The following is a 45,482-nucleotide window of genomic DNA, read 5'->3' as shown; positions in this document are numbered from 1 at the left end:
TGGTCTTTTCAAATTCCAGAATTACAATAAAATGGAAAAACGTTGATTCCTTATTACAAAAAATTTATACTGGAAATTAGATGCGAAATTTCTGCAAAAATGTTAAGAATGTTGACATCACATTAAATTTGATATATGAATATATTAGAATTCCAGGTAACCGGAGGCGTTGGTATTGGAAAAACGAATACACGACGAATTGAATATCCTCAAAGATATAATAATAAACACAGTTCCTGTGGAGCAAATATTCTTGTTTGGCTCTTATGCAAACGGTGTACCACATGAGGATTCAGATCTGGATATTTATGTGGTAATGCCAGAGGATGCAAAAATTAGAGAAATTGATGCAATGAGGTTAATTTATAGAGCAATTCGGGATAAAAAAACAATGCCTGTGGATATAATAGTGAGCAAAAAAAACAAGTTCGATGAACGCAAGTCCACTCCTTCTATTGAGCGGCAAATAGCACGAGAAGGAGTGGTGCTGTATGGATAGCCGAGCACGCGCACAAGAATGGCAAAGACTTGCGGAATTAGATTTAAGATGCGCTGAACACTTACTAAAGATGCATCCTATTCCTATCGAAATTATTTGTTATCACTGCCAGCAATCTGCCGAGAAATATCTTAAAGGGTATCTTGTCTTGCATGGCATAGATCCTCCAAAAATCCATGATTTAAATGAATTGTGCAAGCTCTGTATAAAAATATCCGACACTTTTGTAAGTATAGCCGATCAGTGTTCCGACCTAACTGCTTATGGTGTTCAACCGAGGTATCCAATGGAAGTGGTGTTAGAAGAAAAGGATATGCGGCAGGCGTTGAAGAGCGCGAAAATAATTAGAGATTTTGTCTTAAATCTTGCGCCGGAAATGATATCCGAAAAATTATAGCAAAGCTATAAAAACGGAGGTATTTTTATGGATGCTGAGGCCATGCAGTATGTAGAGCAGTTAAACGATGACGATGTAAACGTCAGATTGGGAGCTTTAAAGGCTCTGATGCAAGAAGTGCGAGAGGGGAAAATAGAAAAACCTCGTCAGGGCGATGATGTCAACAATCACATACACACTACATATTCCTTTTCACCCTATTCTCCTACAAAGGCCATATGGATGGCTTACACAGCAGGGCTTAAGACCGCTGGAATTATGGACCACGACTCGATAAGCGGGGCCAGGGAGTTCATTGAAGCGGGGAAGATTGCAGGCATTGCAACCACGATAGGGGTTGAATGCCGTGCTGACTTTTCAAACACCCCTTTGAATGGCAGGAGGATCAACAACCCAGATCAAAAGTCGGTTGCGTATGTGGCCATACACGGTATTCCCCATACTCAGATTGGTGCGGTGGCAGACTTTTTTGTCCCCTATGTCAAGGAGAGGAATAAGCGAAATGCCCTGATGGTGGACAGGATCAATGAGATATTTGAGCCGTTTGGCATTTACCTAAGCTTTGAGCAGGACGTGGTGCCGTTATCGAAAAGCCATGAAGGTGGAAGCATAACCGAGCGCCACCTGTTGTATGCCCTGTCGCTCAAGCTGGTAAGTAAATTCGGCAAGGGGAAGCCTTTGGTTGATTTTTTGGTAGAAGAGCTAAAGCTGGAGGTAAGTCCGAGGGTGGCGGGATACTTGCTAGATGTGCACAATCCCTTTTATGAATATGACTTGCTGGGGGCTTTAAAGAGCGATTTGGTGCCGCGGTTTTATATCGATGCCACGAAAGAATGCCCTGATATAAGGGAAGTGGTGGAGCTTGCAAGGAGCATAGGTGCTATTTTGGCTTACGCGTATTTGGGCGATGTGACCGATTCGGTTACCGGCGACAAGAGAAGCCAGAAGTTTGAAGACGATTACCTTGAGCTGCTGTTTGAGGTGATAAGCCAGCTGGGTTTTAATGCGGTGACCTACATGCCTTCGCGAAACACGCTGCAGCAGCTTAAGAGGGTAAAGTCATTATGCGAAAAATACGGCTTTTTCCAGATAAGCGGGGAGGATATAAATTCTCCCAGGCAGCCGTTTGTGTGTACCCATTTGAGAGACGAGGAGTTTAAAAATCTCATAGATGCCACATGGGCTTTGATCGGACATGAAAGGATGGCCACCCTTGATATAGCTAAGGGAATGTTTTCGCCGGACATTGTGCGCAGACATCCTGACCTCAACGAGAGGATCGAGATATACAAGAAGATTGGCCAGGGATTGGACAGCGGCGATGCTTTATAATTGCAATTTTTACTTTGAAGTTTACCTGAAGTTTAAAGGTGTGATAAGTCCACTTAAATTTGCTGAGGGGAGGACGTCTAAATAAAGGGAACGGCTTTAAAAAGTCGTTCCCAATTTTTATTTTTATATGTAAATGCCATACTATATAACCAGTTAATGCATAGTGAGTTTAATGGGTTGTTGGGAATACTACTAATACGAATCAACTATTGAAGAAATGCCGCATATAATGTTTACCGAGAATTGGCTTAGGTCAAGGGATTTAGATGGAGGGAGTGATGCGATGCGGCTTTTTTCCATTGGTTTTGAAGGATACAACCTTGGCCTTATGGATTCGGTTATAAAGAAGATGGAGGATATAAGGTTTCAAGGGTTTAAGATTGAAGAGAGGAAAGCAGGTAACCTGCTGTTTATAAATTATATCGTAAACGAGCTGGAAAATGAATCGTTGAGACAATTGAGGGATGTCTTGAAATGCCGTATTGCCGATATATTATCTGATTTTATAGTAAATGATTTACAGCATAGGTTGGTAAACAAGATTATAGAAGACGAGTACTATTATTTTGAAACTGAAGATAGAGAACAGATCAAGCAGGAAGTGTTAAATGCCGTATTTAAAGGTAGTGGCTCCCAAAGCTTGTTTGGTCAGTTCAAGCAAAAATGGCATGGCTTTGTAAAGCAGCGGATTTTGGAACATATGGATACCCATAATGAGCTCATCGTAGAGGGTTTTATACGGTTTAGATTAAAGGACTTCATGAAAGAACTCATAGAGACCGTCGATAAGATGGTGGAAGAAGTTTTAATAGAAAGGGAGTACAATGAGTTTATCAAGCTGCTCAGGTATTTTGTGGAAATCCAGGAGCCAAAGGTGAGGGAGGTTCACATTCTTGTGGATGATGACAAAAAATATATACTGCTGGACGATAGCATGAGGGTGATAAACAATGACATATTGAAGGAGCTTGCCAGGGAGATATCCGATACCGAGATGACCTATGATGACCTGCTGATAAGCTCTCTGATAACCATTGCGCCCAGCAAGATCACCATACATGGATATGAAAAAATAAAGAATACCGAGCTTTTGAATACCATAAATAAGGTTTTTAAGGGCAAAGTGGTGATGAGCCAAGAGGGATTGTATCCGCAGAATTGAAAAACCGGGGCTTGACTTGCTTGTGGTCCTGGCCTATAATAACTCCAAAAGGAGTTGAAGTCTACAACTTACATGCAATGATGAGGAAGAGTAGGCTGGAAACCGGTGATAGAGAAGGGATGCCTGAGGCTGGAAGCATTCCGCACTAGGTCCAGTTGAAGACCACCCTTTGAGCATGGCGGTTGGCTCCGTTAACGGCCAGTGGAGGTGGGTCCTGATTTTGGGACCAAGAAGGGTGGAACCGCGGGTAGCCTCTCGTCCCTTGAAGGGATGGGAGGTTTTTTAATTGTCTACATAAAGTAGCGTTGGTTTTGTGTAATTTTGACGTGGCAATGGGTTTAAATAAATACTTACAAAAAAATACTCACAATATTTATACGAAAGGATGAATGAGTTATGGTGAATGTGGTGCTGAAAGACGGCTCGGTAAGGCAGTATCCTGAAGGGACGGCCATAGCGGATATAGTAAACGATATAAGCAAGAAGCTGGCAAAATCGGCTGTGGCTGCTCAGGTGAATGGGCGCACCGTTGACCTGTCGGCAAAGGTATATGAGGATTGCAATCTCAACATCCTGACTTTTGACGATGATGAGGGTAAAAAGGTTTTCTGGCACACATCATCGCACATCATGGCGCAGGCCGTGAAAAGGCTGTTTCCGGACGCAAAGCTGGCCATTGGGCCTGCAATAGACAACGGGTTTTATTATGACTTCGATGTGGAAAAGCCTTTTTCGCCTGAAGATTTGCAGGCCATCGAAGAAGAGATGAACAGGATAGTCGAAGAGGATTTGACCCTTGAGAGGTTTGTGCTGCCTCGGGAGCAGGCCGTTGAGTTCATGAAGGAGAGAGGCGAGCTCTATAAGGTGGAGCTCATTGGGGATATACCGGAGGAGGCCGAGATTTCGTTCTACAAACAGGGAGATTTCGTGGACCTGTGCAGCGGTCCGCACCTTCCCTCTACAGGTATGGTCAAGGCCATAAAGCTGCTCAGCGTGGCCGGTGCTTACTGGCGCGGCGATGAGAAAAACAAGATGCTGCAGCGGATATACGGAGTCTCTTTCCCTAAAAAGAGCCAGCTGGATGAGTATTTGCAGCGCCTGGAGGAGGCAAAGAAGAGAGACCACAGAAAGCTGGGTAAGGAGCTAGACCTCTTCAGCCTCCATGAGGAGGGGCCGGGGTTCCCGTTCTTCCATCCAAAGGGCATGATCATTCGCAATATCCTTGAGGATTTCTGGAGGAAAGAACACTACAAGAGGGGTTATCAGGAGATAAAGACGCCCATAATATTGAACCGCGACCTGTGGGTTCGCTCAGGACACTGGGACCATTACCGTGAGAACATGTATTTCACCAAGATTGATGGCGAGGATTATGCCATAAAGCCCATGAACTGCCCAGGCAGCATGATCCTTTATAAGCGTAAGGTGCACAGTTACCGGGAACTGCCCCTTAGGGTAGCCGAACTGGGACTTGTCCACAGGCATGAGCTTTCGGGCGTGCTGCACGGCCTGATGCGGGTGCGCTGTTTTACGCAAGACGATGCCCATATCTTTATGCTGCCAGAGCAGATCAAGGACGAGATACTGGGCGTCATTGACCTGGTGGATTACTTTTACGGCATATTTGGGTTTAAGTACCATGTGGAGCTGTCCACAAGGCCAGAGAGCTCCATGGGTTCTGACGAGGACTGGGAGCGGGCTACCAACGCTTTAAGGGAGGCCCTTGAGGCAAAGGGCCTTGAGTACAAGGTCAATGAGGGGGACGGGGCTTTTTATGGGCCCAAGATTGACTTCCACCTTGAAGACAGCATAGGCAGAACGTGGCAGTGCGGTACCATCCAGCTGGATTTCCAGATGCCTGAGAGGTTTGATCTCACCTATGTTGGGCCGGATGGCGAGAAACATCGTCCGGTTATGATACACCGGGTGGTGTTTGGAAGCATTGAGCGGTTTATAGGAATACTTATAGAGCACTTTGCTGGTGCCTTCCCCACATGGCTGGCGCCGGTACAGGTACGCCTGCTCACCATTACCGATAGGACCAACGCTTATGCCGAGGAGATAGCTCAAAAGCTGAGGGATGCTGACATCAGAGTGGAGACCGACTTGAGAAACGAGAAGATAGGCTTCAAGGTGAGGGAGGCACAGCTGGAAAAGATTCCGTATATGCTTGTTCTGGGCGACAAAGAGCAGGAAAGTGGCACAGTGGCTGTGCGGGCACGTGGCAGGGGAGACCTTGGTGCCATGTCGCTTGAACAGTTTATGAATATGATTTTGGAGGAAATTCGTACCAAATCTATAAATTGAAGCGCTTTCACGGACGCTTCAGCAGTTAAAAAGGCAGCTGATCTGCCTTTTTAACTTTTTGGCTGGTTGTTATTGACAAATCAGTTTATATGCTTTAGAATTTATACGTATAAATAAACCAGGTTATGTTCGATACTCTATCGGACCAGGAGAGCATACTTCTTTAAAAATAGCGCATTTCAACCTATTTACGGCTCCATTTATACGTATAAATTAATGTCAAAGAATAATTTATACGTATAAGTGCATGAGGGGGTAATGGAGGAGGATTAATAGGACGAAAAAATGGATGATAAGTATTGGCTGGCAACGCGGTATCAGGAGTATAGCTGCAAAAGAAGGCGTAAATTTACATCATTTAGAAGGGAGGGAGAGCGCGTATTTACCATCTTGAGGAAGGTGGTCTGGTACGCAGGTAAAATATGAGGAAGAAAAAGTCGGTTTCAAGCAAGGATGTAGCCAGGGAGGCCGGTGTTTCCCAGGCTACGGTGTCGTATATACTCAACAATGTAAAGGGAATAAAGATAAGGCCCGAGACCCGGCAGGCCGTATTAGACGCCATAAAGAAGCTCAATTATCACCCTGACCAGATTGCCAGAGGAATGAAGCTTAAGAGGTCGATGTCGGTGGGCGTAGTCACCGACAGAAATGTCACCAATTTCTATTTTATGAAGACCTTAGAGGGTATCAGGGATGGGCTTCAGGCCCACAACTATTCAGTAAGCCTGCTGTTTAACAAGTATGAGTCCATACAGGAAGCCGAGTTTATAAAGTATTACAACTCCAACAGGATCGACGGCATAATCTTTGCTTTCGCTTCTATATCCGATGAGGACATGGCATATATGGACAGCATGGGCATCCCTTATGTGATGGTCAACACCTATTCCTCCGGAAAAGATGTGGGCGAGGTATGTACCGACCATTTAGCCCACATCCAGGAGGTCATAGGGTATTTTAAATCCAAGGGGGTCAAGTATATAGCCTATGCCGGCCCCGTTCCGCGGCGTGCCAATGATAAAAGGCTTGAGGCTTTTAAAGAAGCCATGGTCTTGCACGGATACCAGGTTAAAGATGACCGTATAGTTTTGGGAGGACAGGATAACGGTGAGGTATGCAGGGCCATAATGGAATTGCTTGAGGGCAGGGATTCCCGTCCTGATGCTATACTTGCCGCTTCTCCAAGGTTTGGGATGTTGACCGTAAAGTCGTGCCACATGCTGGGCATAAGGATCCCCCAGGATGTCAGGATTGTAGCTGTGGGTTCCTCCAACTTTTTCGAGCTCATTTACCCTACCCTCTCCTCCATTGAACTACCCCTTTATGACATGGGTTTAAAGGCCGCCGAGATGGTCCTTAAAGCCATTGACGATGGAAGCATAGCTCCCACCATTGTATTGCCTTCGGAATTTGTCATCAGGGAGTCGTCTTAAGGAGTAAGCTTAAAGGGGATTTTTTGGTAATTTTGTAGGGCTGATGAAGGTCTTATTGTGCTATTTTGAGAGGTATATTGGCTTTTCCAAGAGTTGGTGTAGGGGGTATTAGCGGTTGAACGTTGCCAATGGCTGTCAATTTGAGTTTGCTGTGAAAAAGTGTGTTGCTTTTTACGTAAATTAATCAGGCTCTGGTAACGATCAAAATGCGCGGCAGCTTCTATAAGGAACTGCGTGACGCCGCCACAAATAGACGCAAGTAGAAAGGAGGTAAGAGCGCATTCCTCTCTATCTTGAGAAAGAGGGAGTATTCTGCGCTCGGCTATCATGAAAACTGCGCAGCTTCTATGGGAGTTTATAAAGCAGTTCAAATGGAGCTATATAATAGGTATAATTGTCCTGTTTATCACATCATTTATATCTTCCATGATACCCAAGATAATGGGTTATGTGACCGACAGCATCAACGACAGGATGCCTGCCTCGGTTACCAATAAATACCTGCTTATTTTGGTGGCCGCTACTGTGGCGGTATTCATACTGAGGTTTACATGGAGGTACTTCCTGGTGGGCAGCAACAGATACCTCGAGTGCTATTTAAGAGAGAAGCTGTTTGCCCATATGCAGACGCTCCCGGTTTCCTTTTATGACAACAACAAGACGGGCGACCTCATAGCCTATGCCATAAACGACATACAGGCCATAAGGAGGGTTTTTGGCTTTGGTCTCACTTCAATACTGGATGGCCTTGTGGTTAACACCATATCAATCATCATCATGGTAAGGACCATAAATCCCGTATTGACGTTGATGGCCATTGCGCCTGCGCCCATCATAGTTATGGTCATATACCTTTTACGGAAGAAGATCAGGGAGAGGTTTGGTGCGGTACAAAAAGCTTTTGCCCAAATATCCGGCAAAGTCCAGGAGAACATATCAGGCATCAGGGTGATAAAGGCCTTTGCACAAGAAGAGGAAGAGGTTCAAGATTTCTTAAGATACAACCAGGCACGGGTTGATACGCAGATGAGCCTCACCAGGGTGTCTGCCGTGCTGGGGCCGGTGACCCAGCTGGCTTTTGGCATAAGCACCGTGCTGTTTATCATATACGGCAGCGGGCTGGTGGCAAAGGGTATAATATCCCTGGGAGACTACGTGGCTTTTAGCTCATATATCATGGTGATCATGGGTCCTATTGTGAGCATAGGCAGGATTATAGAGGTGTGGCAGAGAGGGTTGGCCTCCATTCAGCGGCTTGACAGGATATTTTGCCATAGGAGCGAGAAAGATGCCGAGAACGCGCTGGCTACCGTCTCCCTTTTTGGCTTAAACGACAGGTCAGATGATGATTTGCCAGCGATTGAAAGGCTGAAAGGAGACATTGTAATAAAGGATTTAACTTTTGCCTATCCGGGTACCGACAAAAAGGTGCTGCAAGACATCAATCTGGAGATAAAAGAAGGTCAAACCCTGGGCATATTAGGCAAAACTGGAAGCGGCAAGACCACGCTGGTCAATCTCCTTTTGAGGCTGTACGAGGTTGAAGATGGGCACATATTCATAGGAGGAAGGGATATAAACCACATACCGCTTAAAGTGTTGAGGGAAAACATAGGTTATGCTCCCCAGGACAATTTCCTTTTCTCCACCACCATAAAAAGCAACATCGAGTTTTTCAAGCCCGTATATGATGATGGCCAGATCGAACAGGCTGCCAGGCTGGCCGGCATATACGATGAAATAATGTCTTTTCCCGATGGTTTTGATACCGTCGTGGGTGAACGCGGGGTGACCTTATCAGGCGGTCAGAAGCAGAGGGTCTCTATAGCCAGGGCCATAGTCAAAGACCCCGCTATACTCATTTTGGATGACAGCTTATCGGCTGTGGACACAAAGACCGAACAAAAGATTTTAGAAAACCTCAAAAATGTGCTGAAAGGGCGTACTGGTATAGTGATATCCCACCGGGTTTCGGTGGTGAGGTACTGTGACCAAATCATATTTATGGATGAAGGGCGGATCATCGAAAGAGGTACCCATGAGGAGCTTATGAGGCTTAAAGGTGCTTATTATAACCTGTACATCTCTCAAATGGAGCAGGTTGAAGATAACCTGTTGTGTGCAAGGGGGTAATTTTAAAATGGATTATAGAATTGATAGCGAATATTCTCTGCGTAGGGACAAAAAGGCTTTGGTTTTAAGGCTTCTTGGGTATTTTAAGCCCTATTTACCGCTTCTGGCCTTGAATATACTGTTTGCGTTTTTGATAAACGGCGCCACCATTGTAAAGCCGTATATCATAAAGCGCATCATAGATGACTATCTGGCTGTCAAGATATATGCGCCCGACGTCTTTGTGCGCATGGGGCTTTTGTACATGGCAGTCGTGCTTGTGGGGTGTGGGCTGACATACTCTCAAACCTATATACTCACTTATATCGGCCAAAAGATAATGTACGACATAAGAAATCAGCTTTTTACCCATATACAGAACATGTCGATGAAGTTCTTTGACCGAAACTCATCGGGAAGGATACTCACTAGGGTGACAAACGATGTGGAGGCTTTAAATGAGATATTTTCGGGCGTTCTGGTCAATTCCCTGAAAGATATAATCATGATTTTAGGGATCGTGGCCACCATGTTTGCCATGGATGCTTACCTTGCGCTCATCAGCATGTGCAGCATTCCCATGATAGTCTTGGTCACTATAATTTACAGAAGGGCGGCTCGAAAGAACTTCATAAGGATGAAGGCGCTCATAGGCAGGATAAATGGCTTTTTGGCTGAAAACATATCCGGCATGAAGCTGGTCCGCATATTTAACAGGGAAAAGGAAAAGCTTAAAGAGTTTCAAAGGCTGGATAAGGAGTATTTTGACACCAGCCTCAGGGAAGTGGTTTTAAACAGCCTGGGCAGGCCCATCATAGAGGTCATAAATACCTTGGTCATTGCACTCATGATATGGTATGCCAGCGGCAGGATCACAGGCGGACACCTGGAAATCGGCATACTTTACGCATTTATAACCTACATCAAGCAATTTTTTGCCCCCATCAACGAGATTGCAGAATTCTATACCTCCATACAGTCGGCTTTGATTTCGGCAGAGCGCATATTCGATTTGCTGGATACCCGTGAGTTTTTAGAGGACATGGAAAAAGGAAAGCATGTCAAGCGCATCAGGGGAGAGATCGAGTTTAAGAACGTGTGGTTTGCATACGACGATGAAAACTGGGTGCTGAAGGACGTCAGTTTTAAGATCAATCCCGGGGAGACGGTAGCCTTTGTAGGAGCCACCGGGTCTGGGAAGTCCACCATCATAAGCCTTATGGCCAGGTTTTACGATATACAAAAGGGGAAGATATTGATAGACGGGATGGACATACGGGAGTACAACTTGAGGGATTTGAGGCGACAGATAGCGGTGGTGATGCAGGATGTGTTCCTGTTTTCAGGAGATATCAAGTCAAATATACGTTTGAGGAACAGCTCCGTAACTGACGAGGACATCGTGCGGGCAGCCAGGCTGGTTTGCGCCGATAGGTTTATCGAGTCCCTGCCCAATAAATATGATGAAGAGGTAAAGGAGAGGGGCTGTACCTTCTCTGCTGGACAGAGGCAGCTCATCTCCTTTGCCAGGGCGGTGGCCTTTAACCCTGCCGTGTTTGTGCTTGATGAGGCCACGGCCAACATCGATACCGAGACCGAGATGGCCATTCAACAGGCCATGGCCAATATATCGGGTGGAAGGACCACCATCATCATAGCCCACAGGCTTTCCACCATAAGGAATGCCGATAAGATCATAGTGATTGACAAGGGCAGGATAAAGGAGATCGGCACCCATGATGAGCTGCTCAAAAAAGGAGGCCTGTATAGGCAGCTTTACGAGAAACAGTTTGCGTACCAGAATATCGCCTGATGGTTTAAATCAAAATTCTGCTATTCTTTATATTTTTTTTATGCTTTTGATGGAATTATTGATGCCAATTTGACCAAAGGTTGTGATATATAATCTCAACGAACAAAATGATGATTATATTATGTGTTATGTTAGTTTGCGATGTAAATATTGTTGATAAAAGTCATGAAGGGGTTTTTGTTGTGTGTAAAGGAGTGAGGGATTTTGGTAGTGTTTTGGAGAGTTTGCGTAAGTTATTTAGGTTATAGGGTTTCGTTTGTATGATTTACTTATAAAAAGGTTGAATGTTTAGACAATATTTAATAAGAGGATTGTTTAGGAAGATTGTTTGTTAAATTATGGAGAAGAATAACCTCCTTTATCTCAAAGGGGATGTGATGAAGATATGGATGTAGAGTTAATAGGAGGAGTCGTTGTATCTATCGGATTACTTCTTTATCTTGTATATGCATTATTGAAGGCGGAGGATTTATGATTATGGATATTTTTATGGATATGGTGCAGGTAGTGGTTTACGTTGTGTTTCTTGTTGTATTGACAATACCATTAGGGGTATACATGAAAAGGGTCTTTAACGGTGAGCATACATTTATGGACTTTATAATGAGGCCGATAGAAAAAGTGGTGTATCGATTTACTGGTGTTGATGAAAGAGAAGAAATGGATTGGAAGAAGTATGCATTATCGTTATTGACATTCAATTTAATAGGTATAGTAGTGCTTTTCTTTATACAGATACTTCAAGGATATTTGCCTTTTAATCCACAAGGGTTTAGTGCTGTGAAACCGGACGTGGCTTTCAACACGGCAGTCAGCTTTGTGACTAATACCAACTGGCAAGCTTATGGTGGAGAGTCTACCATGAGCTATTTTACCCAAATGGTAGGGTTAACGGTTCAAAACTTTGTGTCGGCTGCCACTGGTATGGCGGTGGCAATAGCGTTAATACGAGGTATTGTTAGACAAAAAGCAACGACAATAGGTAATTTCTGGGTTGACCTTACGCGCAGCGTGTTGTGGGTTTTATTGCCATTGTCGTTGGTATTGGCTATCGTTCTTGTATCTCAAGGTGTTATACAAAATTTAAGCCCCTATAAGACAATAAAGACTCTAGAAGGTGCAGATCAAACCCTTCCCATGGGCCCTGTGGCATCCCAGGAGGCAATTAAAGTACTAGGTACCAATGGTGGTGGTTTTTTCAATGCCAATTCAGCGCATCCGTTTGAAAATCCTACTCCATTTAGTAACTTCCTTGAGATGTTGGCTATATTTTTAATACCTTCTGGGTTAACATATATGTTTGGGAAGATGGTAAATGACGCCAGGCAAGGCTGGGCTATTTTTGAGGCTATGCTTTTGCTATTTCTCATGATGTTCGGTATACTTTACGCATCAGAAAGGGCAGGCAACCCCATAATAGCGAATATGGGAATAAGCGGGTCTACTGCTATGGAAGGAAAAGAAGTGCGGTTTGGTATAGTCAACTCAGCGTTGTTTGCTGCCGTAACTACCGCTGCATCCTGTGGTGCGGTAAATGCTATGCACGATAGCCTCACGCCCCTGGGAGGATTAGTGCCCATGTTGCAAATGATGTTAGGTGAGGTGATATTTGGTGGCGTCGGGTCGGGCTTATATGGAATGCTTATGTTTGTCCTTCTGACTGTATTTATAGTAGGGCTTATGGTAGGGCGTACTCCGGAATATATTGGCAAAAAGATAGAATCGCGGGAGATGAAGATGGTCACTTTGGCCGTATTAATACCAGCGGCGGCAATACTCGTGGGAAGTGCATTGGCTGTTTCGATTAAAGCAGGTACATCCTCCATACACAATCCGGGACCTCATGGATTGAGTGAGATACTTTATGCTTTTGCTTCAGGTGCTGGCAATAATGGCAGCGCTTTTGCGGGGCTAAAGGCTAATACGCCTTTTTACAATATGGCTGTGGCTTTTGCGATGTTAATTGGACGTTTTGGAGTAATATTGCCTGTTCTAGCTATAGCGGGGAGTCTTGCAAGTAAGAAGAAGATTCCCGCCGGACCAGGTACATTTCCTACTACAGGTTTGTTGTTTGTGGCATTGCTGGTAGCTGTGGTGCTGGTTGTGGGTGCATTGACCTTTTTCCCGGCGTTAGCGTTAGGACCTATCGTTGAGCATTTGTTGATGCAATCAGGTAAATTATTCTAAAAAGAGGGATAAAATATGGTACGCAAGGGAAATGACGACAAGAATGTAATGTTCTTTGGGTTGACTCGGCCAATGTTCAAAGAGGCCATAAAAGATTCCTTTCGTAAAATAAACCCCAAAAAACAAATCCATAATCCTGTCATGTTTGTTGTGGAAATAGGTGCCCTGTTGACCACAGGAATAGTATTAAAGAATATATTTACTATGGGGGTGTTGTCGGTATTTTTTGATTTGCAGATAGCTACATGGCTGTGGTTTACGGTTATATTTGCCAACTTTGCCGAAGCAGTGGCAGAGGGCCGTGGAAAAGCACAAGCTGCAGCCTTACGTAAGACGCGCCAGGATATCATGGCGAAAAAGATTCTTGCTTCAGGCAAGATAGAAATAGTTCCTGGGACTTCTCTGCGAAAAGGTGATATTGTGTTAGTGGAAACAGGGGATACAATACCAGGGGATGGAGAAGTCATAGAAGGTATTGCATCTGTGGATGAAAGCGCCATAACAGGTGAGTCGGCGCCTGTGATAAGGGAATCAGGCGGCGATCGCAGTGCGGTCACGGCAGGTACCAAGGTCATCTCTGATTGGATAAAAGTTAAGATATTATCAGACCCAGGAGAAAGTTTCCTCGATCACATGATAAGCCTTGTAGAAGGTGCAAAGCGTCAAAAAACGCCAAATGAGATTGCATTGAATATACTTTTGATAGGCCTTACAATAATATTCTTGTTAGTTACCGTCACATTGGAAGCTTACGCGATTTATTCTGGGATACGGGTATCTGTACCTACTTTAATAGCTTTGTTGGTATGTCTTATACCTACTACAATTGGGGGACTTTTGAATGCTATTGGTATTGCCGGAATGGACAGGTTGATTAAAAAGAATGTGTTAGCGATGTCGGGGCGCGCAGTTGAAGCCGCGGGCGATGTGGACGTACTTTTATTGGACAAGACTGGGACTATTACTCTTGGCAATCGAATAGCTACCGAGTTTATTCCAGCCCCGGGGGTAAAGGCTGAAGAATTGGCGGATGCTGCTCAATTAGCATCGTTGTCTGATGAGACGCCAGAAGGCCGCAGTATAGTAGTGCTGGCCAAAAAGCAGTATGGCTTAAGGGGAAGAGACCTTTCAAATATGAAGGCAAATTTTATACCATTTAGTGCCAAAACGCGCATGAGCGGTATAAATTTGCAGGGTCGTGAAATCCGTAAAGGGGCAGCGGATGCCATTGAAGCGTATGTGCGTTTCAAAGGAGGTAAGATGCCAGAAGAAGTGAAAGCAATTGTGGAAAGGGTAGCCAAAAATGGGGGTACGCCGCTGGTGGTAGCCGAAGGTGCCAAAGTGCTGGGGGTTATTTATCTCAAGGATGTGGTAAAGGGTGGCATAAAAGAGAGGTTTGCCGAGCTGAGGCGTATGGGCATAAAGACCGTTATGATTACTGGTGATAACCCTCTTACTGCTGCAGCTATTGCGGCTGAAGCTGGAGTGGATGACTTTTTAGCGGAAGCTACTCCTGAAATGAAGTTGAAGCTGATAAAGGATTACCAAAATCAGGGACATGTTGTAGCTATGACGGGTGATGGTACTAATGATGCACCGGCTTTAGCACAAGCTGATGTGGGTGTAGCCATGAATTCAGGTACTCAGGCTGCAAAGGAAGCTGGGAATATGGTGGATCTTGACAGTAACCCCACAAAGCTCATAGAGATAGTGGAAACAGGCAAGCAGCTTTTGATGACCCGCGGTGCGCTTACTACTTTTAGCATAGCCAACGATGTTGCAAAATACTTTGCTATAATACCATCTGTATTTGCCAGCGCTTATCCGGTTTTAGAGAGACTAAATATAATGCATCTTGCTACTCCTAGGAGCGCTGTGCTTTCAGCCATTATATTTAATGCCCTTATCATTATAGCGCTTATCCCTCTTGCCTTAAGAGGTGTTAGTTATAAGCCTATAGGAGCAGCAGGTATACTAAAAAGGAATATACTTATATATGGATTAGGTGGGTTTATTGTTCCTTTTGTAGGAATAAAGATTATTGACTGGATAGTCGTTGCTTTAGGGTTAGCTTAAACAGGATATTCTGTGCTATAATTGTAACGAGTTATAGAAGAAAGGATGACAAATGTGAAAAGGCAGGCCTTGACCGCGTTGTTGATGGTTGTAATTATGACCGTCATTGGAGGGGTTGTATACCCGCTAATGGTTACAGGAATTGCCCAGATAATTTTCCCATACCAGGCGAATGGAAGTATGGTTATAAAAGACGGCCGAGTGGTAGGTTCAAAATTGATAGGTCAGAATTTTACCAGTGTGGGATATTTCCATGGCCGACCATCGGCGGCAGGTAAGGGTTATGATGCAACTTTGTCGTCAGGTTCTAACTTAGGGCCTACTAATAGGATTTTGATTGATGAGATAAAGAAGCGAGCCGATTTGATTCGGAAGGAAAATAGGCTGCCTGCGGATGCTTTAGTGCCATCAGACTTGGTAACAGCTTCTGCCAGTGGGCTAGACCCGGATATAAGCGTTGAAGCGGCTTATTTGCAAGTACCTCGCATAGCTAAAGTTTGGGGTATCTCTGAAGCAGTGTTGAAAAGGCTCATCGATACTCACATAAAAAGAAGGCAATTTGGAATATTGGGTGAAGAAAGGGTGAATGTACTAGAGTTAAACGTTGCCCTTGATGACCTCGTTTCGAGAATCTCGCAGAATAATTGATGTGTTAAGGAAAAGGTGTTATTCTATGGAACGTGAAGTTAGGCCGGATCCTGAAAAGCTTTTAGAAAAAATAACTGATGACAAAAGAGGTAAATTGACAATATTTTTAGGCCCTGCCGCTGGCGTGGGTAAGACCTTTGCTATGCTTTCAGCGGCTCATGAAAGAAAAAGCAAGGGCATTGACGTCGTAATAGGGTGGGTGGATACCCATAAAAGGCCGGATACTGAAAAATTAGTGGAAGGACTTGAGGTTATTCCTCCTAAGAAGATAGTTTACAAAGGAACCGTGTTTGAAGAAATGGATGTGGATGCCATCATCGCCCGCAGACCTATGATTGTGCTTGTCGATGAGCTGGCACATACTAATGTTCCGGGTTCACGCCATCATAAGAGGTATCAGGACGTAGAAGAAATATTGGATAATGGTATAGATGTGTTTACAACCCTTAATATTCAGCATATTGAGAGTTTAAATGATGTGGTTGCCCAAATCACGGGGGTTGTTGTAAGGGAAACCGTCCCTGATCGAATATTGGAACAGGCGAGTGAGATAAGGCTAATAGACCTTTCATCCGATGAACTTATCCAGAGGCTTAAAGAAGGAAAGGTTTATGTTCCTGAGCAGGCGGATAAAGCATTAAAGAATTTTTTTAGGAAGGGTAATATTGAGGCATTAAGAGAATTGGCATTAAGGCGTACTGCTGAACGTATAGATAAGCAGTTGGATGAGTACATGAAAGCTCATGATATAAGAGGACCGTGGCCTGTTAAGGAACGTATAATGGTATGCATAAGTCCAAGCCCTTTGTCGGCCAATCTTATACGTTTTGCAGGGCGTATGGCTAATCGCTTAGAGGCTGAGTTTTATGCTGTATATGTGGAGAGACCAGAAGGTCTCAATGATGAGAAGTTGCAACAGAGGCTCCGTAAAAATCTCTCATTAGCAGAAAATTTGGGCGCTCAGACGGTAATACTTACAGGTAGCGATCCTGCTAAGGAAATAATAGACTTTGCTCGTTCTAAAAATATAACTCAGATAGTAATAGGAAAGCCGCTTAGGTTTAAATTGATAGATATCTGTAAGGGTTCATTGGTTGACAGGATATTGCGTTTAAGCCGTGGCATAAGCGTTCACATTATAACGGGTGAGGTAGACCAGGATGAGAGGTCATGGACGCAAAAGTATAAAGAAATGACACAAAAGGTCTCTCTTATGCCTTTTATAAAATCTGTGATTATTGTCGCTGCTTTTACTTTTTTGTGCAAAATGGCTGAGAAGATACTGAATACGGCTGATCTGACATTAATATACCAGATACCTGTACTTATAAGTGCTACTCGTTCAGGTTTGTTGTCAGGGATCTTTACAGCTTTTGTCAGCGCGTTAGCTTTAAATTTTTTCTTTATACCGCCATTGCGCACATTTAGTGTTGCAAACGTGGGTTACGTTTTAAATCTTATAATGTTTATGATAACAGCCATAATAATAAGTTCTTTAATCTCGCGGCTTACCAAAATAGCTGAGGCTTCTCAGAAAAGGGAAGCGAGAACGGCTGCCATGTACCGGCTCAGTCGCAACATAGCAGCAACAGCTGATACCAATTATCTTTTAGAGATGGTGACCCGAGAGATATGCAATATATTTCATGCGGATACTATGATATTAAGGCCTGATGACAAAGGAAAGCTTAGAATGGATTTTTATGCAACTAGCGATCGTAATGAAGAAAAGGATGTTGGAGTGTTGCAGAGCAATGGAGCAAATTCGTTTTGTTTTGGGGAAAAAGAGAGGGCAACTGCTACATGGGTGTATGAACATGGCGAAAAGGCAGGATTTGGTACAGATACCTTAAGCGATGCTAAGGCTGTATATATCCCTCTCAAGACACAAAAGAGTACCTTCGGCGTGCTGGGTGTCAAATTTGAAAGGGAGGATAGATATTTAACCCCGGATGAGTGGCAACTGCTGGACGCGTTTGCAGGCCTTGCAGCCATTGCAGTGGAACGCATATGTTTATCAGAGGAAGCTAAAAAGGCTGAGATTCTTGCTAAAACGGAGCAATTGAGGGTAGCATTGCTAGATTCAGTATCCCATGAACTGAGGACACCTTTATCTTCTATAATAGGGGCTGCGACTACATTGCTGGAAGAAGAAGGTTTATATGACAAAGAAGTGCGCCGTAACATGTTGTCTACTATACTCAATTCAGCTAAGAGGATGAATATTGTAGTAGAAAATTTGCTAGGCATGACTAGAATTGAATCTGGGAATTTACGGTTGAGGTTGGATTGGTGTGCTTTGGAAGATATCATAGGCTCTGCCTTGACTCGATTAAAGGATCGCCTGGAGGGGCGTTTGGTCAATGTAGATGTTGACTCGAATTTGCCACTCATTTATGTGGATTTTGTCTTGATGGAACAGGTGATGATAAATTTACTGGATAATGCAATTAAATATTCTCCAAAAGGCTCGCCTATAACAATAAGGGCTAAACCTTTGGGAAAAACTGTAGAAATAGAGGTGGAGGACGAAGGTATAGGCATACCTGAAGAGGACCTGGAGAGAATATTTGATAAATTTTATAGAGCCGAAACATCACAGCATGTTAGTGGTACGGGAGTAGGGCTTTCGATTTGTAAAGGCATCGTTGAGGCCCATGGAGGCAAGATTAAAGCGGAAAATAGGGAGGGAAAAGGAGCCAGGTTTAGTATTAGCTTACCTATTTCTGCAGTTCAGCAAGAAAGACCAGAAGGTCTGTTGGGGGATGACAAATGACTTCAGATGGGGCAAGGATTTTAGTGGTTGATGATGAACAGGAAGTGAGGAGGCTTTTAAATATTGTTTTAAGAGCTCATGGGTATCATGTTCAAGAAGTAGAGGATGGTCAAAATGCCATTATTCAGACGGCAATATTTCATCCAGATCTGTTGATTTTGGACTTAGGACTTCCTGACATGGATGGTATAGATGTTATAAAAAGAATAAGGGAATGGTCAAAAGTACCTATATTAATTCTTTCTGCAAGGGGGCAGGAGGAAACCAAAATAGCCGCTTTGGATGCAGGCGCTGATGATTATATAACCAAGCCTTTTGGTATGGGTGAATTATTGGCACGGATTCGGGTAGCATTGCGCCATGCTGCCAAATCAGATGATGACCCGGTTATAACGGTTGGTGACCTTGTGATAGATTTATCAAAACATATGGTAACGTTAAAAGGAAATGAATTAAAACTAACTCCTACTGAATACGAGATATTAAAGTTATTGGCGCTTCATGCCGGCAAGGTGATAACGCACAAACAGCTTTTAAAAGCGGTATGGGGACCGGAATACGAGAATGAAACACACTATTTGAGAGTTTATATAGGGCAGCTTCGACGTAAGATTGAAGATGACCCTATACAACCCAAATATATTATTACAGAGCCGGGAATAGGTTATAGGTTGATGGGATAAACTGTAGTTTTAAAGGTGTTGTTTGAAATGGGTAAGGCCCTGTTTCTGAAAACCAGATAGGTTGTCAGAAACAGGGCTTTTTACTTGAGAATTGATAGTATAAAAGTAATATTTTTAGGACCAGGGCATTAAATTTGAGTTTTTTTATTTTTATTTTTTAGTTTGTAGCAGGAATTTTAAAAGTTTTAGAGAATAAATTCATAAAAGTGGTTGAAAGTGGGGAAAAGTGGTGGGATAATAGGTTAAGGGGGTGGGGGCTTGTTCATTGGGGAGTACCAGCATACCATAGACCCCAAAGGCCGAGTCATAATGCCAGCCAAGTTCAGGGAAGGTTTGGGTGAAAGATTTGTGCTCACCAAAGGGCTGGACCACTGCCTGTTTGCATACCCCAATGAGGAATGGGGCATCTTAGAAAAGAAGCTCCGTTCACTTCCCTTAACCAATAAGGATGCCCGAGCTTTTATACGCTTCTTTTTTGCGGGTGCCTGTGAGTGCGAGCTGGACAAGCAAGGAAGGATTCTAATTCCGGCTAATTTGAGGGAGTATGCCGGGCTGGAGAAGGACGTGGTCATAATAGGCGTGTCTACCCGGGTGGAGATTTGGAGCAAGGACAGATGGGATGAGTATAATAATGCCTCCAGTCTCGACCATGAGGCAATTGTGGAGAGGATGGCGGAGCTGGGGATTTGAGATCCGGAGGAGTGGATAGATGGAGTTCAAGCATACGCCGGTGTTGCTGCATGAGGTACTTGAGCTTTTGAACTGCCATCCCGGACAAGTTATCGTGGATGGGACGGTTGGCGGAGCGGGCCACGCTTATGAGATATTGAAGCGGATTGTTCCAGGTGGCTTTTTGATCGGCATAGACAGAGATCCTAATGCGCTGGAAGCGGCTCGGGAAAGGCTTAAGGAGTTTGAAGGCTGTTTTAAACTGGTACACGCCAACTTTGCTGACATGAAAGAAGTGCTAAAAAGCCTGGGCATAGATGCTGTCGACGGAGTACTTCTGGACCTTGGGGTTTCATCCCATCAGCTTGAAGAGGCATGGCGGGGTTTTACCTATATGCAGGATGCGCCGCTTGACATGAGGATGGACCCAACGCAGGCTTTCAGCGCCTACAATGTCGTCAACGAGTATTCGCAGAAAGAATTGGAGCGGGTCATAAGGCAGTACGGTGAAGAACGGTGGGCCGGGCGCATAGCCGAGTTTATAGTGAAAAGCAGGCCTATTAACACCACAAGCCAACTGGTGGACGTCATAAAAAAAGCTATTCCTGCAGCCGCCAGGCGAGAGGGTCCACATCCTGCAAAGCGAACCTTTCAGGCCATACGCATAGAGGTAAACCAGGAGCTTAGCCTGCTCCCCGGGGCGATAGAAAGCGCGGTGGATGTGTTAAAGCCTGGTGGGAGGCTGTGTGTCATATCCTTTCACTCCCTAGAGGACAGGATAGTTAAGGAGGCTTTTCGCCGTTTGAGTAACCCCTGCACATGTCCCCCTGATTTTCCGGTGTGTATCTGCGGCAAACGACCTTTGGTGAAGGTGCTCACCAGCAAGCCGGTGACCCCTACACCGGCGGAAGTTTCCCTTAATCCTCGTTCGCGCAGCGCCAAAGCAAGGTGCTGCCAGAAATTATGAACTGCTACCAGGGATGAGGATACATAAAAGATAAGGAGGATGAATAAAATTGGTAGTAGCTCCAAAACGACAACATTATGCAGAGCCGTTGCCCAAGTCTCGTACCGAGGTTAAATCCAGGCCGAAGGCTAAACCCAGGCCAAAGCGGGCCAGCAGGATAAAGCCCATAATTCTGGTGGCCTTGTGGTTTGTAATGGCATTCCTGGTAGTGAGCCGGCATGCCGCCATTGCGGAGAACCATCAGCGTATACTGGAGCTTGAGAAAAGGCTGGATGAAGCGCTTAAGCAGAGCGAACTGTTGAAGTTGGAGCTTGCGGCAAGTGAGGATTTGAGAAGGATAGAGGAGGTTGCCAGAAATCAGCTTCATATGAACTACCCTCATCAGACGCAGGTACAGTATGTTGAACTTCCCGAGAATGAAATGGAACAGAAACAGGCAGAGGTGGCAAAGCATCAGGAAACCAGTATATGGGATATAATCCTGAGGCTAATTGACTGAAGGGGGATGCGAGGGGGTGGTAATTCCGTGGCGTTACCAGGGGTTACCCATAGAAAGCGCTTGGTGGCTCTGTTATTGATATTTACTTTAATTTTTTTTGCCCTGACCGTAAGGGTAGGATACATACAGCTGATATGGGGAATAGACCTTCAGAAAAAGGCTGTGGATCAATGGACAAGGGATTTGGATGTATTTCCAAGGAGGGGGGTCATTAAAGACAGAAACGGCAAGGTCCTTGCGCAGAGCGCCACTTCCGAGTCCATAGCTGCAAGGCCCAGCCAGATAAGCGATCCGCGTAGGGTGGCTTCTTTGATAGCGCCCATTCTTGGGCTGGATGAGGATGAGCTGTACAAAAAGCTATCCAATACCTCAAGCACATACGTGTGGATAAAGCGCCAGGTTGATAGGGAGACTGCTAACAAGGTTCGTACCCTCAACATCAAGGGCCTTGACTTCACCGAGGAGCCCAAAAGGTATTATCCCAACGGCAGCCTGGCCGCTCATGTTTTGGGGTTTACCATGAAATACGCAGAGCCCGGGGAAGGATTAAAGGGTCAGGAAGGCATAGAGCTGTACTATGATAAGTATTTAAAAGGTTTCCCAGGCAAAATAGTAATGGAGACCGATGCCGCAGGCCGAGAAATGCCTTATAATGTAGACAGGTATATACCGCCCATCAACGGGCTTAATCTTATGCTTACCATCGACCAGGTCATACAGTACTTCACCGAGAGAGAGATCAGCAATGTGGTGGCCAAGTACAACCCCAAAAAGGTGTATGCCATAGTGATGGACCCTAATACCGGCGAGATACTCGCCATGGCAAACTGGCCCACTTTTGACCCCAATAACCCGCCACGCGATATAGGCAATTTCGAGCAGATGCAGCAGTACATCAAAAACTTTGCCTGCAAGGAGAACATTGACCCGGGTTCTACATTTAAAATAATAACGGCTGCTGCGGCTTTGGAGGAAGGGGTTGTCAGCTTAAGAAGCACTTTCAACTGTCCAGGGTATAAAATAGTAGACGGGCAGAGGATAAACTGCTGGAGGGCCGGGGGCCATGGCCACGAAACTTTTCCCCAAGCAGTGCAGAATTCCTGTAACCCTGTTTTTATGGAGTTGGCGCTGAGGCTGGGAAAGGATAAGTTTTATCAATATCTGGAACGATTTGGATTTGGTCAGCCTACCGGAATAGATGTGCTCGGCGAAGAGAAGGGCATCATAATGCCTAAAAGTGCGGTGAAAAACGTAGACCTGGCAAGGATGGGCTTTGGGCAGGCCATTTCGGTTACGCCCCTTCAGCTCATTACAGCGGTTTCGGCGGTTATAAACGGTGGAAACTTGATGAGGCCCTATATAGCCAAGGAGCTTCGAAAGGTGGTAGTTGACGAAAAAGGGCAAGAAAAGGAAGAAGTGGTCAAAACCGTTACGCCGCAGAAGATAAGGCAGGTTATATCGCCCGAGACGTCAAAAATAATGAGGGAAGTGCTGGAGAGCGTTGTGACTGAAGGGAGCGGCAGAAATGCTTATATACCCGGTTACAGGGTGGGCGGCAAAACGGGCACTGCGCAAAAATACGGGCCAGACGGCAAGATCATACCCAATAAGAACATATCCTCGTTTATCGGCTTTGCACCTGCTGACAACCCACGGGTGATTGCGCTGTTAATGGTGGATGAACCCGAAGCGCCGGTTACATTTGGTAGCGTCATTGCGGCGCCTTATGTAAAAAATATCTTGGAGGATACCCTTAAGTATCTAGGTGTTGAGCCGGTGTTTGACGAAGAAGCCCAGGATAAAGTGCAGCAGGTGGAAGTGCCTGATGTAATAGGCATGGAGGTGGACCAGGCCGTTAAGGCCCTTAAAGAGGCAGGGCTGGAGTATTTGGCTGACGAGGCAGGTACTGTCGTAAAGGACCAGGTACCCAAGCCAGGGGCTAAGGTCGTGTCAGGTACCACCGTGCTGCTTTACACCGAGCGAAAGGCCGAAGGCCAGCAACAGGCCCAGGGTGCGCAGACCCCTGCTGAAGGGATGGTGCTGGTGCCGGATGTGCGGGGAAAATCGATTCGCGAAGCCAACCGAATCCTGGTCTCTGAAGGTTTAAAGCTTAGAATAGAGGGTTCGGGGATTGCCATAGGGCAGGACCCGGCACCCGGCACGCAGGTTGAACCCGGTACTGAAGTGAAGGTGCGATTTGCGCTGCCGACACAGTAGTAGAAAAGCGGAAATTACGATGGCGAATAATTTTGCCATGAAATGTAAATACTACTCTAAATAGGTAACTGATGTGTGGGAGGAAGAGGTATGCTGCTTAAAGAGTTGCTCAGAGAAATAGATGTTTCTCGCATAGAAGGCGATGCCGACAAGCAGATCGACGCCATATACTATGATTCGCGGAAAGTGACGCCTAACTCTTTGTTCTTTTGTATCGAAGGTTTCCGGTTTGACGGCCATGACTTTGCTGGTGAAGCGGTGGCCAAAGGTGCACATGCCGTAGTACTGCACAAGGATGTTCCTTTACCCCAGCACGTCACCAAGGTGTTTGTTGAGGATACCCGCCTGGCCATGGCGCTGATATCCCGAGCCTTTTATGGCTACCCAGCTCAGGACATACCCATAGTCGGAGTGACGGGTACCAATGGCAAGACCACCGTAACCTATCTCGTAAAATCCATACTGGAGGAAGCTGGCAAAAAGGTAGGGCTGATTGGTACCATCGCAAATATGATAGGCTCCAAGGTGCTGCCTGCCGAGAGGACCACTCCCGAATCAATGGACCTGCAAAGGCTTTTTAAGGATATGCGGGATGAGGGCGTAAATGCCATAGTTATGGAGGTGTCTTCCCATTCGCTGAGCCTTAAACGCGTGGCCGGCGTGCAGTTTGAAGTAGGGGTGTTTACTAATTTGACGCAGGACCATCTGGATTTTCACCGCACCTTCGAGGAGTATCGTGAGGCCAAGGCAAAGCTGTTTTTACAGAGCAGGCAGGCGGCCATAAACATAGACGATGAGGCTGGGCGCATGTATGCCGAAAGGGTGCAGGGCAGGCTATGGACCTATGGGATCAGCAGGGCAGCACAGGTGTTTGCAAGGGATATAGAGATTACCTTAAAAGGCGTGTCGTTCGAGCTTTTTTTGCAGGGCGAAAGTTGTCAGGTAAACTTGAACATACCCGGGCTTTTCAGCGTGTACAATGCCCTGGCTGCTGCAACGGCGTGTCATGCGCTTGGGGTGTCGGCTGGATGCATAAAGGCCGGCCTTGAAAAGGTGAAAGGTGTACCAGGGCGGTTTGAGCTTCTTGACACCGGTACCGAGTATTCGGTGATAATAGATTATGCCCACACCCCTGATGGATTGGAGAATGTGCTTAAGACGGCCCGTGACTTCACCAAAGGGCGCGTCATCACGGTGTTTGGATGCGGCGGCGATCGTGACCCCTCAAAGCGGCCCATAATGGGGGAGGTAGCGGGAAAATACTCTGACTTTTGCGTCATTACCTCCGATAACCCGCGCAGTGAGGAGCCCATGGCTATTATACAGCAGATCATACCGGGCGTACAGAAGACCGCATGCCCCTATGTGGTCATCGAGGACCGCAGGGAGGCCATTGCCTATGCTTTAAACCACGGCAGGCCAGGGGATGTGATCATACTTGCAGGCAAGGGGCATGAGACCTACCAAATACTGAAGAATAAGGTCATCCACTTTGATGAAAGGGAAGTGGTTGCCGAACTGCTGGGAAGGGAGAAGGTTTGATGGAACCCATATCGGTAGAGGAGATACTTAAGGCCACCGATGGAGAGTTGGTGAAAGGCGAGGCAAGTGGGGTTATAACAGGTGTGAGTACCGATAGCAGGACGATAAAGCCAGGGGAACTGTTTGTATCGCTTATTGGCGACAGGTTTGACGGCCACGACTTCATTCCCCAGGCGGCAGAAAAGGGTGCAAAGGCCGTTCTCGTCCAGCGTGTACTGGACCGGCTTCCCGAGGGTATAAGCGCCATCAAAGTTGATAATACCCTTGTCGGCCTTCAGCGCCTGGCCGGCTATTATCGAAGGAAGTTCAACATCCCGGTGATAGCGGTGACTGGGAGCACGGGCAAGACCACCACAAAGGACATGATACACTGCGTGCTTTCAACACGTTATGACGTTTTAAAGACCGAGGGCAACCTCAACAACGAAATCGGCCTGCCGCTGACATTATTCAGGCTTGAGCGGCATCATGAAATAGCCGTGGTGGAGATGGGCATGAGCGGCTTTGGCGAGATACACAGGATGGTTGAGGCGGCACTTCCCTGCATAGGCGTGATCACCAACATAGGCGTGTCCCACATAGAGAAGCTTGGCAGCAGAGAAAACATACTTAGGGCAAAGCTTGAGATTTTTGATTATTTCCCCGGAAATGGGGTTGCGGTATTGAACGGTGACGATGACATGCTGTGGGGAGTTAGGGAAAAGCTTAAATTCGGGGTCAAGTTTTTTGGAATGCGGGAAGGCCTGGATTTCAGGGCAGAAGGCATAACCACCGGCCATTATGGTGTTAGTTTTAAGCTGGTAGCTGGTGGTGAGGCATATCCCTTTAAGCTGCCGCTGCCAGGGAGACACAACGTATATAACAGCTTGGCGGCCATTGCCGTGGGACGGCTTTTTGGCATAAGCGTTGGGGAGATGGGTAAAGCGTTTAAAGCCTTTAAGCCGGGCAATATGCGGCTTAATATATTTGAGACGCAGGAGGGCACCATTGTGATTGATGATGCCTACAACGCCAGCCCTGACTCCATGAAGGCGGCACTTTCGGTACTCAAGGACATGCCGGGTGTGCGCAGGATTGCAGTGCTGGGCGATATGCTGGAATTGGGTGATTATGCTGAAGAGGGGCACCGCCAGGTGGGCAGTGCTGTGGTACAAAATAGGGTGGATTTGTTGATCACCCGAGGTGAAAATAGCCGCTTTATAGGCATGGAGGCACAGGCATCCGGGATGCCCCCTTCAAGCATATATCACTGCCAGTGTAATAAAGATATAATAAACTTGTTAAGCACAATTGTCCAACGCGGTGATACAATATTAGTAAAAGGTTCCAGAGGTATGAAGATGGAGGAAGTTGTCTCTTACCTCTTAAAAGGGGGTTATAGACCTTGGAATCATTGATATACACGGTGATCATATCTTTTGTACTTACGTTAGCGGTTGGAGTATTTGCCATACCTGTGCTGAGAAGGCTCAAGTTTGGCCAGTACGTACGCCAGGAAGGCCCGCAGGCGCACTTTAAAAAAGCCGGGACCCCTACCATGGGCGGAGTAATTTTCTTAATACCCATTTGCATAGCGGCCCTTGCGCTGGCTAGGGGCAGCCTGGACTTCCTGCTGGCCGCTCTACTGGTGATGCTGGGGTTTGGGTTTATAGGTTTTCTGGACGACTATCTCAAGATATTGAGGCGCAGGTCGCTGGGGCTTAAGGCTTATCAAAAGATGCTGGCCCAGATTGCCATAGGAGTCATATTTTCTTATTACGCCTATACCCATGTAGGCAGTGCTGTAACCATTCCTTTTGTCAAGGCGGAATGGGACCTGGACATTATGTATATCCCGCTGATGACCTTCATAATAGTGGGGACGGTAAACAGCGTGAATCTAAATGATGGGCTGGACGGTTTAGCTTCGGGTGTTACCCTTATAGTGGCGGCCACTTTTAGCATTTTAGCGGCCTATCTGGCGTCTTCCATGCGCCGGGAGGGCCTGGAGTATATGGCGGTAAACTATGACAACCTCATGGTATTTGCTGGGGCTGTAACGGGCGGGTGCCTGGGATTTTTGCGGTTCAACGCTTATCCCGCACAGGTCTTTATGGGTGATACCGGAGCAATGGGGTTGGGTGGAGCGGTGGTGGCCCTCGCGGTTTTGCTTAAGCTGCCCCTGTTTTTACCTATAATCGGAGGGGTATACATGGCAGAGACTCTGTCGGTGATAATACAGGTGGCGTCATATAAGCTGACCGGCAAGAGAGTGTTCCGCATGAGCCCGCTTCATCATCATTTTGAGCTCAGCGGCATGAGCGAGCCCAGGGTGGTTGCCATGTTCATGATAGCGACTACCCTGCTGTGCCTTATTGGTTTGCTGGCTGTGTGAAAGGGCTGGTTTTGTGGTATAGCGTGCGTCCAGACAATCTGGATGGCGTAAGGAGTTAAAATAGTGGGGTTTGACTTGAGAGTTTTAATTTAATAGGAGGAGCATATGGAGTACCATGGGAAGGCTGTTCTTGTAGTGGGGCTTGCGCGAAGCGGCATTGCTGCTACCAAAGTGCTAAAGAGCCTGGGCGCCAGGGTTATAGCAAACGACATAAAGAGGCGGGAAGAGCTGGGAGATTCAATATTGGAGCTTGAAACGCTGGATGTGGAGCTTTGTCTTGGGTGTACGCCCGATGACCTGGTTGAAAAGGTTGACCTGATCGTCATAAGCCCCTCTGTGCCCATAGATTCCCCTTTTATTCAAAAGGCGCAGCGCCTTGGGCGGGAGGTTATAAGCGAGCTTGAGCTGGCTTACAGGCTGTGCAGGGCGCCGGTTATTGCCATTACCGGCACCAATGGCAAGACCACAACGGTGACCTTGACGGGGGAGATGCTCAAAAAGGCTGGTTTTAACGCATACGTGCTGGGCAATATCGGCGTGCCATTTGTAAGCAAGGCTTTGGGGATGGATGAAGACGACATAGCGGTGGTGGAGGTGAGCAGTTTCCAGCTGGAAGCCGTTCGCCACTTTCATCCGCATGTAGCCGCCATTCTCAATATTACCCCCGATCACCTCAATCGCCACAAGACGATGGAGAATTACATAGCGGCCAAGGCCAGGATTTTTGAAAACTGCACTCCCAATGACTGGGTGGTTTTGAATGCCGATAATGAGGCAGCGGCAAGGCTGGCGACGCAGGTTCGAGGGCAGGTGCTGTTTTTCAGCCGCTTAAAGCAGCTATCCAAAGGGGCATGGGTGGAAGGTGGCAAGGTGGTGCTGGATATAGGGCAGGGCAAAGAAGAGGTGTGCGGAGTTGAGGACATATTCATACCAGGGGCGCACAATCTGGAAAATGCTCTGGCCGCTGCTTTGATGGCCAGGGTCATGGGGGCTACAGCGCAGGACATAGCTGTCACCTTGAAGACTTTCAAGGGAGTGGAGCACCGCATCGAGTACGTGGATACCATCAGAGGGGTCAAGTTTTATAACGACTCAAAGGGTACTAATCCCGATGCTTCAATAAAGGCTATACAGGCCATGAAAGGGCCTACCGTGCTTATAGCGGGTGGAATGGATAAGGGCAGCAGCTTTGATGAGTTCATAGATGCCTTTGGCAAAACCGTCACCCACATGGTGGTATTGGGAGAGACGGCTGATAAGCTCATTAGAACCGCAAAGGAGAAGGGGTTTGAAGAGGTATACCGCGTAAACACTGTAGAAGAGAGCGTGAGGAAGGCGTTTAGCCTGGCTTCCCCGGGCTATAACGTGCTGTTTTCTCCGGCATGTGCCAGTTGGGATATGTTCAAAGATTATGAGGAAAGGGGAAGAGTCTTTAAGAGCGCTGTCAGGGCTCTTAAGGGGGAATTTGAGTGAACAAAAGGCCCAAAAAAGCCCCAAAGCATAAGAAGCCATTTGATTATCCCATTTTGCTCACTATTGTAATCCTCGTCGCCTTTGGCACCATCATGGTGTTCAGCGCCAGCTTTTATTACGCACAGGTCAGGTGGGGGGATAAATACTACTTTTTCAAGCGCCAGTGTCTGTGGGCGGTTGTAGGCTTTGTAGCCATGGCATTTACGGCAAACTTGGATTATTGGAAGCTTAGAAAGTTTTCAAAGCCCTTGCTGATGCTGAGCATATTGCTTTTAGCTGCTGTTTTGGTTGTGGGGGTGGAACGGAATAATGCCAAGCGCTGGCTCAATATAGGGGGGTTGAGCATACAGCCTTCGGAGATCGCCAAATTTGCGCTTGTGCTGTTTTTGGCCGATAGCATGGCCCGGCGGAAGGACAGGATAAAATCTTTCTTCCAGGGTGTGGTGCCCTACCTTCTGCTAACGGGGTTGCTGTTTGGACTCATCATGCTGCAGCCCAATATGAGCACGGCGGGAAGCCTGGTACTGCTTGTGATGGTGATGCTGTTTGTATCGGGTGCCAGGCTATGGCATCTGGGTTTGCTGGTTGGCGGTGGCGCCGCTGCAGCCGCTGCCCTTGTTAAGGCGGCTGAGTATCGGCTGGAAAGGTGGGTGGCATTTTTAGACCCATGGAAGGACCCACTGGAGACGGGATACCAGATCATTCAGTCGCTGTATTCTTTAGGCGCGGGTGGCTTATTTGGGATGGGGCTGGGTGAGAGCAGGCAAAAGTATCTTTATATACCATATCCAGAGACCGACTTTATATTCGCCATTATAGGCGAGGAACTGGGATTTGTCGGATGTACGCTGCTCATACTGCTGTTCGTCATCCTGATATGGAGGGGATTGAAGATAGCCATTACAGCTCCTGACCTGTTTGGGTGCCTGCTGGCAGCGGGGATCACGGGCATGATAGGCATCCAGACCGTCATAAACATAGCGGTGGTGACGGCATCCATGCCCCCTACCGGGTTGCCCCTCCCGTTTATAAGCTTTGGTGGTTCTTCGCTGGCCATTTTCATGGCCAGCATAGGGGTGCTGCTCAATATCTCAAAATACGCCAAAGCAGGTTAAACCTGCCATGCCTGGCCGTTGTGTCACACCTCTTTTTGGGGCTGCATATCATGGTATTGTGAAAAATTGAGACATACTAAAAGTTGAACGCCATGTTTGTGAAAAGAGGTGTGGCAAATGGCAAAATATGTAATAAACGGCGGCAGGCGATTGGAGGGGAAGATACGTGTAGGTGGTGCCAAGAATGCCATTCTGCCTATACTGGCTGCGGTTTTGCTCACCGAAAAACAGGTAGTTTTACACGATTGCCCAGATCTCCTGGATGTTAAGAAGACCATATTGATACTCGAGTCTATCGGCTGCAAGGTAAAGAGGGAGGGCAGGGATTTAATCATTGACCCCTCTACTGTGACCAGCTGTGCCATACCGGATTGCTATGTCCGGGAGATTCGTTCGTCCATAATATTTTTAGGGGCCATGCTTTCCAGGGCCGGGAGGGCTAGAGTCACATATCCCGGAGGTTGTGAGATAGGGCAGCGACCCATTGACCTCCACCTTAAAGGGCTCAGGCAGCTGGGAGTACTTATAGACGAATCCAACGGCTACCTGGATTGCGTTGTCCCTAAGATGGAGGGGGGAGTAATTCATTTAGATTATCCCAGCGTGGGGGCTACCGAAAACATAATGCTGGCAGCCGTAAAGGCCAAGGGACGTACCGTAATCCACAATGCCGCTAAAGAGCCCGAGATCGTGGACCTGCAAAACTTCATCAATGCCATGGGCGGGAATGTGCGAGGGGCGGGCACAAATACCATAGTGGTGGAAGGCGTACACCGCGGCTTTCATGAGGTTGAGTATACCATCATCCCCGACCGCATTGTGGCGGGCACATATATGGTGGCGGCTGCCATAACAGGCGGCGATGTCCTGATCGACAACGTGATACCTGAGCATGTTCAATCCATTATACACAAGCTGAAGGAAGTCGGGTGTACCGTTCAAATTCAGGACTCATGTATAAGGGTGAAAAGTAAACACCGGCTTAGGGCCATAGAGCACATCAAGACTTTACCCTATCCAGGTTTTCCTACCGATATGCAGGCGCAATTCACCAGCCTGCTGTCGGTGGCCAGGGGGACCAGCATAATAACCGAGACAATATTTGAAAACAGGTTTAGGCATGTGCCCGAGCTTGTAAGGATGGGGGCCAACATCAGGATTGACGGCCAGACCGCCATCATACACGGGGTCAAGGCGTTAAAAGGCGCCAATGTTGTAGCTAAGGATTTGAGGGGAGGAGCGGCGCTGGTACTGGCTGGGCTGCGCGCCGAAGGCCAAACCGTTGTGGAAAACGCTTTTTACATTGACAGGGGTTATGAACATCTCGAGGTTGCATTACGCGGCATAGGAGCTGATATTGTGAAGTCAAACGATGGATAAAAGGCTGAGGGAGCTTTATGGGAAACGGAAGAAAAAAGGGGTTATTCCTGCTATTGTTTTTGTTGGTAGTACTGGTTGTAATGGTGTATATTGGAACAGAGGTGTTCCAAGTAAAAAAGGTGACCGTAACAGGTAATCAAAACATAAAAGATGACGATATTATTAGAATAGCAGGAATACCCGCAGGTCAAAATATTTTTAAAATAGATAGAAAGCAAATAAAAGAAAATGTTGAAAGTAATCCCCTTTTAAAGGTTTTAAATATATATTTTAAATACCCTGATGAGGTTATTATAAATGTGGAAGAGAGAAAGCCGGTGGCGGCCATACCCTACCTGGGGTCTTATGTCGTCATCGACATAGAAGGCCATGTAATGGAGATACGCAGTGACCTAGAGGACATGCCTTATCCTCTGGTACAGGGGTTAAGCTTGCGGGGTTGCACCATCGGGAAACCACTTTCGGTTGCTGATTGGTACCAGATGAAGGCTTTAAGCCGTGTACTGGAAGAGATATACAGGCAGCACTTGGAGGGGGATATTTCGGAGGTCATTGTGGATAATCCAAATGATATTTACCTTGTTTCTCGAAACGGCACGCTCATAAGGCTGGGACAAGCTATAGAGGTTGATAAGAAGTTGAAATGGCTTAAAACCCCCAATTTCCATCAAATTGACAGCACGGGAGCAAGTGGTATACTGGATGTGAGCATCTCAAACCAGGCCATATTCAAACCTCTAGAGCATAAATCAGATAAAGGAAAAGCTGAGAAAGAGCACGAGGAAGAGGTGAAACAATGAGAAAATCCTTAAGCGCCCAATTATCTATAACCCTTGTGAGCTTGATACTGGGACTGGCTTTGGCTGCACAATTCAAAAATGTACAGAGGGTTGGTGGAAGCGTTTCGCTGCAGCGTACCCAGGAGCTCACCCAGCAGGTGCAGCGGTTAAGGCAAGAAAATGAGGCGTTGGAGGCGCGTATAGAGGAATATGAGAAGAGGATAAGGGAGTTTGAAAACGCCGTTCAGAGCGAGGGTGAGAGCAATAGGCTGATTTACGAGGAGCTGGAACGCACAAGGATGCTGGCCGGGCTGGTGGACCTTCAAGGGCCCGGCGTGGTGGTGACCGTCGATGTCAAGTATGTTGGTGAGTGGGGTCAGGACGCCATTGTCCAGAATGTGCGCTACGATGACCTGCTGAAGCTGGTTAACGAGCTCAATGCTGCCGGTGCAGAGGCCATTGCTATAAACGGCGAGAGGGTCATAGCCACCACCGAAATACGGAATGCGGGGGACTATATAGTCATAAACACCAATCGTTACTCGGCGCCTTTCGAGATAAGGGCCATTGGGAACCCCGACACGCTGGAGGCTGCCCTTAAGCTGCTGGGTGGGGTTGCCGACGACCTTGGGGTGTACCTGCAGATCAACATCAAAAGGGTGGACAACATCAGGATCCCCAGATACAGAGGGACTTTTCAATACAAGTTTGCAAAGCCGGTTCAGGACACCGGTACCAAGGGTTGAGGGATAGGGCATGAAGACGAGGAAGGACTTATTGATTTTAAGCTTTATGGTCATGCTTTTGAGCTTCTTCATTGTAAAGTGCTTTGATAAGCAGAGGATAGGCTATGATATTGGGGTTGCCACTTCGGCGTACAAGATCCAGGAGCTTATAAGCCAGCTTAAAGCTCTGCAGGAGACAAACCGCCAGCTAAAAGAAGGGTTGCGCCAAAAAGAGGCTGTGCTCAATAAATACGAGGCAGAGGCTACAGAAAAGTTATATAAGGGTGAGGAGGTCAGAAAGCAGCTTGAGCAGGCGAGGGTCCTGGCAGGGCTTACCGACCTTGAAGGGCCGGGAGTAGAGATTATACTCAATGATCGAAAAAAGGACACCATTATGCCGGAGGAGCACTATTCCATCTCAGACTTTATCGTCCACGACATAGACCTGTTGGAGGTGGTCAATGAGCTTAAAGCGGCGGGCGCTGAGGCCATTGCCATAAACGGCGCAAGGATACTGGCGACATCCAGGATAAGCTGTGGAGGCCCTACCATCACGGTGGGTGCCAACCAGCGGTTTGCGCCGCCGTTTGTCATCCATGCCATTGGTGATCCCAATGCGCTGGCCGACTATTTCAAAAGGCCGGACAGCATTTATCATATACTGACGTTCTATGGCCTGGAGTTCAGCATCAAGAAATTGGACAATGTAAAGATACCGCGTTATTATGGCAAAGTAGATTTCAATTATGCCGTGCCTGTCGAAGGAGGTGAGTAAATTGTTGTTGCCCCTCATCGGCGTTTTGCTGGGCATAATACTGGGGCTGGTCTTGCCCATACATATACCCATGGCGTATTCGTCCTATATGTCAATTGCTGTTCTTGCGGCTTTGGACTCGGTTTTCGGCGGGATACGGGCCAGCCTGGAGCAAAAGTTTGAACCAGATGCCTTTATATCCGGCTTTTTTGGCAATGCGTTTTTGGCTGCCGGCCTGGCCTATATAGGAGACAGGCTGGATGTGCCCATATACCTGGCAGCCATATTTGCCTTTGGCACAAGGCTTTTCCAGAATTTCGCTTTAATCAGGCGCCACCTTTTAAATCGCTGGCGTGAAAGAATCAGGCAATGATTTAATAAAAATTGTCATAAAAAGATTTAATTTTATTCAATTATATGGTAACATACTAGTATAATCAATTATTTGCTTTATATTGGTAGAGGACATGCTTTATAAATGAGGCAGTTTAGGTGGTAAGGGCAGACCACATAAAATGGGGCGAGTATTGGTTAAATGGACTGGTTTGTAAATTATCGGCTGGTGAGTTGTTACATCGGCAAATATGCTTTCAAATATAAACGGCAGGCCATTGGAATCTTTCAGGTTGTAAAGGGGAGGGTGTATTTTGATAGAGTTTGATATTGATATGGAACAGTTTGCTGAAATCAAGGTGGTAGGGGTAGGGGGCGGCGGAAACAACGCTGTCAACAGGATGATACAGTTTGGCCTCAAAGGGGTAGAATTTATAGCAGTAAATACCGATAAGCAGGCTTTGTACGCTTCGCAGGCCAATCAAAAGATACAGATTGGCGAAAAGCTGACCAAGGGGTTGGGTGCCGGCGCCAATCCCGAAATTGGGCAAAGGGCAGCGGAGGAGAGCCGTGAAGAGATTGCTCAAGCGATCAAAGGCGCTGATATGATATTTATAACGGCCGGTATGGGTGGGGGTACGGGAACGGGGGCTGCCCCGGTTATTGCCGAAATTGCCAAGGAGCTGGGCATCTTAACCGTAGGGGTAGTTACCAAGCCTTTTTCGTTTGAAGGCAGGCAGAGGATGCTTAACGCCGAAAAGGGCATCCAGGAGCTCAAGCAAAGGGTTGATACCCTGATCACCATACCCAATGACAAGCTGTTGCAGATCGTCGAAAAGCGCACGTCCATACTGGAGGCTTTCAGGATAGCCGACGATGTGTTGAGGCAGGGCGTGCAGGGCATCTCGGACCTCATAGCCGTTCCGGGCCTTATCAATTTGGATTTTGCCGACGTGAGGACTATCATGAAGGAGAAAGGGTTGGCGCACATGGGCATTGGCAGGGCCAGCGGCGAAGGGCGTGCTTTGGAGGCGGCAAAGCAGGCCATACAAAGTCCGCTGCTTGAGACCACCATTGAAGGCGCGCGGGGCGTATTGCTGAACATAACGGGGGGCGAGAATTTAAGCCTTTATGAGGTCAACGAGGCGGCAGAGCTGGTGGCGCAGGCTGCAGACCCCGATGCCAATATAATCTTTGGAGCGGTGATCGACGAGAGCCTGCAGGACGAAATACGGATTACCGTCATAGCTACCGGGTTTGAGGAGAAAAATAAAAGGGATGAAGGCAAAAAGAAGATAGAGAGAGCGGCAGAAAAGCTGTTTTCAAGCCCCAGGGACGACGATGACCTTGATATACCTATATTTTTGAGGCGAACCAGGGGATAAAAGAGTTTGAGCAATTTATATAGGCCACCCTATTGATTGTCGATAGGGTGGCTTATATGTTTGTTGTAAAATGCAAAAATAAAGGGGATTATGATTGAAGGGCACTTTATTGTCGTTTATTTTTTGGTTTTAAAAGACCTATTTTTACAAATTTTTAAACATGCCCTGCTTTATAATAAAGGCAAGCGTAAGGGGAATGGGGATGTTCCATGGGGTAGAGTACAGGTATGTGGATGTACTGTGGCTGGATAATTTCGTCATGAACTTTTCTATATTGTGGATTACATTAAAGGTATCCAGGGTAAAAGGCTCTTTTTGGAGGTTGTGGACTTCGGCGGGGATAGGCGCGCTGTACGCCATCATATTCTTTATACCGGGATTTGAGGTTTTGCACAGCTTTTTCTTGAAAATGGCTCTATCTTTGGTGATGGTGCTGGTGGCGTTTAAAGTGAGCTCATTTAAGGATTTTTTGAGGGCATGGGCTTTCTTTTATGCCGTTACCTTTGTTTTTGGAGGTGTTGCTCTAGGCTTATATTTTTTTACCCAGGAGTCCGTGGTTACAGACAAAGGCATTTTTGTGATGAAGGATTATCCAGTGAGCAAGCTGATGGTGGCCGTTCTGCTTTCGGGCACATTGATGCGTGCCATGTGGCGGTTTGTCCGCCTGCATATCCCAAAAGACCAGCTCCTCTATAAAGTAAAAATACAGCTTGGTGATAAAGAAACCATAGTAGATGCGCTGCTTGATACAGGCAATATGCTGCTTGACCCATTGAGCAAGCACCCGGTTATGATAGTGGAGCTTTCGAAGATTGAAGACCTGCTGCCCCCGGAAGTGCGGATGATGCTGGCCGTATGCCAAAAAGGTGAGATACAGTCAGCTGTGCAGGTTGTAAGCCAGTCAAAGTGGCTTGAGCGGGTCAGGGTGATCCCTTATGTTTCGGTTGGGAACTCAAACGGCGTATTGATAGGCCTTAAGCCTGACGGCGTCATGGTATTGAAAGGCGGGGAATGGCATGCTGTTGCAAACGTAATAGTAGGGCTATACAGCCATAAGTTGTCAAAGGATGAGCATTATCACGCTTTAGTTCATCCGGAGATGGTGGCTTGAAAGGAGGGATAAAAAATGTCGCCTTTCAAAAGGCTCACCATGCGATACTATTTTTTCATAATGAAGCTTCTTGTCAAGTTTCCGCAGCTTAAAAGCCTGCCCATATTTTATATAAGTGGGAGCGAAGCCCTTCCGCCCCCGCTTACCGATGAAGAGGAGGATCAACTGCTTCACAGGTTGGAAAAGGGGGATACTTCTGTAAAGAGCACCCTGATCGAGCGAAACTTAAGGCTGGTGGTGTATATTGCCAGAAAGTTTGAAAATACAAAGGTTGGCGTGGAAGACTTGGTCTCGATAGGCACCATCGGGCTTATCAAAGCGGTCAACACCTTTGACCCAACCAAAAGGATCAAGCTGGCCACTTATGCCTCAAGATGCATAGAAAACGAGATCCTGATGTATTTGAGAAGGAATTGCAAGGTAAGGTCAGAGGTATCCTTCGATGAGCCGTTGAATGTGGATTGGGATGGGAATGAACTGCTGCTTTCCGACATCCTTGGCACAGACAACGACCTGGTGTATAAGAATATAGAGGACCAGGTGGAGAGGCAGCTGCTTGACATGGCCATCAACAAGCTCTCGAAAAGGGAGAAGCGCATAGTTGAGCTGAGGTTTGGCTTGAAAAGCGGCAAGGAAAAGACGCAGAAAGAGGTGGCCGATATGCTTGGGATCTCCCAATCGTACATATCGCGGCTGGAAAAAAGGATAATAAAAAGGTTAAAAAAGGAAATTAGTCGCATGGTGTGAGGCTGAATAAAATCCTCTGTCCAAGGTAATACTTTCAATAGAATTTGTTCCAAAGGTATGGACAACATCGTAAAAAGGGATGGAGGATTTTTGGTATGGCGGCAAACAAAGTTGAGATTTGCGGAGTTGACACTTCGAAGTTGCCCGTGCTCTCCAATGAGAAGATGCGCGAACTGCTTGAACGTATGCGGGCAGGCGATAAGAGCGCAAGGGATGAATTCATACAGGGGAACCTCAGGCTGGTATTGAGCGTCATTCAAAGGTTTAATAACCGCGGAGAAAACATAGATGACCTTTTTCAAGTAGGGTGTGTCGGACTCATTAAGGCTATTGATAATTTTGACCTTTCCCAAAATGTGAAGTTTTCAACCTATGCGGTACCCATGATCATAGGGGAGATAAGGCGGTATCTCAGGGACAACAATTCCATAAGGGTTAGCCGCTCCTTGAGGGATATAGCATATAAGGCGCTACAGGTGAGAGACCAGCTCATAAGCAAAAATTCCAGGGAGCCAACCATAACCGAGATTGCCAATGAGCTTAACCTTCCCAGGGAAGAGGTGGTGTTTGCCCTTGATGCCATACAGGACCCGATCTCGCTGTTTGAGCCTATATATCACGATGGGGGCGATGCCATCTACGTCATGGATCAAGTAAAGGACGAAAAGAACGAGGACGACAGCTGGCTTGAAGGTATCGCTTTGAGGGAGGCCATGAAAAAGCTCAACGAGAGGGAAAAGCTCATATTGACCCTGAGGTTTTTTGAGGGCAGGACCCAGGTAGAGGTGGCCAAGGAGATAGGCATTTCGCAGGCTCAGGTGTCAAGGCTTGAGAAGACCGCACTGGCACATATGAGGAAGTATATATAAAAAGGGATTTAAGATGGGCTGCGCTAGGAGAAGCCATGGTCATCCATGGCTTCTCTTTTTTTGCCCAGGGGCTTGTGTCATTTTTAAGCTGCCGCCTGAATAAGATTTATTGAACAAAAAACGCGGATAAGGTTGGGGGAGATTTACATGGAGAAGACTTCTGACTTCAGGCAAAAAGAGGTTATAAACATAAGGGACGGCAAGCGATTGGGCGTGATAATAGATATGGAGTTTGACCTGCAAAGCGGCAGGATCACGGCCATTGTGGTGCCCGGCCCCAGCCGCTGGCTGGGATTTTTAAAAGGCGACCAGGACCTGGTCATCCCCTGGGAGAACATAAAGAAGATAGGGGACGACGTCATACTTGTGGATGTCGACCCATCTATTACGAAAAGGTGAAGGCGATGTGGTTTTGGATGTGCCAGAAGGTTGGCAAATTAAATTAAGTATGTTTACCTTATGAGGCTGTATGATATATAATAGTATCAAAGAAAACAAGAAAAAAGGAGGGAATGAGCGCATTTCTCTCCGTTTTTTCAAAGTGGAGTGCCCTGCGCTCGTATATTGAATGGAAGAATTACGCGGGTTAGATAGAAATGAACAGCAAATCAAAACATTGGAGGATATTATAAAAGTTTTGAAAGCACATAGTAAGGAAATAGCAGAAAAATATGGAATAAAGAGCATAAGGGTTTTTGGCTCTTATGTAGAAGGAAAGCAGAAAGAAACAAGTGATCTTGATTTGATAGTGGTTTTTGAAGAAACGCCTTCTCTTATTGAACTTGTGCAGATTGAAGAAGAGCTCGGCAGGATGGTTGGTGTAAAAGTGGATTTACTAACAGAAGAAGCGATAAGTCCATTTATAAAACCTTATATAAGGGAAGTTGAGGTATTGTCATGAAAAAAGTTGAACCTTACCTTAAACACATTTTGCAAGAGTGTGAATTTCTTATAGAGAAGTCTGAAGGTTTGGAGTATGAGAAGTTTATTAATGACCCTGTACTGACGCGGGCTTTTGTCAGGAGTCTAGAAATAATTGGTGAAGCAGTAAAAAATATCCCTCAAGATTTCAGAGAAAAATATTATGAATTTTGAAAATCTACCGCTGTAATGATTTAAAAAAGAGGTATCTCAGGTTGTCCTAAATACCGCCTGTCGGGGATGGGGCAGCCTTTTAGAAGGCGGATTATAAATACCCTGACCATCTAAACCAAGGCGTATATGCAGGGTTTAGATGTCTGATTGGCTGACCATGAAGTGTCCTTTCTGTTACCACATGGAGAGCAAGGTGGTGGACTCTCGACCCACCGATGAAGGCTTTACCATTCGCAGGCGGCGGGAGTGCACAAACTGCGGCAAACGTTTTACCACTTATGAAAAAATTGAACAAATGCCGGTGTTTGTAGTCAAGAAAGACGGGAGAAGGGAATCCTTTGACAGGGACAAGATCATGAAGGGGTTGCTCAAGGCCTGCGAGAAAAGGCCTGTCTCCCTTAAGGATTTAGAAGCCTTGGTGCAGGATGTGGAAAAGCAGATATTCAATTCCCTGGAGCAGGAGGTCACCAGCCAGCAGATCGGACAGATGGTGATGGAAAGGCTGAAGAAGCTGGACGAGGTGGCCTATGTGCGCTTTGCCTCGGTGTACAGGCAGTTTAAAGATATAAATACCTTTATGGAAGAGTTGAACAAGCTTTTGAAGGAAAAGATGAATCAAGGTGAGTGAAGGGAACGTTGAATGGCATGGAGTTTGGTACAGGATTTAAGCTTCAGGAGCGTCAGGGCGTCTGGTACTGCGTCATACCCGGTTTTGAGCGCACAGGCCTGGTAAAACATGGGTTTAGCACGCGAAAGGGCGGCGTAAGTGGTGGGCGGTACAGCACGTTAAACCTGGGTTTTAAGAAAGGCGATTCACACCAGGCGGTTATGGAAAACTTCTTGAGGTTTTGCCGCGCAGTTGGAATAGGCCCACATAATACAGTGTTTTCCGACCAGGTGCACGGCGACAACGTCGTTGTGGTTGGTGCTAAAGACAGGGGTAAGGGAGCTTTTAAGGAGAGCGATATTCGACAGGTGGACGGCCTTATAACCGGGGAGTCGCAGGTTGCCCTGGTGACCTTTTATGCTGATTGTGTGCCCATATTTTTGTTGGACCATGTCCGTAAAGTCATAGCCTTAAGCCATGCAGGCTGGAAGGGTACCTTGGCCTGTATAGGCAAAAAGACGCTGGAAGCCATGCACAGGGAGTTTGGCACGCGACCACAGGACTGTTTGGTGGGAATTGGTCCCTCTATTGGCCCTTGCTGCTTTGAGGTGGACCTTCCGGTGGCACAGCAATTTGTTCAGGCCTTTGATAAGTATAGGGATATAATAATAAAGCCCGGCTTTGAACCGGGGAAGTATTACATAGACCTATGGATGGCAAATGCCCTTCAATTGAAAGAAGCAGGTATACCGGCACAGAATATAACGGTATCTGGCATGTGTACTAGCTGCCATCAGGACTTGTTTTTTTCCCATCGCCGGGACAAAGGCGATACCGGCAGAATGGCAGCTATATTGATGCTAGAGGGGTGAACCAAGCAAGCAGCTGCACTGCCATGCCCTGCTCTTCATGCTGTTATACATTGAAGTGGAACAGTTAGCTCGAGTACAGGTACAGCCTTGATACAGCAGGCAACCTGTTTTTATACATTGAAGCGAAACAGCACCACGTCGCCGTCCTGTATGATATAGTCTTTGCCTTCCGACCTTACCAGCCCTTTTTCCTTTGCAGCCGTATAAGACCCAACAGCCACCAGCGTTTCATATGGTATGACCTCGGCTTTGATGAACCCTCTCTCAAAGTCGCTGTGGATTTTACCTGCGGCCTGTGGGGCTTTGGTGCCCTTTTTGATTGTCCAAGCCCTAACTTCTTTGGGGCCAGCAGTCAAAAAGCTTATGAGGCCCAGCAGGCTGTAGCATGCCGATACCAGTTTGTCAAGCCCCGAGCTTGTAAGCCCCATTTCCTGTAAGAATGCCTTTCTCTCCTGGTCATCTAGCTGAGCAATTTCTTCTTCCAGCTTGGCACATATCACTATTACCTGGGCGTTTTCCTTCTGAGCGTACTCCTTGACTTTTTTAACCAGCGGTGGGTCTTCTGCAGGGTCCAAGTCCTTTTCGGATATGTTTGCGGCGTATATCACGGGTTTTGAGGTGAGCAAAAACAATTGCCTTACAAGATCCTGCTGTTCCTCTGATAAGGCCAGGCTTCTTACCGGTATGCCCTTCTCGAGGTTTTCCTTTATATACTCCATCACCTGCAGCTTCTCTATGCTTTGTTTGTCGCCACTTTTCGCCATTTTTTGCACTTTTACCATCTGCTTTTCTAGGCTTTCCAGGTCAGCAAATATTAGCTCCAGGTTTATGATCTCTATATCGCGGATAGGGTCAACGCTTCCCTCCACATGGGTTATGTCTTCATCTTCAAAACACCTTACAACGTGGACGATGGCGTCCACTTCGCGTATGTGAGAGAGGAATTTGTTGCCCAGTCCCTCACCTTTGCTGGCGCCTTTGACCAAACCCGCAATGTCGACAAATTCTATGAATGCGGGGGTGACTCTTTCGGGGTTGTACATCTCGGCTAGCTTGTCCAGCCTGGGGTCTGGTACCGGTACCACCCCTACATTGGGCTCTATGGTGCAGAAGGGGTAATTTTCGGCCTGTGCTCCGGCTTTGGTTATGGCGTTGAAAAGGGTACTCTTTCCTACGTTGGGCAAACCTACGATTCCAAGCTTCATATCCGTATTCCTGGTCATCTAAACTGTACAAAACTGCACAAGTTTAGACGGCTGGGGTATTTCTTGCCGCCTTTCAAGTTATCCCATCCCCAGCAGGCGGTATTTGGGACAACCATAGCCCCTGCCCCAAGAAGCAGGAACTCACGCCCTTACCCGGGTCTCCCCACTTGCCCTGAGAACAATACTCCCCTCAGGACAGAGACATCTCTTAATACCCTCTCGGGAGAGAGTGGCGTTACCACCGCTACCTTGAGAACTCGCCAGGGCTTGTAGCTATCGCCACAGGCACTAATACTTGTTCCACCCAGAGGTATTAGTGCCTTCCCTGGCTCACTCCCAAAGCTTTTTATCAGTTTTATCGCTCTGTCTATCTCCTTTAGTTGCCTTTTCTTTAGTTGTTTGTTCTTAACCGTTCTCTTTACGTGCTCTTTTAGTTCCTCCAATTCATCAGCATCTAAATCTTTTAGAATTGCCATATACCCTTCGGGAATTTGCTCTTTTAACCCAAGTCCTCTTCTTGCTATAACATACGCTGCTGCCACGTCCTTGCCTATCATATACTGCGGTGCATACTTCAACATACCTATCACAGATGTATAGGCGGGATTAACCTCTATAACTTGTATACCCTTACGCTGGGCTAAAATCTTAACTTTATCCAGAAGCGACCGGTAACCGAAATTGTGCCTTATCCTCCTTGATTTCCTCCCCGAAAAGTCTCCTCTTTCCCCTCTGTCCCTTATGTCCAACCTCTCGATTACTATTGCTTTCCCCTTCTCTTCTGCTAACCTTACTACTTTATGGGCATATTGCCATCTGTAATACTCTCGCTTATCTGAATTACCGCTTCCAAGTTCCGGCATCGGTATCTTGCCGTAACTTACAAGCTGCCCATTCACATCCGCTTCTGCCCACGCTATGTGATTCGGATACGCGTTAATGTCTATGCCTACGACCCCATTTCCCTTCGTTACCACAGCTTCTGGAAAATCTTCTTCAATCGTAAAGTAGGCATATACATTGCCGTTCTTAAGCTTTAACTCCACCGAATAAGGTTCTCCACAAGTGCTGATCGCTTGCAGCAATCCCTCCCGGCTCTTTCCTCTCTTCCATCCCGCTTGTATCCTTGCATACGCATACTTTCTTTCTCCTACATTGATCCTTAGCCAGGTACCATTTCCGTCTATCTCAATCCTTGTGTTGAGGTTTCCTTTCTTGCTCCTGTCACCTCTTGAATAAAGATTGCCTTTCCTCCTCTCCTGCCACTCCTGTTTTAACTTCTTGTAGGCCTTACCGTTTATATGCCGTTTCTTGAGCTTCTCAAACAAACTCCTGCCACCAAATATAACCTTACTGGGGTTTTCGTCCCTTTCTCTGCAAGACTCTAAAACGCTCTTTGCCTTCATTATCGCATCATCTACGTACCTCGAATTTAAATTAAAAACCCCTTGAAGTTCTCTTTTGAGTTCGTTCCTGCTTTTGCCTTCTAAAAGCCTTTTGTATGCGAATCTTACGCAGGATGACCATCTTCTCATTAAATCCAGTACTGCTTGCTCATCTTCCTTGCTTGAAAAAGCAAGTTTAGCCTGTATTGTTATCATGTCTTTTACCACCTCTTTGCCCGTAAATCCTGGCGGCAAATGATGTAACTATTGCTATTAAGTCTTCTGCTAGCTCTTTGTTTACATCTTGTTCATTTTCTTCCCCATTTAAAACTATAAGTTCTACTCCAAAACTCTCCATGAAAAATTTAAGATATTCAAAACCAAACCTTGCCAGTCTATCAGGATGCTCTATTACAACTTTTTCAACTTCTCCTCTTTTTATCTTGTTCAGAAGCTTTAATAAACCTCTCCTGTTTTCATTTACCCCACTCGCTATTTCGGATATGACTTCATACTGCCAACCTCGCAAATTAGCATATTCTTCTAGCCTTCTAATCTGATTTTTAAGGTACTCTTCCTGCTTCTTTGTAGATACTCTGGCATATAAAATTACTTTCGGTTTCGATTTCTCTTCTATCATGCCTAACAACTTTTCTATATCTTCTTTTTTGTATCTTCTTCTTCCTTTTGGTGTCCTAATTGGAGTTATTAACCCTTCCTTTTCCCAATTTATTAATGTACTTCTGCTGATGTTGTATGTTTCTTTAACTTTTTGTATACTCAACAACATCAATAATCACCCAATTCAAATTATATCATTTTGTATTGTTATTTTCAACTGTTGTTACCTCCAGATACTGTTGATATAGGCGCTTACATTTGAAGAATTATATATTATTTGCACAAAATAATCAATGTCGAATTGCGCCCAGCGGCTATCGGGATTGCCTTGAAATGTTGAATAAAATGCCGTTTTTTGATATCATATGTTTGTACGTGAGGGCAAAAGCAACCACGTTCAGGGAGGGCGGTATTTTGAAGGTGGCATGGAGTAGCTCTCACGCTGAGTTTTTGATAAGCGATTCTTATTATTTTTCCACTTTGGAGCGAGAAAGCCGGAGAAAGGGCATAGAGATAGTAGAGGTTGCTGATTTCGATGAGCTGTTTTGTTATCCTGTGATAGTTTTCAACTACAGCGAAAAACCCTTCGATGAATTGGAAATAAAGGCCATCGAGAGAGCTGTTAAAAACGGTAAGCGGGTCATTTTTACCGCACACTTCAACAACAAGGATAACGTTGCCGAAATATGCAATGCGGTGAGTGAAAGGTTTGGAATGAAGCTCAAGAAGGACGAGGTCGTGGAGAAGGAGCATTTTGACCAAGGCGACTGCCGTATGGTGATCACTTCTAGAGTGGAAGCCTATGCCAATGGCGTAAATCAAGTGGTGTTCCCTTACAGCGCTCCCATAGAGGTGTTAACCCCTGATGTACGCATAATAGTGCGAGGGCAGGAATCAGCTTTCACCGGCTCGGGAGAAAGGGCGCCTGTAATGGCGGCCGAACGAAGGATGCCCTCAGGAGGAAGTTTGGTGGTGTGCGGCAGCTGCCTATTCTGGGACAACTATTCCATATTGCGAAAGGACAATTTGGCCTTTTCAATCAATTTGCTCAGCATGTGATATGGATGCTTTTGTCTTTGGGCGCTTTATCATAAAAGCTGCTCTGCGGGAAAAACTAAAAATGAGGATTACTTGAATCAACAAAAGAGGGTATTGACAAGGAGAGGGCGTGTATGATAATCCATAACGGTCGTTGGCCAAGGGAGCTGATGGCGGCTTAAGAGAGCATAATAAAAGGAACAAAAAAAGGGTATTGACAAAGGTAAGATGATTTGGTAGTATATAATTCGCCGCTCTGGGGAGGGCGGTGGGGGAATGGTCCTTGAAAACTGAA

42 protein-coding genes are annotated in these 45,482 nt (G+C 46.4%); 39 read left to right on the top strand and 3 right to left on the bottom strand.

The features are described from left to right. Positions 1-175: 175 nt before the first annotated feature. The 38 genes from JOD02_RS10730 to pgeF all read left to right on the top strand — a co-directional run bounded on the left by JOD02_RS10730 (position 176) and on the right by pgeF (position 40,938). Positions 176-499, top strand: coding sequence for a nucleotidyltransferase domain-containing protein (locus JOD02_RS10730; protein WP_204489424.1), 324 nt, complete (start codon positions 176-178; stop codon positions 497-499). Then, positions 492-896, top strand: coding sequence for a HEPN domain-containing protein (locus JOD02_RS10725; RefSeq protein WP_204489422.1), 405 nt, complete (start codon positions 492-494; stop codon positions 894-896). The genes JOD02_RS10730 and JOD02_RS10725 overlap by 8 nt, the downstream gene beginning before the upstream one ends. 27 nt (positions 897-923) lie before the next feature. Continuing rightward, positions 924-2,228, top strand: coding sequence for a PHP domain-containing protein (locus JOD02_RS10720; RefSeq protein WP_243426512.1), 1,305 nt, complete (start codon positions 924-926; stop codon positions 2,226-2,228). A gap of 283 nt (positions 2,229-2,511) precedes the next feature. Next, positions 2,512-3,390: a putative sporulation protein YtxC gene (ytxC, locus tag JOD02_RS10715; protein ID WP_204489420.1), complete on the top strand. Its 879-nt coding sequence runs from the start codon at positions 2,512-2,514 to the stop codon at positions 3,388-3,390. A 396-nt stretch (positions 3,391-3,786) separates the two neighbouring features. Further along, positions 3,787-5,697, top strand: coding sequence for a threonine--tRNA ligase (gene thrS / locus JOD02_RS10710; protein ID WP_204489418.1), 1,911 nt, complete (start codon positions 3,787-3,789; stop codon positions 5,695-5,697). Between the two features lie 285 nt (positions 5,698-5,982). After that, complete coding sequence (locus JOD02_RS10705) at positions 5,983-6,123, top strand: hypothetical protein (RefSeq protein WP_204489416.1); 141 nt, start codon at positions 5,983-5,985, stop codon at positions 6,121-6,123. Then, positions 6,120-7,130: a LacI family DNA-binding transcriptional regulator gene (locus tag JOD02_RS10700; protein WP_204489414.1), complete on the top strand. Its 1,011-nt coding sequence runs from the start codon at positions 6,120-6,122 to the stop codon at positions 7,128-7,130. The genes JOD02_RS10705 and JOD02_RS10700 overlap by 4 nt, the downstream gene beginning before the upstream one ends. Positions 7,131-7,457: 327 nt before the next feature. Next, on the top strand, positions 7,458-9,263 hold the full coding sequence (locus JOD02_RS10695; RefSeq protein ID WP_204489413.1) for an ABC transporter ATP-binding protein: 1,806 nt from the start codon (positions 7,458-7,460) through the stop codon (positions 9,261-9,263). Between the two features lie 7 nt (positions 9,264-9,270). Further along, positions 9,271-11,055, top strand: coding sequence for an ABC transporter ATP-binding protein (locus tag JOD02_RS10690; protein ID WP_204489411.1), 1,785 nt, complete (start codon positions 9,271-9,273; stop codon positions 11,053-11,055). Between the two features lie 385 nt (positions 11,056-11,440). After that, the gene (kdpF, locus tag JOD02_RS11940) at positions 11,441-11,530 is read left to right on the top strand and encodes a K(+)-transporting ATPase subunit F (protein WP_204489409.1); all 90 of its coding nucleotides are present in this window, start codon (positions 11,441-11,443) and stop codon (positions 11,528-11,530) included. Between the two features lie 2 nt (positions 11,531-11,532). Continuing rightward, positions 11,533-13,242 carry a potassium-transporting ATPase subunit KdpA gene (kdpA, locus tag JOD02_RS10680; RefSeq protein WP_204489408.1) on the top strand — a complete coding sequence of 570 codons (1,710 nt, stop codon included), beginning with the start codon at positions 11,533-11,535 and terminating at the stop codon, positions 13,240-13,242. A 48-nt stretch (positions 13,243-13,290) separates the two neighbouring features. Then, positions 13,291-15,318: a potassium-transporting ATPase subunit KdpB gene (gene kdpB, locus JOD02_RS10675; RefSeq protein ID WP_243426518.1), complete on the top strand. Its 2,028-nt coding sequence runs from the start codon at positions 13,291-13,293 to the stop codon at positions 15,316-15,318. A gap of 45 nt (positions 15,319-15,363) precedes the next feature. Continuing rightward, positions 15,364-15,966: a potassium-transporting ATPase subunit KdpC gene (gene kdpC / locus JOD02_RS10670; protein ID WP_204489406.1), complete on the top strand. Its 603-nt coding sequence runs from the start codon at positions 15,364-15,366 to the stop codon at positions 15,964-15,966. Between the two features lie 25 nt (positions 15,967-15,991). After that, a complete protein-coding gene (locus JOD02_RS10665) occupies positions 15,992-18,742 on the top strand; it encodes a sensor histidine kinase (protein WP_204489405.1) in 2,751 nt (916 codons plus the stop codon). Further along, the gene (locus JOD02_RS10660; protein ID WP_204489403.1) at positions 18,739-19,425 is read left to right on the top strand and encodes a response regulator; all 687 of its coding nucleotides are present in this window, start codon (positions 18,739-18,741) and stop codon (positions 19,423-19,425) included. The genes JOD02_RS10665 and JOD02_RS10660 overlap by 4 nt, the downstream gene beginning before the upstream one ends. Positions 19,426-19,683: 258 nt before the next feature. Then, on the top strand, positions 19,684-20,115 hold the full coding sequence (gene mraZ / locus JOD02_RS10655; RefSeq protein ID WP_204489401.1) for a division/cell wall cluster transcriptional repressor MraZ: 432 nt from the start codon (positions 19,684-19,686) through the stop codon (positions 20,113-20,115). Positions 20,116-20,134: 19 nt separating this feature from the next. Further along, the gene (rsmH, locus tag JOD02_RS10650; RefSeq protein ID WP_204489400.1) at positions 20,135-21,061 is read left to right on the top strand and encodes a 16S rRNA (cytosine(1402)-N(4))-methyltransferase RsmH; all 927 of its coding nucleotides are present in this window, start codon (positions 20,135-20,137) and stop codon (positions 21,059-21,061) included. A gap of 49 nt (positions 21,062-21,110) precedes the next feature. Continuing rightward, positions 21,111-21,560: a septum formation initiator family protein gene (locus tag JOD02_RS10645; RefSeq protein WP_204489398.1), complete on the top strand. Its 450-nt coding sequence runs from the start codon at positions 21,111-21,113 to the stop codon at positions 21,558-21,560. A gap of 27 nt (positions 21,561-21,587) precedes the next feature. Then, a complete protein-coding gene (locus JOD02_RS10640; protein ID WP_204489397.1) occupies positions 21,588-23,777 on the top strand; it encodes a stage V sporulation protein D in 2,190 nt (729 codons plus the stop codon). Between the two features lie 90 nt (positions 23,778-23,867). Next, positions 23,868-25,319 carry a UDP-N-acetylmuramoyl-L-alanyl-D-glutamate--2,6-diaminopimelate ligase gene (locus JOD02_RS10635; protein ID WP_204489396.1) on the top strand — a complete coding sequence of 484 codons (1,452 nt, stop codon included), beginning with the start codon at positions 23,868-23,870 and terminating at the stop codon, positions 25,317-25,319. Further along, positions 25,319-26,716 carry a UDP-N-acetylmuramoyl-tripeptide--D-alanyl-D-alanine ligase gene (locus tag JOD02_RS10630; protein ID WP_204489395.1) on the top strand — a complete coding sequence of 466 codons (1,398 nt, stop codon included), beginning with the start codon at positions 25,319-25,321 and terminating at the stop codon, positions 26,714-26,716. The genes JOD02_RS10635 and JOD02_RS10630 overlap by 1 nt, the downstream gene beginning before the upstream one ends. Continuing rightward, positions 26,704-27,693 carry a phospho-N-acetylmuramoyl-pentapeptide-transferase gene (mraY, locus tag JOD02_RS10625; protein WP_204489394.1) on the top strand — a complete coding sequence of 330 codons (990 nt, stop codon included), beginning with the start codon at positions 26,704-26,706 and terminating at the stop codon, positions 27,691-27,693. The genes JOD02_RS10630 and mraY overlap by 13 nt, the downstream gene beginning before the upstream one ends. Positions 27,694-27,798: 105 nt before the next feature. Then, positions 27,799-29,166, top strand: a complete 1,368-nt coding sequence (gene murD, locus JOD02_RS10620; RefSeq protein WP_204489393.1) for a UDP-N-acetylmuramoyl-L-alanine--D-glutamate ligase — start codon at positions 27,799-27,801, stop codon at positions 29,164-29,166. Next, complete coding sequence (gene spoVE, locus JOD02_RS10615) at positions 29,163-30,281, top strand: stage V sporulation protein E (protein ID WP_204489392.1); 1,119 nt, start codon at positions 29,163-29,165, stop codon at positions 30,279-30,281. The genes murD and spoVE overlap by 4 nt, the downstream gene beginning before the upstream one ends. A 117-nt stretch (positions 30,282-30,398) precedes the next feature. Next, complete coding sequence (gene murA, locus JOD02_RS10610) at positions 30,399-31,661, top strand: UDP-N-acetylglucosamine 1-carboxyvinyltransferase (RefSeq protein WP_204489391.1); 1,263 nt, start codon at positions 30,399-30,401, stop codon at positions 31,659-31,661. Positions 31,662-31,678: 17 nt separating this feature from the next. Continuing rightward, the gene (locus tag JOD02_RS10605) at positions 31,679-32,461 is read left to right on the top strand and encodes a cell division protein FtsQ/DivIB (RefSeq protein ID WP_204489390.1); all 783 of its coding nucleotides are present in this window, start codon (positions 31,679-31,681) and stop codon (positions 32,459-32,461) included. Continuing rightward, positions 32,458-33,186, top strand: coding sequence for a DUF881 domain-containing protein (locus JOD02_RS10600; RefSeq protein ID WP_204489388.1), 729 nt, complete (start codon positions 32,458-32,460; stop codon positions 33,184-33,186). The genes JOD02_RS10605 and JOD02_RS10600 overlap by 4 nt, the downstream gene beginning before the upstream one ends. Positions 33,187-33,196: 10 nt before the next feature. After that, positions 33,197-33,940, top strand: a complete 744-nt coding sequence (locus tag JOD02_RS10595; protein WP_204489386.1) for a DUF881 domain-containing protein — start codon at positions 33,197-33,199, stop codon at positions 33,938-33,940. After that, the gene (locus tag JOD02_RS10590; RefSeq protein WP_394355763.1) at positions 33,912-34,292 is read left to right on the top strand and encodes a small basic family protein; all 381 of its coding nucleotides are present in this window, start codon (positions 33,912-33,914) and stop codon (positions 34,290-34,292) included. The genes JOD02_RS10595 and JOD02_RS10590 overlap by 29 nt, the downstream gene beginning before the upstream one ends. A gap of 274 nt (positions 34,293-34,566) precedes the next feature. After that, positions 34,567-35,637 carry a cell division protein FtsZ gene (ftsZ, locus tag JOD02_RS10585; RefSeq protein ID WP_204489385.1) on the top strand — a complete coding sequence of 357 codons (1,071 nt, stop codon included), beginning with the start codon at positions 34,567-34,569 and terminating at the stop codon, positions 35,635-35,637. 202 nt (positions 35,638-35,839) lie between these two features. Further along, the gene (gene spoIIGA / locus JOD02_RS10580; RefSeq protein WP_204489383.1) at positions 35,840-36,748 is read left to right on the top strand and encodes a sigma-E processing peptidase SpoIIGA; all 909 of its coding nucleotides are present in this window, start codon (positions 35,840-35,842) and stop codon (positions 36,746-36,748) included. Between the two features lie 39 nt (positions 36,749-36,787). Continuing rightward, positions 36,788-37,495, top strand: coding sequence for an RNA polymerase sporulation sigma factor SigE (sigE, locus tag JOD02_RS10575; protein WP_279380699.1), 708 nt, complete (start codon positions 36,788-36,790; stop codon positions 37,493-37,495). Positions 37,496-37,590: 95 nt separating this feature from the next. Next, positions 37,591-38,364 (top strand): RNA polymerase sporulation sigma factor SigG, encoded by a 774-nt coding sequence (gene sigG, locus JOD02_RS10570; protein ID WP_204489380.1) that lies wholly within the window; start codon positions 37,591-37,593, stop codon positions 38,362-38,364. 147 nt (positions 38,365-38,511) lie between these two features. Beyond that, a complete protein-coding gene (locus JOD02_RS10565; RefSeq protein WP_204489378.1) occupies positions 38,512-38,763 on the top strand; it encodes a YlmC/YmxH family sporulation protein in 252 nt (83 codons plus the stop codon). Positions 38,764-38,932: 169 nt separating this feature from the next. Further along, positions 38,933-39,265, top strand: a complete 333-nt coding sequence (locus JOD02_RS10560) for a nucleotidyltransferase family protein (protein ID WP_204489377.1) — start codon at positions 38,933-38,935, stop codon at positions 39,263-39,265. Beyond that, positions 39,262-39,459: a HepT-like ribonuclease domain-containing protein gene (locus JOD02_RS10555; RefSeq protein ID WP_204489375.1), complete on the top strand. Its 198-nt coding sequence runs from the start codon at positions 39,262-39,264 to the stop codon at positions 39,457-39,459. The genes JOD02_RS10560 and JOD02_RS10555 overlap by 4 nt, the downstream gene beginning before the upstream one ends. A gap of 157 nt (positions 39,460-39,616) precedes the next feature. Further along, the gene (gene nrdR, locus JOD02_RS10550; protein WP_204489427.1) at positions 39,617-40,087 is read left to right on the top strand and encodes a transcriptional regulator NrdR; all 471 of its coding nucleotides are present in this window, start codon (positions 39,617-39,619) and stop codon (positions 40,085-40,087) included. A 17-nt stretch (positions 40,088-40,104) separates the two neighbouring features. Then, positions 40,105-40,938, top strand: coding sequence for a peptidoglycan editing factor PgeF (gene pgeF, locus JOD02_RS10545; protein WP_204489425.1), 834 nt, complete (start codon positions 40,105-40,107; stop codon positions 40,936-40,938). A gap of 110 nt (positions 40,939-41,048) precedes the next feature. Here pgeF and ychF read toward each other — a convergent pair whose 3' ends face one another. From ychF to JOD02_RS10530, 3 genes are all read right to left on the bottom strand, one after another. Continuing rightward, the gene (gene ychF / locus JOD02_RS10540; RefSeq protein ID WP_204489374.1) at positions 41,049-42,143 is read right to left on the bottom strand and encodes a redox-regulated ATPase YchF; all 1,095 of its coding nucleotides are present in this window, start codon (positions 42,141-42,143) and stop codon (positions 41,049-41,051) included. A gap of 149 nt (positions 42,144-42,292) precedes the next feature. Then, complete coding sequence (locus JOD02_RS10535) at positions 42,293-43,744, bottom strand: IS200/IS605 family accessory protein TnpB-related protein (protein ID WP_204489372.1); 1,452 nt, start codon at positions 43,742-43,744, stop codon at positions 42,293-42,295. Further along, positions 43,725-44,318, bottom strand: coding sequence for an IS607 family transposase (locus tag JOD02_RS10530; protein ID WP_204489370.1), 594 nt, complete (start codon positions 44,316-44,318; stop codon positions 43,725-43,727). The genes JOD02_RS10535 and JOD02_RS10530 overlap by 20 nt, the downstream gene beginning before the upstream one ends. A gap of 251 nt (positions 44,319-44,569) precedes the next feature. On the opposite strand from JOD02_RS10530, the gene JOD02_RS10525 reads away from it, so the two are divergent. Further along, a complete protein-coding gene (locus JOD02_RS10525) occupies positions 44,570-45,208 on the top strand; it encodes a DUF4350 domain-containing protein (RefSeq protein WP_341534579.1) in 639 nt (212 codons plus the stop codon). Positions 45,209-45,482 lie beyond the last annotated feature (274 nt).

Source organism: Caldicoprobacter guelmensis (genome assembly GCF_016908415.1).
In the GTDB taxonomy this organism is placed as follows: Bacteria; Bacillota; Clostridia; order Caldicoprobacterales; family Caldicoprobacteraceae; genus Caldicoprobacter; species Caldicoprobacter guelmensis.
Note: the sequence above shows the minus strand (reverse complement) of the source record. Positions and strands in the feature narration are given on the sequence as shown.

Coding starts and splice junctions, on each gene's coding strand:
- JOD02_RS10535 (WP_204489372.1), bottom strand. CDS start 43,744: ATGATAACAATACAGGCTAAACTTGCTTTTTCAAGCAAGGAAGATGAG.
- spoIIGA (WP_204489383.1), top strand. CDS start 35,840: ATGTTCCATGGGGTAGAGTACAGGTATGTGGATGTACTGTGGCTGGAT.
- murA (WP_204489391.1), top strand. CDS start 30,399: ATGGCAAAATATGTAATAAACGGCGGCAGGCGATTGGAGGGGAAGATA.
- sigG (WP_204489380.1), top strand. CDS start 37,591: ATGGCGGCAAACAAAGTTGAGATTTGCGGAGTTGACACTTCGAAGTTG.
- JOD02_RS10695 (WP_204489413.1), top strand. CDS start 7,458: ATGAAAACTGCGCAGCTTCTATGGGAGTTTATAAAGCAGTTCAAATGG.
- JOD02_RS10660 (WP_204489403.1), top strand. CDS start 18,739: ATGACTTCAGATGGGGCAAGGATTTTAGTGGTTGATGATGAACAGGAA.
- JOD02_RS10530 (WP_204489370.1), bottom strand. CDS start 44,318: ATGTTGTTGAGTATACAAAAAGTTAAAGAAACATACAACATCAGCAGA.
- pgeF (WP_204489425.1), top strand. CDS start 40,105: ATGGAGTTTGGTACAGGATTTAAGCTTCAGGAGCGTCAGGGCGTCTGG.
- sigE (WP_279380699.1), top strand. CDS start 36,788: ATGCGATACTATTTTTTCATAATGAAGCTTCTTGTCAAGTTTCCGCAG.
- nrdR (WP_204489427.1), top strand. CDS start 39,617: ATGAAGTGTCCTTTCTGTTACCACATGGAGAGCAAGGTGGTGGACTCT.
- JOD02_RS10630 (WP_204489395.1), top strand. CDS start 25,319: ATGGAACCCATATCGGTAGAGGAGATACTTAAGGCCACCGATGGAGAG.
- JOD02_RS10690 (WP_204489411.1), top strand. CDS start 9,271: ATGGATTATAGAATTGATAGCGAATATTCTCTGCGTAGGGACAAAAAG.
- kdpB (WP_243426518.1), top strand. CDS start 13,291: ATGTTCTTTGGGTTGACTCGGCCAATGTTCAAAGAGGCCATAAAAGAT.
- JOD02_RS10605 (WP_204489390.1), top strand. CDS start 31,679: ATGGGAAACGGAAGAAAAAAGGGGTTATTCCTGCTATTGTTTTTGTTG.
- murD (WP_204489393.1), top strand. CDS start 27,799: ATGGAGTACCATGGGAAGGCTGTTCTTGTAGTGGGGCTTGCGCGAAGC.
- JOD02_RS10555 (WP_204489375.1), top strand. CDS start 39,262: ATGAAAAAAGTTGAACCTTACCTTAAACACATTTTGCAAGAGTGTGAA.
- JOD02_RS10665 (WP_204489405.1), top strand. CDS start 15,992: ATGGAACGTGAAGTTAGGCCGGATCCTGAAAAGCTTTTAGAAAAAATA.
- JOD02_RS10635 (WP_204489396.1), top strand. CDS start 23,868: ATGCTGCTTAAAGAGTTGCTCAGAGAAATAGATGTTTCTCGCATAGAA.
- kdpC (WP_204489406.1), top strand. CDS start 15,364: ATGACAAATGTGAAAAGGCAGGCCTTGACCGCGTTGTTGATGGTTGTA.
- JOD02_RS10565 (WP_204489378.1), top strand. CDS start 38,512: ATGGAGAAGACTTCTGACTTCAGGCAAAAAGAGGTTATAAACATAAGG.
- JOD02_RS10560 (WP_204489377.1), top strand. CDS start 38,933: ATGGAAGAATTACGCGGGTTAGATAGAAATGAACAGCAAATCAAAACA.
- JOD02_RS10600 (WP_204489388.1), top strand. CDS start 32,458: ATGAGAAAATCCTTAAGCGCCCAATTATCTATAACCCTTGTGAGCTTG.
- JOD02_RS10705 (WP_204489416.1), top strand. CDS start 5,983: ATGGATGATAAGTATTGGCTGGCAACGCGGTATCAGGAGTATAGCTGC.
- rsmH (WP_204489400.1), top strand. CDS start 20,135: ATGGAGTTCAAGCATACGCCGGTGTTGCTGCATGAGGTACTTGAGCTT.
- JOD02_RS10595 (WP_204489386.1), top strand. CDS start 33,197: ATGAAGACGAGGAAGGACTTATTGATTTTAAGCTTTATGGTCATGCTT.
- JOD02_RS10700 (WP_204489414.1), top strand. CDS start 6,120: ATGAGGAAGAAAAAGTCGGTTTCAAGCAAGGATGTAGCCAGGGAGGCC.
- JOD02_RS10720 (WP_243426512.1), top strand. CDS start 924: ATGGATGCTGAGGCCATGCAGTATGTAGAGCAGTTAAACGATGACGAT.
- kdpA (WP_204489408.1), top strand. CDS start 11,533: ATGGATATTTTTATGGATATGGTGCAGGTAGTGGTTTACGTTGTGTTT.
- kdpF (WP_204489409.1), top strand. CDS start 11,441: ATGGATGTAGAGTTAATAGGAGGAGTCGTTGTATCTATCGGATTACTT.
- thrS (WP_204489418.1), top strand. CDS start 3,787: ATGGTGAATGTGGTGCTGAAAGACGGCTCGGTAAGGCAGTATCCTGAA.
- ytxC (WP_204489420.1), top strand. CDS start 2,512: ATGCGGCTTTTTTCCATTGGTTTTGAAGGATACAACCTTGGCCTTATG.
- JOD02_RS10590 (WP_394355763.1), top strand. CDS start 33,912: ATGCCGTGCCTGTCGAAGGAGGTGAGTAAATTGTTGTTGCCCCTCATC.
- ychF (WP_204489374.1), bottom strand. CDS start 42,143: ATGAAGCTTGGAATCGTAGGTTTGCCCAACGTAGGAAAGAGTACCCTT.
- JOD02_RS10725 (WP_204489422.1), top strand. CDS start 492: ATGGATAGCCGAGCACGCGCACAAGAATGGCAAAGACTTGCGGAATTA.